56 protein-coding genes, 9 tRNA genes and 1 other RNA gene (2 of these 66 only partly in view) are annotated in these 53653 nt (G+C 67.5%); 47 read left to right on the forward strand and 19 right to left on the reverse strand.

The genetic code is table 11. The features are described 5' to 3' along the window. The 9 genes from clpX to C1922_RS04795 form a co-directional block, all read left to right on the forward strand. Positions 1-1054, forward strand: the 3' portion of a protein-coding gene (gene clpX / locus C1922_RS04755; protein WP_108748713.1) for an ATP-dependent Clp protease ATP-binding subunit ClpX. Its footprint begins 236 nt before the window's first position; 1054 of the gene's 1290 nt are visible here — the last part of the coding sequence; its start codon lies off the left edge, out of view; it ends in the stop codon at positions 1052-1054. 142 nt (positions 1055-1196) lie between these two features. Continuing rightward, on the forward strand, positions 1197-3647 hold the full coding sequence (gene lon, locus C1922_RS04760; RefSeq protein WP_108748714.1) for an endopeptidase La: 2451 nt from the start codon (positions 1197-1199) through the stop codon (positions 3645-3647). Between the two features lie 218 nt (positions 3648-3865). Continuing rightward, positions 3866-4138 (forward strand): HU family DNA-binding protein, encoded by a 273-nt coding sequence (locus tag C1922_RS04765; protein ID WP_004146343.1) that lies wholly within the window; start codon positions 3866-3868, stop codon positions 4136-4138. Positions 4139-4149: 11 nt separating this feature from the next. Next, a tRNA-Val gene (locus C1922_RS04770) sits at positions 4150-4224 on the forward strand. A gap of 26 nt (positions 4225-4250) precedes the next feature. Then, positions 4251-4327 (forward strand) — tRNA-Asp (locus C1922_RS04775). A 78-nt stretch (positions 4328-4405) separates the two neighbouring features. Continuing rightward, a tRNA-Asp gene (locus C1922_RS04780) sits at positions 4406-4482 on the forward strand. A gap of 83 nt (positions 4483-4565) precedes the next feature. After that, a tRNA-Asp gene (locus C1922_RS04785) sits at positions 4566-4642 on the forward strand. Positions 4643-4682: 40 nt separating this feature from the next. After that, a tRNA-Asp gene (locus C1922_RS04790) sits at positions 4683-4759 on the forward strand. A 30-nt stretch (positions 4760-4789) separates the two neighbouring features. Further along, a tRNA-Asp gene (locus tag C1922_RS04795) sits at positions 4790-4866 on the forward strand. 103 nt (positions 4867-4969) lie between these two features. Here C1922_RS04795 and C1922_RS04800 read toward each other — a convergent pair. The 4 genes from C1922_RS04800 to C1922_RS04815 are packed head-to-tail and all read right to left on the reverse strand — an operon-like array spanning position 4970 to position 8886. After that, a complete protein-coding gene (locus tag C1922_RS04800) occupies positions 4970-6208 on the reverse strand; it encodes a nucleotide disphospho-sugar-binding domain-containing protein (RefSeq protein WP_108748715.1) in 1239 nt (412 codons plus the stop codon). Then, positions 6205-6792 carry a hypothetical protein gene (locus C1922_RS04805; protein WP_108748716.1) on the reverse strand — a complete coding sequence of 196 codons (588 nt, stop codon included), beginning with the start codon at positions 6790-6792 and terminating at the stop codon, positions 6205-6207. The genes C1922_RS04800 and C1922_RS04805 overlap by 4 nt, the downstream gene beginning before the upstream one ends. Continuing rightward, positions 6785-7942 (reverse strand): glycosyltransferase, encoded by a 1158-nt coding sequence (locus C1922_RS04810; protein ID WP_108748717.1) that lies wholly within the window; start codon positions 7940-7942, stop codon positions 6785-6787. Before C1922_RS04810 ends, C1922_RS04805 begins: the two co-directional genes overlap by 8 nt. After that, on the reverse strand, positions 7939-8886 hold the full coding sequence (locus C1922_RS04815) for an NAD(P)-dependent oxidoreductase (protein WP_108748718.1): 948 nt from the start codon (positions 8884-8886) through the stop codon (positions 7939-7941). Before C1922_RS04815 ends, C1922_RS04810 begins: the two co-directional genes overlap by 4 nt. Positions 8887-9100: 214 nt before the next feature. Between C1922_RS04815 and C1922_RS04820 the strand changes: the two genes are divergently transcribed. Further along, positions 9101-11053, forward strand: coding sequence for a peptidyl-prolyl cis-trans isomerase (locus C1922_RS04820; RefSeq protein ID WP_108748719.1), 1953 nt, complete (start codon positions 9101-9103; stop codon positions 11051-11053). Between the two features lie 215 nt (positions 11054-11268). On the opposite strand, the gene C1922_RS04825 is transcribed toward C1922_RS04820, so the two are convergent. Both C1922_RS04825 and gloB read right to left on the reverse strand, forming a co-directional pair. Continuing rightward, positions 11269-12471, reverse strand: coding sequence for a lytic transglycosylase domain-containing protein (locus tag C1922_RS04825; protein ID WP_108748720.1), 1203 nt, complete (start codon positions 12469-12471; stop codon positions 11269-11271). Then, positions 12468-13232 (reverse strand): hydroxyacylglutathione hydrolase, encoded by a 765-nt coding sequence (gloB, locus tag C1922_RS04830; RefSeq protein ID WP_108748721.1) that lies wholly within the window; start codon positions 13230-13232, stop codon positions 12468-12470. Before gloB ends, C1922_RS04825 begins: the two co-directional genes overlap by 4 nt. A gap of 11 nt (positions 13233-13243) precedes the next feature. Between gloB and C1922_RS04835 the strand changes: the two genes are divergently transcribed. From C1922_RS04835 to dnaQ, 3 genes are read left to right on the forward strand one after another with little or no spacing between them, the layout of a single operon-like run. Then, complete coding sequence (locus C1922_RS04835) at positions 13244-13888, forward strand: methyltransferase domain-containing protein (RefSeq protein ID WP_108748722.1); 645 nt, start codon at positions 13244-13246, stop codon at positions 13886-13888. A 12-nt stretch (positions 13889-13900) separates the two neighbouring features. Further along, positions 13901-14353 carry a ribonuclease HI gene (rnhA, locus tag C1922_RS04840; protein ID WP_108748723.1) on the forward strand — a complete coding sequence of 151 codons (453 nt, stop codon included), beginning with the start codon at positions 13901-13903 and terminating at the stop codon, positions 14351-14353. 4 nt (positions 14354-14357) lie between these two features. Then, positions 14358-15086, forward strand: a complete 729-nt coding sequence (gene dnaQ / locus C1922_RS04845; protein WP_108748724.1) for a DNA polymerase III subunit epsilon — start codon at positions 14358-14360, stop codon at positions 15084-15086. Positions 15087-15116: 30 nt separating this feature from the next. Here the strand turns inward: dnaQ and C1922_RS04850 are convergent, their stop codons facing one another. Then, positions 15117-15821: a protein phosphatase 2C domain-containing protein gene (locus C1922_RS04850; RefSeq protein WP_108748725.1), complete on the reverse strand. Its 705-nt coding sequence runs from the start codon at positions 15819-15821 to the stop codon at positions 15117-15119. Positions 15822-15988: 167 nt separating this feature from the next. On the opposite strand from C1922_RS04850, the gene C1922_RS04855 reads away from it, so the two are divergent. Then, a tRNA-Ser gene (locus C1922_RS04855) sits at positions 15989-16079 on the forward strand. A 266-nt stretch (positions 16080-16345) separates the two neighbouring features. After that, positions 16346-16750, forward strand: a complete 405-nt coding sequence (locus tag C1922_RS04860) for a DUF6165 family protein (RefSeq protein ID WP_108748726.1) — start codon at positions 16346-16348, stop codon at positions 16748-16750. A 46-nt stretch (positions 16751-16796) separates the two neighbouring features. On the opposite strand, the gene C1922_RS04865 is transcribed toward C1922_RS04860, so the two are convergent. Next, positions 16797-17843, reverse strand: a complete 1047-nt coding sequence (locus C1922_RS04865; RefSeq protein ID WP_108748727.1) for a glycosyltransferase family 9 protein — start codon at positions 17841-17843, stop codon at positions 16797-16799. Between the two features lie 20 nt (positions 17844-17863). Between C1922_RS04865 and C1922_RS04870 the strand changes: the two genes are divergently transcribed. Genes C1922_RS04870 through C1922_RS04880 form a run of 3 tightly spaced genes read left to right on the forward strand, consistent with a single transcriptional unit; the run spans position 17864 to position 19766 of the window. Continuing rightward, positions 17864-18613, forward strand: a complete 750-nt coding sequence (locus C1922_RS04870; protein WP_108748728.1) for a 3-deoxy-D-manno-octulosonic acid kinase — start codon at positions 17864-17866, stop codon at positions 18611-18613. After that, positions 18613-19380 (forward strand): MBL fold metallo-hydrolase, encoded by a 768-nt coding sequence (locus C1922_RS04875; RefSeq protein WP_108748729.1) that lies wholly within the window; start codon positions 18613-18615, stop codon positions 19378-19380. The genes C1922_RS04870 and C1922_RS04875 overlap by 1 nt, the downstream gene beginning before the upstream one ends. Beyond that, positions 19377-19766: a nuclear transport factor 2 family protein gene (locus C1922_RS04880; RefSeq protein WP_108748730.1), complete on the forward strand. Its 390-nt coding sequence runs from the start codon at positions 19377-19379 to the stop codon at positions 19764-19766. Before C1922_RS04875 ends, C1922_RS04880 begins: the two co-directional genes overlap by 4 nt. Positions 19767-19855: 89 nt before the next feature. Here the strand turns inward: C1922_RS04880 and ffs are convergent. Next, positions 19856-19952: signal recognition particle sRNA small type (gene ffs / locus C1922_RS04885), an RNA gene on the reverse strand. Between the two features lie 300 nt (positions 19953-20252). Between ffs and C1922_RS04890 the strand changes: the two genes are divergently transcribed. After that, entirely contained in the window at positions 20253-20570 is a 318-nt protein-coding gene (locus C1922_RS04890) for a multidrug efflux SMR transporter (protein WP_108748731.1), read from the forward strand. A gap of 67 nt (positions 20571-20637) precedes the next feature. Beyond that, complete coding sequence (locus C1922_RS04895) at positions 20638-21051, forward strand: DUF3592 domain-containing protein (RefSeq protein WP_108748732.1); 414 nt, start codon at positions 20638-20640, stop codon at positions 21049-21051. Positions 21052-21078: 27 nt separating this feature from the next. Here C1922_RS04895 and C1922_RS04900 read toward each other — a convergent pair whose 3' ends face one another. Continuing rightward, positions 21079-21525: a hypothetical protein gene (locus C1922_RS04900; RefSeq protein WP_108748733.1), complete on the reverse strand. Its 447-nt coding sequence runs from the start codon at positions 21523-21525 to the stop codon at positions 21079-21081. Between the two features lie 145 nt (positions 21526-21670). Between C1922_RS04900 and C1922_RS04905 the strand changes: the two genes are divergently transcribed. Further along, on the forward strand, positions 21671-22477 hold the full coding sequence (locus tag C1922_RS04905) for an isocitrate lyase/phosphoenolpyruvate mutase family protein (RefSeq protein WP_108748734.1): 807 nt from the start codon (positions 21671-21673) through the stop codon (positions 22475-22477). 38 nt (positions 22478-22515) lie between these two features. On the opposite strand, the gene C1922_RS04910 is transcribed toward C1922_RS04905, so the two are convergent. The 3 genes from C1922_RS04910 to C1922_RS04920 all read right to left on the reverse strand — a co-directional run bounded on the left by C1922_RS04910 (position 22516) and on the right by C1922_RS04920 (position 24322). After that, positions 22516-23571, reverse strand: a complete 1056-nt coding sequence (locus C1922_RS04910) for an OmpA family protein (RefSeq protein ID WP_108748735.1) — start codon at positions 23569-23571, stop codon at positions 22516-22518. Beyond that, positions 23568-23909: a hypothetical protein gene (locus tag C1922_RS04915; RefSeq protein ID WP_159091860.1), complete on the reverse strand. Its 342-nt coding sequence runs from the start codon at positions 23907-23909 to the stop codon at positions 23568-23570. The genes C1922_RS04910 and C1922_RS04915 overlap by 4 nt, the downstream gene beginning before the upstream one ends. A gap of 320 nt (positions 23910-24229) precedes the next feature. Next, positions 24230-24322 (reverse strand) — tRNA-Ser (locus C1922_RS04920). A 141-nt stretch (positions 24323-24463) separates the two neighbouring features. On the opposite strand from C1922_RS04920, the gene dnaX reads away from it, so the two are divergent. The 4 genes from dnaX to C1922_RS04940 all read left to right on the forward strand — a co-directional run bounded on the left by dnaX (position 24464) and on the right by C1922_RS04940 (position 27928). Then, positions 24464-26494 (forward strand): DNA polymerase III subunit gamma/tau, encoded by a 2031-nt coding sequence (dnaX, locus tag C1922_RS04925; protein WP_199912252.1) that lies wholly within the window; start codon positions 24464-24466, stop codon positions 26492-26494. 6 nt (positions 26495-26500) lie between these two features. Next, the gene (locus C1922_RS04930) at positions 26501-26821 is read left to right on the forward strand and encodes a YbaB/EbfC family nucleoid-associated protein (RefSeq protein WP_019659509.1); all 321 of its coding nucleotides are present in this window, start codon (positions 26501-26503) and stop codon (positions 26819-26821) included. Positions 26822-26902: 81 nt separating this feature from the next. Next, positions 26903-27502 carry a recombination mediator RecR gene (recR, locus tag C1922_RS04935; RefSeq protein WP_108748738.1) on the forward strand — a complete coding sequence of 200 codons (600 nt, stop codon included), beginning with the start codon at positions 26903-26905 and terminating at the stop codon, positions 27500-27502. A 66-nt stretch (positions 27503-27568) separates the two neighbouring features. Continuing rightward, positions 27569-27928, forward strand: coding sequence for a histidine triad nucleotide-binding protein (locus C1922_RS04940; protein ID WP_108748739.1), 360 nt, complete (start codon positions 27569-27571; stop codon positions 27926-27928). A 73-nt stretch (positions 27929-28001) separates the two neighbouring features. On the opposite strand, the gene C1922_RS04945 is transcribed toward C1922_RS04940, so the two are convergent. The 4 genes from C1922_RS04945 to C1922_RS04960 are packed head-to-tail and all read right to left on the reverse strand — an operon-like array spanning position 28002 to position 32365. Then, a complete protein-coding gene (locus tag C1922_RS04945) occupies positions 28002-28526 on the reverse strand; it encodes a Slp family lipoprotein (protein ID WP_108748740.1) in 525 nt (174 codons plus the stop codon). Beyond that, positions 28523-30472: a DUF3488 and transglutaminase-like domain-containing protein gene (locus tag C1922_RS04950; protein ID WP_108748741.1), complete on the reverse strand. Its 1950-nt coding sequence runs from the start codon at positions 30470-30472 to the stop codon at positions 28523-28525. The genes C1922_RS04945 and C1922_RS04950 overlap by 4 nt, the downstream gene beginning before the upstream one ends. Next, positions 30465-31415, reverse strand: coding sequence for a DUF58 domain-containing protein (locus tag C1922_RS04955; protein WP_199912227.1), 951 nt, complete (start codon positions 31413-31415; stop codon positions 30465-30467). Before C1922_RS04955 ends, C1922_RS04950 begins: the two co-directional genes overlap by 8 nt. Beyond that, positions 31412-32365 (reverse strand): MoxR family ATPase, encoded by a 954-nt coding sequence (locus tag C1922_RS04960; RefSeq protein ID WP_108748742.1) that lies wholly within the window; start codon positions 32363-32365, stop codon positions 31412-31414. Before C1922_RS04960 ends, C1922_RS04955 begins: the two co-directional genes overlap by 4 nt. Before the next feature lie 44 nt (positions 32366-32409). Between C1922_RS04960 and C1922_RS04965 the strand changes: the two genes are divergently transcribed. Further along, the gene (locus C1922_RS04965; protein ID WP_108748743.1) at positions 32410-34248 is read left to right on the forward strand and encodes a glycosyltransferase family 39 protein; all 1839 of its coding nucleotides are present in this window, start codon (positions 32410-32412) and stop codon (positions 34246-34248) included. A 98-nt stretch (positions 34249-34346) separates the two neighbouring features. Here C1922_RS04965 and C1922_RS04970 read toward each other — a convergent pair whose 3' ends face one another. Then, a complete protein-coding gene (locus tag C1922_RS04970; RefSeq protein ID WP_108748744.1) occupies positions 34347-34919 on the reverse strand; it encodes a Maf family nucleotide pyrophosphatase in 573 nt (190 codons plus the stop codon). Positions 34920-35033: 114 nt separating this feature from the next. Between C1922_RS04970 and C1922_RS04975 the strand changes: the two genes are divergently transcribed. The 15 genes from C1922_RS04975 to C1922_RS05045 all read left to right on the forward strand — a co-directional run bounded on the left by C1922_RS04975 (position 35034) and on the right by C1922_RS05045 (position 46991). Then, a complete protein-coding gene (locus C1922_RS04975; RefSeq protein ID WP_108748745.1) occupies positions 35034-35543 on the forward strand; it encodes a YceD family protein in 510 nt (169 codons plus the stop codon). A gap of 117 nt (positions 35544-35660) precedes the next feature. Then, complete coding sequence (gene rpmF / locus C1922_RS04980; RefSeq protein WP_004154640.1) at positions 35661-35855, forward strand: 50S ribosomal protein L32; 195 nt, start codon at positions 35661-35663, stop codon at positions 35853-35855. A gap of 91 nt (positions 35856-35946) precedes the next feature. Next, entirely contained in the window at positions 35947-36924 is a 978-nt protein-coding gene (locus tag C1922_RS04985) for a beta-ketoacyl-ACP synthase III (RefSeq protein ID WP_108748746.1), read from the forward strand. 73 nt (positions 36925-36997) lie between these two features. After that, on the forward strand, positions 36998-37780 hold the full coding sequence (locus tag C1922_RS04990) for a serine/threonine protein phosphatase (RefSeq protein WP_108748747.1): 783 nt from the start codon (positions 36998-37000) through the stop codon (positions 37778-37780). 149 nt (positions 37781-37929) lie between these two features. Further along, positions 37930-38874 (forward strand): ACP S-malonyltransferase, encoded by a 945-nt coding sequence (fabD, locus tag C1922_RS04995; RefSeq protein ID WP_108748748.1) that lies wholly within the window; start codon positions 37930-37932, stop codon positions 38872-38874. An 81-nt stretch (positions 38875-38955) separates the two neighbouring features. Further along, positions 38956-39699 (forward strand): 3-oxoacyl-ACP reductase FabG, encoded by a 744-nt coding sequence (fabG, locus tag C1922_RS05000; RefSeq protein WP_107230029.1) that lies wholly within the window; start codon positions 38956-38958, stop codon positions 39697-39699. A gap of 152 nt (positions 39700-39851) precedes the next feature. Beyond that, positions 39852-40091 (forward strand): acyl carrier protein, encoded by a 240-nt coding sequence (acpP, locus tag C1922_RS05005; RefSeq protein ID WP_108748749.1) that lies wholly within the window; start codon positions 39852-39854, stop codon positions 40089-40091. Between the two features lie 143 nt (positions 40092-40234). Beyond that, positions 40235-41497, forward strand: coding sequence for a beta-ketoacyl-ACP synthase II (fabF, locus tag C1922_RS05010; RefSeq protein ID WP_108748750.1), 1263 nt, complete (start codon positions 40235-40237; stop codon positions 41495-41497). 125 nt (positions 41498-41622) lie between these two features. After that, positions 41623-42987, forward strand: coding sequence for an aminodeoxychorismate synthase component I (locus C1922_RS05015; protein WP_108748751.1), 1365 nt, complete (start codon positions 41623-41625; stop codon positions 42985-42987). Positions 42988-43107: 120 nt separating this feature from the next. Beyond that, positions 43108-44169: an endolytic transglycosylase MltG gene (gene mltG, locus C1922_RS05020; RefSeq protein WP_108748752.1), complete on the forward strand. Its 1062-nt coding sequence runs from the start codon at positions 43108-43110 to the stop codon at positions 44167-44169. Further along, a complete protein-coding gene (gene tmk, locus C1922_RS05025; RefSeq protein ID WP_108748753.1) occupies positions 44166-44831 on the forward strand; it encodes a dTMP kinase in 666 nt (221 codons plus the stop codon). The genes mltG and tmk overlap by 4 nt, the downstream gene beginning before the upstream one ends. Then, a complete protein-coding gene (locus tag C1922_RS05030; protein ID WP_108748754.1) occupies positions 44828-45784 on the forward strand; it encodes a DNA polymerase III subunit delta' in 957 nt (318 codons plus the stop codon). The genes tmk and C1922_RS05030 overlap by 4 nt, the downstream gene beginning before the upstream one ends. Beyond that, a complete protein-coding gene (locus C1922_RS05035) occupies positions 45781-46134 on the forward strand; it encodes a PilZ domain-containing protein (protein WP_108748755.1) in 354 nt (117 codons plus the stop codon). The genes C1922_RS05030 and C1922_RS05035 overlap by 4 nt, the downstream gene beginning before the upstream one ends. Before the next feature lie 194 nt (positions 46135-46328). Continuing rightward, positions 46329-46403, forward strand: a tRNA-Val gene (locus C1922_RS05040). 294 nt (positions 46404-46697) lie between these two features. Further along, positions 46698-46991, forward strand: a complete 294-nt coding sequence (locus C1922_RS05045) for a DUF6393 family protein (RefSeq protein ID WP_108748756.1) — start codon at positions 46698-46700, stop codon at positions 46989-46991. Between the two features lie 29 nt (positions 46992-47020). On the opposite strand, the gene C1922_RS05050 is transcribed toward C1922_RS05045, so the two are convergent. After that, the gene (locus C1922_RS05050) at positions 47021-47566 is read right to left on the reverse strand and encodes a hypothetical protein (RefSeq protein WP_234413468.1); all 546 of its coding nucleotides are present in this window, start codon (positions 47564-47566) and stop codon (positions 47021-47023) included. Between the two features lie 296 nt (positions 47567-47862). On the opposite strand from C1922_RS05050, the gene C1922_RS05055 reads away from it, so the two are divergent. The 6 genes from C1922_RS05055 to C1922_RS05080 form a co-directional block, all read left to right on the forward strand. Next, on the forward strand, positions 47863-48594 hold the full coding sequence (locus C1922_RS05055) for a class I SAM-dependent methyltransferase (protein ID WP_108748757.1): 732 nt from the start codon (positions 47863-47865) through the stop codon (positions 48592-48594). A 119-nt stretch (positions 48595-48713) separates the two neighbouring features. After that, positions 48714-49154 carry a hypothetical protein gene (locus C1922_RS05060; RefSeq protein WP_108748758.1) on the forward strand — a complete coding sequence of 147 codons (441 nt, stop codon included), beginning with the start codon at positions 48714-48716 and terminating at the stop codon, positions 49152-49154. A gap of 134 nt (positions 49155-49288) precedes the next feature. After that, entirely contained in the window at positions 49289-50626 is a 1338-nt protein-coding gene (locus C1922_RS05065; protein ID WP_108748759.1) for an SWIM zinc finger family protein, read from the forward strand. Next, positions 50623-52152 (forward strand): DUF5691 domain-containing protein, encoded by a 1530-nt coding sequence (locus C1922_RS05070; protein ID WP_108748760.1) that lies wholly within the window; start codon positions 50623-50625, stop codon positions 52150-52152. Before C1922_RS05065 ends, C1922_RS05070 begins: the two co-directional genes overlap by 4 nt. A 36-nt stretch (positions 52153-52188) precedes the next feature. After that, positions 52189-53271, forward strand: coding sequence for an AAA family ATPase (locus C1922_RS05075; protein WP_108748761.1), 1083 nt, complete (start codon positions 52189-52191; stop codon positions 53269-53271). A 14-nt stretch (positions 53272-53285) separates the two neighbouring features. Further along, on the forward strand, positions 53286-53653 hold the 5' end (the start) of the coding sequence (locus C1922_RS05080; RefSeq protein WP_108748762.1) for a DUF5682 family protein. Its footprint extends 1933 nt past the window's final position; only the first 368 of its 2301 coding nucleotides appear in the window; it begins with the start codon at positions 53286-53288; the stop codon falls past the right edge of the window.

Here is a 53653-nt window from a genome sequence, read left to right on the forward strand (position 1 = left end):
CGTGATCGGCCAGAATCGCGCCAAGCGCACGCTGGCCGTGGCCGTGTACAACCACTACAAGCGCATCGAGAGCCGGCAGAAGAACGACGACGTCGAACTGGCGAAGTCGAACATCCTGCTGGTCGGCCCGACCGGTTCGGGCAAGACGCTGCTGGCCGAAACCCTGGCCCGCCTGCTCAACGTGCCGTTCACCATGGCCGACGCCACCACGCTGACCGAAGCCGGTTACGTGGGCGAGGATGTGGAAAACATCATCCAGAAGCTGCTGCAGAAGTGCGACTACGACGTCGAGAAGGCACAGCAGGGCATCGTCTACATCGATGAAATCGACAAGATCTCGCGCAAGAGCGAGAACCCGTCGATCACCCGCGACGTGTCCGGCGAAGGCGTGCAGCAGGCCCTGCTGAAGCTGATCGAAGGCACCGTGGCCAGCGTGCCGCCGCAGGGCGGGCGCAAGCATCCGCAGCAGGAATTCCTGCAGGTGGACACCAAGAACATCCTGTTCATCTGCGGCGGCGCGTTCGCCGGCCTGGACAAGGTGATCCAGCAGCGCTCCAACGACGCCGGCGGCATCGGCTTCGGCGCCAAGGTGAAGAGCAGCGAGCGCAAGCAGGAAGTGGGCAAGGTGCTGGCCGAAGTCGAGCCGGAAGACCTGATCAAGTTCGGCCTGATTCCCGAGTTTGTCGGCCGCCTGCCGGTCGTGGCGACCCTGGAAGAGCTGGACGAGCCGGCCCTGATCAAGATCCTGACCGAGCCCAAGAACGCCATCACCAAGCAGTTCAAGAAGCTGTTCGAGATGGAGAACGTGGAGCTGGAGTTCCGCCCGGATGCCCTGTCGGCCATTGCCCGCAAGGCGCTGAAGCGCAAGACCGGTGCCCGTGGCCTGCGTACCATCGTCGAATCGGTCCTGCTGGACACCATGTACGACCTGCCGTCGCAGGAAAACGTCAGCAAGGTGGTGGTGGACGAATCGGTGATCGAACACAAGTCCGAGCCGTACCTGATCTACCAGACCCCGGCGGCCCCTGAACAGAAGGCCGCAGGCGCCGAGTGACGCTTTCAAGCTGCTGATTTGAAAGTAGTTTTCACGAACGCCTTGCATCTGAAAGCCGATGGCCCCATAACGGGGCCATCGGCTTTTTTTGTCTCCGGAAGATGCCCTCCCGGAGACGGTTTTCCCCTTCCCTGGAGCCCCCATGGCCCGTTCCCCAAGTGAGACCCTCGACCTGCCGGTCCTGCCGCTGCGCGACGTAGTGGTGTTCCCGCACATGGTCATTCCGCTGTTCGTCGGCCGTGACAAGTCCATGCACGCGCTCGAACAGGCAATGGAGGCAGACAAGCGCATCCTGCTGCTGGCGCAGAAGTCCGCCGAAACCGACGACCCGCACGCTGCCGACCTGTACCAGGTCGGTACCCTGGCGCAGGTGCTGCAGCTGCTGAAGCTGCCCGACGGCACCATCAAGGTGCTGGTCGAAGGCCTGTCGCGCGTACAGGTCACCCACGTCGACGAGCGCGACGGCTCGCTGCACGGCCAGGCCGTGGAGATCGAGGCCGAAGACGCCCGCGAACCGCGCGAGATCGAGGCGATTGCCCGCTCGCTGATGTCGCTGTTCGAGCAGTACGTGAAGACCAACCGCAAGCTGCCGCCGGAGCTGCTGCAGACCCTGGCCGGCATCGACGAGCCGGCGCGCCTGGCCGACACCATCGCCGCGCACATCAGCGTGCGCCTGGCCGACAAGCAGCGCCTGCTGGAAACGCTGGCCGTGGGCGAGCGCCTGGAAATGCTGGTCGGCCTGGTCGACGGCGAGATCGACGTGCAGCAGATGGAAAAGCGCATCCGCGGCCGCGTGAAGTCGCAGATGGAAAAGAGCCAGCGCGAGTACTACCTCAACGAACAGATGAAGGCCATCCAGAAAGAACTGGGTGACCTGGACGATGCGCCGGGCGAGCTGGAAGAGCTGGCCCGCAAGATCGCCGAAGCCGGCATGCCCAAGGCGGTGGAAGCCAAGGCGCGCAACGAACTGAACAAGCTCAAGCAGATGTCGCCGATGTCGGCCGAAGCGGCCGTCGTGCGCAACTATCTGGAATGGCTGCTGGGCGTGCCGTGGAAGAAGCGCACCAAGGTGCGCAAGGACCTGAAGGCCGCGCAGGACACCTTGGACGCCGACCACTACGGTCTGGAGAAGGTCAAGGACCGCATCCTGGAATACCTGGCGGTGCAGTCGCGGGTGAAGCAGATGAAGGGCCCGATCCTGTGCCTGGTCGGCCCGCCGGGCGTGGGCAAGACCTCTCTGGGGCAGTCCATCGCCAAGGCCACCAACCGCAAGTTCGTGCGCATGTCGCTGGGCGGCGTGCGCGACGAGGCCGAGATCCGCGGCCACCGTCGCACCTATGTCGGTTCCATGCCGGGCCGCATCGTGCAGAACCTCAACAAGGTCGGCAGCAAGAACCCGCTGTTCGTGCTCGATGAGATCGACAAGATGTCGATGGACTTCCGTGGCGATCCGTCGTCGGCGCTGCTGGAAGTGCTCGATCCGGAACAGAACAACGCCTTCAACGACCACTACCTGGAAGTGGACCTGGACCTGTCCGAAGTGATGTTCGTGGCCACGTCCAATTCGCTGAACATTCCCGGCCCGCTGCTGGACCGCATGGAAGTGATCCGCATCCCCGGCTACACCGAGGATGAGAAGCTCAACATCGCCACCCGTTACCTGTCGCCGAAGCAGATCAAGGCCAACGGCCTGAAGCCGGAAGAGCTGGAGATCGGCAGCGATGCGATCCAGGACATCGTGCGCTACTACACGCGCGAATCGGGCGTGCGCAACCTGGAACGCGAGATCGCCAAGATCTGCCGCAAGGTGGTGAAGGAAATCGCGCTGGCCGGGCCGCAGGCGGCCAAGCCGAAGAAGGGTGCGAAGAAGTCCAAGGCGCTGGTCAGCGTGACCAGCAAGAACCTGGACAAGTACCTGGGCGTGCGTCGCTTCGACTTCGGTCGTGCCGAAGAAGAAAACGAGATCGGCCTGGTTACCGGCCTGGCCTGGACCGAAGTGGGCGGTGATCTGCTGCAGATCGAATCGACCTTGGTGCCGGGCAAGGGCCAGCTGATCCTGACTGGCCAGCTGGGCAACGTGATGAAGGAATCGGCCTCGGCGGCGCTGTCGGTGGTGCGTTCGCGCGCCGACGGCTTCGGCATCGATGGCGACTTCCTGCAGAAGCACGACGTGCACGTGCACGTGCCCGACGGAGCCACCCCGAAGGACGGCCCCAGTGCCGGTGCCGCCATGGTCACCTCGCTGGTGTCGATGCTGACCAAGGTGCCGGTGCGTGCCGACGTGGCGATGACCGGCGAGATCACCCTGCGTGGTCGCGTCACCGCCATCGGTGGCCTGAAGGAAAAGCTGCTGGCCGCACTGCGTGGCGGTATCCGCACGGTCATCATTCCCGAGGAGAACCGCAAGGATCTGGCCGACATTCCGGCCAACGTCACCCGCGATCTGCAGATCGTGCCGGTGAAGTACATCGAAGAAGTGCTCGACCTGGCCCTGGAGCGTCCGCTGGCCCCGAAGAAGGCACGCAAGAGTGCGCAGCGCGTCACGGTGCGTGGCAAGGGCAAACCGGCTTCGAACGCGCGCGTCAAGCACTGACGCGCGCTGTCGAAATGCTCGAAACCCGCGTCGTTGCTGGCTTTCCGGCTTGCGTGGGGGTAGGGCCGCTGGTATAAAAGCAGCACCCGCGAATGAGTGATCGCAATCGCTGATCGCTGAATTCGGCGAACCGTTTCCACATGGCGGCCGTGCGCAGATGGCGTGCGGTTGCTTCCCTGTCGAATAAGCGGAACCCACCGCCAAAGGAGCTGTAAAGAATGAACAAGACCGAATTGATCGATGCCGTTGCTGAAGCCGCCGACCTGACCAAGGCCGAGTCCAGCCGCGCTGTCGATGCTGTCGTTGCCGCCGTCACCAAGGCGCTGAAGGACGGCGATGCGGTCACCCTGGTTGGCTTCGGTACCTTCCAGGTGCGCGACCGTGCCGCCCGTACCGGCCGCAACCCGAAGACCGGCGACACCATCAAGATCGCTGCTTCGAAGAATCCGTCGTTCAAGGCTGGTAAGGCCCTGAAGGATGCTGTAAACTAAGCGGCTCGCTGGGGTGCTTAGCTCAGCGGTAGAGCGTCTCCTTTACACGGAGAGGGTCGGGGGTTCGAAACCCTCAGCACCCACCACAGCACCGTAGTAAAAGTTTAAGTGTGGAGCGGTAGTTCAGCTGGTTAGAATGCTGGCCTGTCACGCCGGAGGTCGCGGGTTCGAGTCCCGTCCGCTCCGCCACTTCAACGCGAGGCCCCCGGGCAACTGGGGGCTTTGTTTTCTTCCAGGCTTCGGCCCGGGGAGAACTGCAGTAAAACTGGAGCGGTAGTTCAGCTGGTTAGAATGCTGGCCTGTCACGCCGGAGGTCGCGGGTTCGAGTCCCGTCCGCTCCGCCAGTTGCAAAGGCTTCCGGGCAACCGGGCGCCTTGTTTCCTTCCCGGCCCCGGCCGGGGGGAAGCAGAAAGGTTTACGACAACGTGGAGCGGTAGTTCAGCTGGTTAGAATGCTGGCCTGTCACGCCGGAGGTCGCGGGTTCGAGTCCCGTCCGCTCCGCCAAGTTGTAAACTGGTTTCAAGGGGTATCCGAAGTTTGTCGTGGAGCGGTAGTTCAGCTGGTTAGAATGCTGGCCTGTCACGCCGGAGGTCGCGGGTTCGAGTCCCGTCCGCTCCGCCATCCCCGGATCCCAACAAGTTCTGCCTATGTGGAGCGGTAGTTCAGCTGGTTAGAATGCTGGCCTGTCACGCCGGAGGTCGCGGGTTCGAGTCCCGTCCGCTCCGCCAGCAGAGTTTGAAGTGTCATCGAAGATGCCCGTCGGTCCTGGACCCGCGGGCATTTTGCTTTTTCGGGCTGTGCGCATGCGCGTCCGCCGGGCGGGGCCCGGCGCTAGCGTTCAAGTGATGCGACGCGGTCCAGCACCGACTGCGCGGCCATATGCCGCTGCACCGACGCCTGCAGCGCGGGCAACCCCGGAAATGCATCGGCCTGCAACGCGTGCGCGAACAGCGCTGGCAGATCCTCCAGCCGCCGCAGCCACAGCCCGGCACCGGCTGCCTGCAGGCGAGCGGCATGGTCGAACTGGTCGTAATCCAGCGGATACACCAGCGCCGGAATGCCCGCGCGCAACGCGTGGTACATCACCCCGGCGCCGCCATGGTGCAGCACCCGGTCGTAGCGCGGCAGATGGCGCGCGTAATCGACGAAGGGCAGCAGGTGCAGGTTCGGCAGCGGCTGCGCGCGCGTGGACAGATCCTGCTGGTGCCCCTGGCTGACGTGCACCTGCCAGTGCGGGTACTGCCGCGCCAATGCGGCTGCAGCCTCGGCCAGTCGTGGTTTGACCCAGTCCTGATGCGTGCCTGCGGTCACCAGCAGGTGTCGCGCGCCGTCCACGAACGACGGCGCTGCGTGCTCGCTGTGCGGGGTGTGCAGCATCGGCCCGATGAACTGCAGCGCCGCCGGCCAGCGCCGCGGAAATTCCAGTTCCGGCACGCCCAGGGCCAGGATGCATTCATCGGAATACACCTGTTCACTGCCATCGCGGCGGTAGATGGCAGGCACGCCCAGGCGGCGCATCGCGGGGCGCTGCCAGGCATGCACGCCGCGCTTGAACAGGCGGATCATCTGCCGTCCCGCCGCCTGCTGCACGCGCTGCCACACCGTGCGCGGCGGCGACATGCCGCCCAGATAGGGCGGTGGCCCATCGGCGCAGTCCAGCACGCAGGGCGAGGGCAGGCTGGTCCACCAGCGGATGCCGAGTTCGGCAGCCAGCAGGCCGGCCGGCGGCAGGGTGAAGTCGACGATGACCAGATCCGGCCGCTGCTCGGCCCAGCGCTGCTGCAGCGCGTGCCGCATCTGCTCCATCAACTGCAGGGCCTGGCGCAGCTGCGCGTGCATGCGCAGTGGGTTGGCCTTCACCGCCACGCCGGGATTGGCGATCTGCCACAGCGCCGCTTCGTGCGCGGCCGACAGCAGCACATCGCCGCGCAGCCCGCTGGCGGCAATCGCCGGTTGCGCGCCGGGCGTGCTCAGCACCGTTACCTGATGCCGCGCCTGCAGTTGCCGGGCGATGGCCAGCAGCGGATGCAGGTGCCCGCTGTAGGGCGGTGCCAGCAGCTCGATCTTCACGGCAACACCTGCTCGATGCGGGCAATCAACGCATGGGCCTGCGCCAGCACCGGCGCCTGTTGCAGGTAATCCATGTGGCCGCTGCGCACCCACTCTCGCGGGCCGCGCCAGCCGGAACGGGAGATCCAGTCCTGTCGGCCCACCAGCACCTGCAGGCGTGCGGCCGCCGGGGCGTGTCGCGCCACAGGGCCATAGGCCAATACGCTGAACCGCTGTGACAGGGCGGGCGGCAACTGCAGGTTGGCCAGCAGTTCCAGCCCGCAGCTGCCGGCCAGCAACAGCGTGTGTGGCGCCGCGTGCAGCAGATCAGCCACCGCTGCCGCATGGCGGCGGGCGAAGGCCGGCTGGCGTGAGCGCAGGTACTGGCGGCTGTTGTGCCAGCTCGCCGATAGCAAGGACACGCGCCGGAACGGCGGTGTCTGCGTGTCGTAGGGGAAGTTGCAGGGATGCAAGCGTCGGCCAGGTGCCAGCAGCGCCTGGCCGAACTGCAGTTGAGCCGGACTGAGCGCGCAGCGCGCCGGATCACTCTGCCCGCACAGGAAGGCGATCTGCAGGTGGATGGGCGGCGCGGCAGGTTCAGGCATCGTGGAAGCGGTCATTGGCGCGCACATGATAGAGGTGGGTACGCCAGCGGATACGCCGCACGCAGGTGGCGTGCAGCAGGTGCAGGGGTTGCAGCAGTTCGGCCAGTACCGACAGCACGGGGCGATGGCGCACGCGCCCACTGGCGCGCCGCTGCAGCCGCATCAGTACCGCCGCACGCAGCAGCAGCACGACGGCCGCGATCAGGGCTGGCGCCCCCAGCGGTGGCCACGCCGCCAGCAGCAGCACCGCCCACAGCAGCAGCGGCGGCAGGCCGTGCAGCAGCCCGATCAAGGCGCGTACCGGGCGCGATTCATCGCGCAGCAACAGCAGCGCAAACAGCATCCAGCGGTGCATCTGCTGCCGGTAGCGCTGCAGCGTCGGCACATGCGTCTGCACTTCCACGCAGGCGGTGGACTGGTGCAGGCGGGCGCCCTGGTCGCGCAGGGCGCGTGCCAGTGCCAGATCGTCGGCCAGCATGTGCCGCAGCGGCGCGAAGCCGCCCAGTTCGCGCAGGCGCGCGGTCTGCAGTGCGTAGCACATGCCATTGATCGACAGCGGCGCCAGCCATGGCAGCAGGCCCAGGTAGGTCAGCGCCGTGTTGTTGTTGACGAACTGCGCCATCAATCGCGAGCCGAACCGGGCGTCGTCGCGGTAGCAGGGCAGGGCGGTGACCAGGTCGGCGTGCGGCAGTTCATCCAGCAGCTGTGCCAGCGCCGGTGCGGACAGCCGCGCATCGTCGTCCAGCACCAGTACGACCGGCTCCTGCACGCGCGGCAGTACGCCATCCAGTTTGAAGGTCTTGGGATTGATGCCCTGTGGCGCCGCGGGGTGCAGCAGGCAGGTGATGTGGTGGTCGGGGTACTGCGCGCACAGTTGCCTCGCCGCCGCCCGTCCCAGCGCATCGGCTTCATCCAGCAGCCAGTGGAAATGCGCGCCGGGCAGCGCCTGCAGGTTCGCCGCCAGCACCTGGGCCAGCAGTGGATCACCGCCCAGGATCGGTTGCAGGATCGCCACCCCCCGGCCGTCGAAGCGACCGTGGGTGCCGGGCGGTCGTTGCCGCAGCACGCGTTGGGCGCCGGTTGCCTTCAGGGCAAGCAGCAGCAGGTAGACCACTGCGATTGCGGTGCTGGCAAGGGTCACGGTGTTCATTGCGCACGCTGCTCGTGGATGAGGCGTTCGATGGCGGTCTCCATGCTCAGCAGGGGCGGGCCGAGATCAGCCAGCATGCGCTGCGGGTTGAAGGTCTTGGAATAGGCGAATGCGGCTACGCCGAAGCGGGTGATGGGCGGCTCGCCGTGCAGGCGCAGCAGGCGCCAGGCGCCTTCCAGCGCGCCGGCGCCGGCCAGCGCCAGACCGGTGGGCAGGCGCTGGCCCAGCGGCGGCAGCTCCAACGCGGCCAGCAGGCGCTGCAGCAGGGCCTGCAGATCCACCGGTTGCGCATTGGTCAGGTTGTAGGCCGGGGCCAGCCGGGGCGCCTGGATCGCCCGCAGCAGGTACTCCACCAGGGTGTCGATGTGGATCAGGTCGATCAGCGGTGGCCCGCCGGCGCTGACCAGCCGTGGCAGCGCCCCGCGACGGGCGGCCTGCAGCAGGCGCGGCATCAGCAGGGTGTCGCCCGGGCCGAACACCGCGCGCGGGCGCACGATGCAGCTGGGCCCCGGATAGGCCGATACCAGCGCCTCGGCTGCCGCCTTGCTGCGCGCATAGTCGTTCAGGAACGCCGGGCCGATCGGGCTGGCCTCGTCCAGGTCGTACTGGTGCGCGGCGCGGTAGAACACTGCCGTGGTGGACAGGTGCAGCAGGCGCGGCAGGCCGTTGGCCTGACAGAAGGCGATGACCTGCGCGGTGGCGTCCACGTTGTGCTGCCGGTACTGCGCCGCGCTGGCCCAGGGCGCCGCCAGGGCCGCCGCATGCACCACCACGTCGGGCCGGAACGACAGCTGCAGCGGCTGCCGCAGGTCCGCCTGCAGGTAGTCAGGCCGGTCCAGCGGACGCCGGCCGACACCCAGCGCCTGCACCTGCGGCAGCGCGGCCAGTCGGCGCAGCAGGGCGCCGCCGATGAAGCCGGACGCGCCGGTGACCAGGATGCGCATGGGCGTGGTTTCCTCCGCCCTTGCCGCGGGCCGAACGCAGGTCGCATGCCTGCCGGGGCGGCCAGTATGCGCAATGACGGCTGCGGCAGCCATGCCGGGGGCATGGCGACCTGCCGCAGAGGCTTGTGCCGCCTGCCTTGCGGCCGTTTTTGGTGCCTGCGGCGAAGCGGGTTACACTGCCGGGCTCGCCAATCAGGCCATGTGATTCCTCACCATGCTGCAGAAACTCCGCGACAAGACCTCAGGCTGGATCGTCACTGTGATCCTGGGGCTGCTGATGATTCCGTTCCTGTTCGTGATCGACAACAGCTACCTCGGTGGTGTCGGCGCGCAGAACGTGGCCAAGGTTTCCGCACCGCCAACCTGGTGGCGCTCGGCGCCGTCGTGGTGGCCGGTGCGCATGCTGTGGCAGCACCACGAGATCAGTTCGCAGGATTTCCGCACCCGCTTCGAGCAGGAGCGCATGCGCGCCCGCCAGCAGCAGGGTGAAGACTTTGACCCGCGTGCGTTTGAAAGCACCGAGAACAAGCTGGCCGTGCTCGATCAGCTGGTGGACGAGCAGGTCGTTCGCCTGGTCGGTGAACAGGCCGGTGTCGTCATTGGCGACGGCGCGGTGCGCGAGTACATCATGACCATCCCGGCCTTCCTGGGCCAGGATGGCAAGTTCAGCGAAGCCAACTACCGCCTGGCCCTGCAGACCGGCAACCCGCCGCGCACGCCCACCCAGTTCCAGGAACTGGTGCGTGACAGCCTGCAGCAGTCGGTCATTCCCTCGGGCCTGCAGAATTCGGGCTTCGTTACCCAGGCCGAGACCGAGCGCCTGCTGAAGCTGCTGGGTGAAACCCGCGACGTGCAGCTGGTGGGTCTGCCGGAAGTGCCGGCCGATACCGCGCCGGTGACCGATGCGCAGATCAAGCAGTGGTACGACAGCCACGGCAAGGATTTCCGCCAGGCCGAATCGGTCTCGCTGGAATTCGTCGAAGTGAATGGCGCCAACCTGCCGGCCCCGGCCGCCGCCGACGAAGCTACCCTGCGCAAGCGCTATGAAGAAGAGAAGGCCAAGTTCGTGGCGCCGGAACAGCGCCAGGCCGCGCACATCCTGCTGACCGGCGACGGTGCCGAAGCCAAGGCCGCCAAGCTGGCCGCCGAAGCCAAGGGTGGCGCTGACTTCGCCGCGCTGGCCAAGGCCAATTCGCAGGACCCCGGTTCCAAGGACCAGGGCGGTGACCTGGGCTGGGTGGAACGCGGCGCGATGGTGAAGCCGTTCGAAGATGCCCTGTTCGCCGCCAAGGCCGGCGAGATCGTCGGCCCGGTGAAGACCGATTTCGGTTACCACGTCATCAAGGTCGCCGCAGTGCGCGGTGGTGAAGGCAAATCGTTCGAGGAAGTGCGTGACACCCTGGCCGCCGAGCAGTTGAAGGCCGATGGCGAGCGCGGCTTCAACGAACTGGCCAGCCGCCTGGTCGATGCCATCAACAAGAGCCCGAGCGATCTGGCCGCCGCCGCCAAGGAAGTGGGCCTGCCGCTGCAGACCACCGGCGTGATCACCCGCGCCACCGCCAGTGGCGTGGTGGCCGACCCGGCCGTGCTGCGCGATGCGTTCTCCGACGTGCGCGTGCAGGACGGCACCTCCAGCGATCCGATCGCCGTGGGTGGCAGCAGCAACCACAGCGTGGTGATCCGTGTGGCCGCGCACACCCCGGAACAGGCACTGCCGCTGGACAAGGCCCGTGAGCAGGTGATTGCCGCCATCCGTGCCGACCGCCAGCGCCAGGTCAGCGACAAGGCCGCTGACGCCCTGCTGGCCAAGCTGAAGGGCGGCGCCAGCCTGCAGTCGCTGGCCGCCAGCGAGAAGCTGCAGGTCAGCCCGATGCCGGGCCTGCCGCGCAGCCAGCCGGTGCCGACCCCGGACATCCACCGCGCCATCTTCAGCGCGCCGGTGCCGACCGAGGGCAAGCCGAGCTACGGCAAGATTGACGTGAATGGCCACGCGCTGGTGTTCGTGGTGGACAAGGTCACCCCGGGTGACGTGAAGGAAGTGACCGCCGAGCAGCAGAAGCAGCTGAAGGACCAGTTGGCCCAGATCGATGGCGCCGCTGCGGCCAAGGCCTTCGTGGACGCCATGCGCAAGAAGTTCGTGGTGCAGACCACCGAAGCCAACCTGTAACCCGGGGCGGCGCGCAGAACGAAAAGGCCCGGCAATGCCGGGCCTTTTTTTTCGTGTGTGCCACTGGGTGTTCCAGGCTTCGTAGAGTCGAGCCATGCTCGACTGAAGCCGGAATTCGTAGAGTCGAGCCATGCTCGACTGAAGCCGGAATTTGTAGAGTCGAGCCATGCTCGACTGACTCAGCCGAGCAAGCTCGCGACTCTACCGGGCGCGGGTCAGTCTTCCACGCGCAGTACGGCGCCGGGCTTCAGCACGCTGCTGCCGCTCAGGCCGTTCAACGACAGCAGCGCCTTCACCGGCATGCCGTAGCGGCGGGCGATGGTCCAGGCCGATTCGCCATTGCGTACGGTGTGGCGGCGGTTGCGCGGGCGGTCGGCGGCGCTGGCCACGGTACGGGCCACCTGCGGCGCAGGGGCGGCGATGGGGGCTTCAGCAGCCGCGGTAGCGGCCACGGCCGCCGCCGCGTCCAGCACGCTGGCATTGGCGGCCGAAACCGGCGCCAGCACCCGGGCGTTGCCGCTTGGGCGCTTGCCTGCGGCCAGGCCCGGGTTCAGGCGGGCGATGCGGGCCGGGTCCAGCGACCGCTGCGCGGCCCACTGCTGCACCGTGGTGCCGGCCGGCAGCGTGTGGTCCTTCAGCACCGGCACGGTGCGGTCCAGCGACGCCATCACGCCCGGCTGGTCTTCCACGTTTTCCAGAACGCAGGCCAGCGCATGCAGCTTTTCCACATACGCATGGGTGACCGGCGACAGGCCGGGCAGGGCGGCGGGCTTGGCGTTCTGTGCGTTCATGCCGGCCTTGCGCATCGACTGCAGCACCCGGTATTCGCCGGCGTTGTAGGCCATGGTAGCCAGGCGCCAGTCGCCGCCGAACATGCCGTGCAGGGTCTTCAGGTAGCGCACCGCGGCCTGGGTCGATTCCACCGCCGACAGGCGGCCGTCGTAGCCGTTGGACATCGGCACGCGATGGTTGCGTGCGGTGGTGGCGATGAACTGCCACAGGCCGGTGGGGCCGCTGCCATTGCGGGCATTGGGGCGGTAGCCGCTTTCCACGAACGGGATCAGCGCGAATTCGGTGGGCAGGCTGGCCTTGCGCAGTTCTTCGACTACATAGCCGAACAGCACCAGGGCGTCATCGTCCTGGTTGGCCAGGCGCGAAGGGGCGTGGGCGAACTGCTTCTGCCAGCGCGGGCTGGTGGCCTCGGCGTCGCAGGTGGGCTCGGCCAGGCCGTCGCGGAAGCTGGTGAAGATGTCCTGGCCGTTGCGCACGCTGGCAGCCGGCAGGGCCGTCGGGTCAAGGGGTACCGCGGCGGCGGCGGTCAGGTTCTGGCTGATGCCGGCGCCCAGCGACTGCGCGCCCGCGTTCCCGGCCAACCCCAGGGCAAGCCCCAGGGCCAGCGTCAGACTTCGGCGCATCATGCGCGGAAGCCGTCTTTCCAGTGCCGGAGACCGGCCATGACGTCGACGTCGTCCACGACCTCGCGCCCCAGGTGCGCCGACACCGCCGCGCGGATCGGCGCGGTATGCGTACGCAGGAACGGATTGCAGTCGAGCTCATTGGCCAGGGTTACCGGCAGGGTGGAACGGTCATCGCGGCGCATGGCCAAAGCCTCCTCTTGGCGCTGCAGCAACGCAGCGTTGGCGGGGTCGACATGCCGCGCGAAGACGGCATTTGACACGGTGTACTCGTGGGCGCAACACAACAGCAGTTGCGCGGGCAGGGCACCCAGCCTGCGCATTGATGCCAGCAGCTGGGACGGCGTACCTTCGAACAGGCGTCCACAGCCCAGGCTGAACAACGAATCGCCGCTGAAAAGCTGTTCAGCGGTGTGAAACGCGATGTGGCTGCGGGTGTGCCCGGGCACGGATAGTACGTGGAACATCTGCCCCAGTGCCTGAACGCATTCACCTTCGCCCACCCGTTCGGTGGCGGTGGCAATGCGTTCTTCCACCGGCGCGACCACCCGCACGCCGGGAAAACGCGCCTGCAGCGCGGGCACGCCGCCGAAGTGATCGTCGTGGTGGTGGGTGAGCAGGATGGTGTCCACGCGCAGGCCCTGGTCGGCCAGCGCCAGTACCGGCGCGGCATCGCCAGGGTCGATCACGACCGCGGCGCCGTCGTCGGCCGTCAACATCCAGATGTAGTTATCCGCAAATGCGGGCAGGGCAGTCAGTCGCATAGAATTGGACCATGCCCCTGCTGCAGAGCCACCGTCAAGCGAGCCTGGTGCCCTGGTTCGACAGCGAGCCGGCGCAGCCGCTGCGCGTGCTGGAACGGCAGCTGCTGCTGCCGCAGCTGGCCGCGCTGCCGGTGCAACCCTGGTTGTGGATCGCGCCCAGCCCGGCCTGGCTGCAGGACGCGCAGTCCGCCGGGCGTGGCCTGCGCCTGTACCGCACAGGCCAGGGCTACGCCGGTGATACCCGCTGCGCGCTTCCGTTGCCGCTGGCCAACGAGAGCGTGAACGCGATCGTGCTGCAGCACGTGACTGCCGCCGACGCCGATGCTCTGCTGGACGAATGTGAGCGGGTGCTGATGCCCGGCGGACACCTGTGGCTGACCAGCCTCAACCCATTCAGCCCCTACCGGGCGCGCTGGCGCCAGCACGGCCTGGTGGTGCGCACCCCGCAGCGCCTGCGCCAGCTGCTGGACCGGCACGGGCTGGACTGTGGGCAGACACGCTACCTGGGGCCGCTGTGGCAGGCCCCGGGCAACCGCGCGCGCCCCGGCTGGGCGCCGCTGCGGGCGGCCTGTCTGTTCCATGCCCAAAAACGTACGCTGGCCCTGCCAGGGCCGACCCCGCTGCCGGTGCGCTGGCACGGCACCGTAGCCACCTGATCTGGAGTTGTATTGAAGACCATTGAAATCCACACCGACGGTTCCTGCCTTGGCAATCCCGGTCCCGGCGGCTGGGCCGCGCTGCTGCGCTACAAGGGGCACGAACGTGAACTCAGTGGCGGCGAAGCGCACACCACCAACAACCGGATGGAGCTGATGGCGGCCATCTGTGCGCTGGAAACGCTGACCGAGCCGTGCAACATCGTGCTGTTCACCGATTCGCAGTACGTGCGGCAGGGGCTGACCCAGTGGATGGCCGGGTGGATCCGCAAGAACTGGAAGACCGCCGGCGGCGACCCGGTGAAGAACCGCGAGCTGTGGGAGCGCCTGCATGCGGCCACGCTGCGCCACCAGATCGACTGGCGCTGGGTGAAGGGCCATTCCGGTGACCCGGACAACGAGCGCGTGGATACCCTGGCGCGTAACGCCGCGACCCAGATCCGCGACGGCAGCCCGGTAAACTGAGCCCATGCGTCAGATCATTCTCGATACCGAAACCACCGGCCTGGAGTGGAAGAAGGGCAACCGCGTCGTCGAAATCGGCTGCGTGGAGCTGTTCAAGCGCCGCCCGTCCGGCAACAACTACCACCAGTACCTGAAGCCCGACTGCGACTTCGAGCAGGGCGCGCAGGAAGTGACCGGGCTGACCCTGGAGTTCCTGGACGACAAGCCCGCCTTCGCCGAGGTGGCCGATGAGTTCCTGGCCTTCATCAAGGGCGCCGAACTGATCATCCACAACGCGGCGTTCGACCTGGGCTTCCTGGACAACGAGCTGTCGCTGCTGGGCCCGCAGTACGGCAGGATCACCGACCACTGCACCGTGGTCGACACCCTGGCGCTGGCGCGCGAGCGGTTCCCGGGCCAGCGCAATTCGCTTGATGCCCTGTGCAAGCGCCTGGGCGTGGACAACTCGCACCGCGCGCTGCACGGCGCGCTGCTCGATGCGCAGATCCTGGGCGATGTGTACATCGCGCTGACCTCGGGCCAGGAAGAGATCGGCTTCGGTCTGGACGACGAGGGCGGTGGGGCAGGGGCGGCGCTGCAGGCGTTCGATACCAGTGCGCTGCTGCCGCGCCCGCGCGTGGTGGCCACGCCGTCCGAGCAGGAAGCCCATGCCGCCCGCCTGGAGCGCCTGCGCAAGAAGGCCGGCCACGCGTTGTGGGATGGCCCGAAGGTGGAAGAAGCGGCGAGCGCGTAAGCCGCGCTTTGCGTGGCTGCAACGCTGGCCTCAGTGGCAACGCACCAGGATCACGGTGATGTTGTCCGAACCGCCGCCATCCAGGGCGGCGGCCACCAGGGTGTCCACGCATTCCTGGGCGCTGGCGTCGTCGTAGGCCAGGGTGCGGGCAATGCCGCGGTCGTCCACTTCCTCGGTCAGGCCGTCGCTGCACAGCAGCAGCTGCATGCCCGGGCGCAGCTCACCGCTGGTGGTGGCCACGTTCAGGTGGGCCGGGTCGGTCACGCCCAGTGCCTGGGTCACCACGTTGCGGTGGGGGTGGGCACGGGCCTGTTCGGCGGTCAGGTTGCCCTGTGCCACCAGCTCCTGCACCACGCTGTGGTCCTGGCTGAGCTGGGCCAGTTGGCCGTCACGCCACAGGTAGGCCCGGCTGTCGCCCACCCAGGCCACCTCATAGCGGTTGCCCTGCACGCGCGCGGCGACCACTGTGGTGCCCATCGGCAGGGTGTCGTTGCGGCGGCGCGAGGCGCGGATGATCTCCTCGTCGGCGGTGCGGATGGCCTGGGCCAGCGGCACGCCGCGGCGGATCTCGCGCACGATGGTCTCGCGCGCCAGCGCGCTGGCCACCTCGCCGCAGGCATGCCCGCCCATGCCGTCGGCCACCAGCCACAGCGACAGCTCGCCATCACCGTAATAGGTGTCTTCGTTGAGCTCCCGGCGCAGGCCGGGGTGGGTGAGGTGTCCGAATTCGATCATGGTGGGGGCTGGGGAAGGGTGATGCCGGGGAGAACGGCATCATCACGGCCAAGCGGACATCCGGCAAGGCATGCAGTCAGAAATATTTCATCGGATGTGCGGCAATGGCTTGTGGTCTGCCGCGCTTCCTCGTATTATTCGCGTCCCCGGTTCGCCGGGGACCATCTGGAGAGGTGGCAGAGCGGTTGAATGTACCTGACTCGAAATCAGGCAGGCGTTTATAGCGCCTCGGGGGTTCGAATCCCCCCCTCTCCGCCAGATTAAAAAAAACGGGCTGCCTTAGGGCAGCCCGTTTTTTTTTAATCTGGCGCGGGATGCGAAGTGCGCTGCGCGCGCTTCGCCCCATGCGTTGCTGCGCAACGCATGGGCCCCTCCCTTTGCCTGCCTCTCCCCGCCCCTGTCGGGGCAGCCCCTCAACAGAGGGGCTTGTTCCACCAGATGGACTCTGCGAACTGGCGATGTGCCTGGATGCTGTCCGTGCGCTGCGGGTTACCATGTGCGCATCATTTGCTGGAGCGTCCCCCATGACCGCTGAAATCCTGGTGCCTGTGTCTTTCGGCGAGCTGCTGGACAAGATCTCGATCCTGCAGATCAAGTCCGAGCGGATCAGCGACGAAGGCAAGCTGGCCAATGTGCGCCGCGAGCTGTCGGCGCTGGATACCACCTGGATGGGCCACCCGGCCGCAGTGAAGGACATCGCCAAGCTGCGTGCGGAGCTGAAGGCGGTGAACGAGCAGCTGTGGGACATCGAGGACGATATCCGCCTGAAGGAAAAGGCGCAGTCCTTCGACCAGGGCTTCATCGACTTGGCGCGCAGTGTCTACCTGCGCAATGACGAGCGCGCGCGCATCAAGAAGGCGATCAACCTGGCGCTGGGCTCGGCGTACGTGGAAGAGAAGTCGTACCAGGATTACGCGCCCCGCGCGTAATCCCGTAGACCCACGCCACGCGTGGATGGGCCCGCCGGCCCGCCAATCAACCCCGATGGTCGGCCACGTAGCGTTCGAAGGCGGCAATGCCGTCCTCGACCGTGATCAGTTCCATCACATCGTCGAACTCGATCTTGGTGCCCCACTTCAGGTCGACCGCCTGCTTGCCCAGGTACTTGCGCGCGGCATCGTCGTAGCGGTCCACGCAGTAGCGGCGGTCCGAATACGGGCCGCTGCGGTGTGGGTTGCTGGCCGCATGCAGGCCCAGCACCTTGCTGCCCATGGCGTTGGCGATGTGCATCGGCCCCGAATCCGGGGTCATCACCAGATCGGCGCGGGCCAGCAGGGCCGGCAGCTGCTTCAGCGTGTCCCTGCCCACCAGGTCCAGCGCCGGGGTCTCCAGCTGGGCCTGGATGGCATCGGCCATGCTGCGCTCCAGTTCACTGCGGCCGCCGCACAGCACCACGCGCCAGCCACGGGCCTGGGCATGGCTGGCCACGGCGGCGTAGCGGTCGGCATACCAGTTGCGGCGCACGTGGCTGGAACACGGCGAAATCATCAGCACCGGGCGGCCATCGTCCTCCCATTGCGCCGCGGCCCACTCAAAGGCGGCCGGCGGCACGGCCAGGTCCCAGCTGACGGTGTCCTGGCGCAGGCCCAGCGGCTCGCAGAAGCTGCCGATGGCATCCAGCACATGGATGCCGGGGCGGTCGGGGATGCGTTCGTTGATGAACAGCCCGTGCAGGTCCTTGGAACGGCTGCGGTCGTAGCCGATGCGGCGCTCGGCCGGAATGAAGGCCGACAGCAGGTTCGCGCGGAAGGCCACCTGCATCTGCAGCAGCGCCTCGAAGCGCCCGGGCGGCAACTGATGGCGCAATGCCTTCACCCCGGCCATGCCGGTCTTCTTGTCGTAGGCATGGAAGACCACGCCGGGCAGGCCGTCCAGCAGCTTGTGGCCGACCTTGTCGATGATCCAGTGGATCGGCGTCTGCGGGCGCGCGGCCTGCAGGGTACGCACCAGCGGCACGACATGGGTGACATCGCCCAAAGCAGACAGGCGAAGGAGGCACAAGGATGAGGACGCTGATGCCATGTGTTGTTAGACTCAAAGGAATGGTCGCATTTGACGCCAATGAAGCGCTGACGCCATGCCGCGAGGGTCGCGGCATCGGGGCCATTCTGTTCGACCGCGAGCGGCTGCGGCAAGCCGAGGCGGGTCTGTTCTCGCCCCAGTACTGGGGAAACAAGGCCCGGCCGGTGGGCGAGGGCGGCCGCGGCAGCGCCTGGTTCGTCGACGCCTCCTTCGGCCCCGGGGTGCTGCGCCACTACCTGCGCGGCGGCCTGGCAGCCAAGCTCAGCCACGACCAGTACATCTGGCGGGGCTCGGACCGGACCCGCAGCTTTGCCGAATTCCGGCTGATGCGCGCGCTGCGTGCGCAGAAGCTGCCGGTGCCCCGGCCGATCGCCGCCTTCTACATGCGCGAGGGCCTGCGCTACCGCGCGGCCATCCTGATGGAGCGCATCGAGGGCGTGCGCTCGCTGGCCGACCGCGCACTGGTGGCCGGCCGCGGTGCTCCCTGGGAAGAGGCCGGCCGTCTGATCGCGCGCTTCCACCGCGCCGGGCTGGACCATGCCGACCTCAACGCACACAACATCCTGTTCGATGGCAATGGCCATGGCTGGCTGATCGATTTCGACCGCGGGGTGATCCGCATTCCGGCCACCGCCTGGCGCGAACGCAACCTGAAGCGCCTGCTGCGTTCGCTGCTGAAGCTGCGCGGCGAGCGCAGCGTGGAAGACGTGCAGAAGGATTACGCGCGGCTGCGCCGTGCCTACGACATGGCCTGGAACCGGGGCACCTGATGGACTGGTCGTTGCGTTTCCTCGGCGTCGGCAATGCGTCGGCGGTCGAGCTGGGTTCGCCCATGTCGGTGATCGAATGCGATGGCCGCCCGTGGCTGACCATCGATTGTGGCGGCGAAGGCCTGACGGCCTTCAAAGCGCATTACGGGCATCTGCCGCAGGCGCTGTTCGTCACCCATGTGCACCTGGACCACGTGGCCGGCTTCGAGCGGCTGTTCGTGGATACCTTCTTCAACGCGCAGCGGCGCGGCAAGGTGCGCCTGTATGTGCCCGCCACGGTGGTGCCGCTGCTGCACAAGCGCATCGGTGATTACCCGAACGTGCTGGCCGAAGGTGGCGCCAATTTCTGGGATGCCTTCCAGCTGATTGTGGTGGGTGATGCGTTCTGGCACGAAGGTGTGCGCCTGGAAGTCTTCCCGGTACGCCACCACTGGCCGGAAACCGCCTATGGCTTGCGTCTGCAGGGGGCGCTGGTGTGGAGTGGCGATACCCGGCCGATTCCGGAAATGCTGGCGCGCTTCGCCAATGACAACGAACTGATCGCCCACGACTGCGGCCTGCATGGCAACCCGTCGCACACCGGCGTGGATGACCTGGAGCGCGAGTACAGCGCCGAGCTGCAGTCGCGGATGATGCTGTACCACTACGCCAGTGCGGCTGATGGCCAGGCACTGGCCGCGCGCGGGCATCGCGTCGCGCAGCCGGGGCAGTGCGTGGCGCTGGCGACGCCGACCGCACCACATGTGCTTGCGCAGGATCCGCCGTGAAAACCACTGGCCAGCCTGCTGATGCAACGCTGGCGGCCGAACTGGAACATCTCGAACGCGCGCTGCACACCCCGCAGGTGCGCGGTGATCGTGCGCGGTTGGCGGAACTGCTGGATGAGGATTTCAGCGAGATTGGCAGCTCTGGCCAGTGCTACGGCCGTACGGCTGCGCTGGCGGAGATTCCGCTGGAACGGGCGCAGGTGCAGATCGAATCGGAACAGTACGCGGTCTCGCTGCTGACGCAGGACCTGGCCCAGGTGCGTTATCGCAGCCGCTACCACGTGGATGGCCAGCCGCAGTGCTGGGTACTGCGCAGTTCGTTGTGGCGCCGGCATGCGGAGGCATGGCGGGTGGTGTTCCACCAAGGTACGCCCGAAGCACGGTAGCGCCGGGCCATGCCCGGCGAAGAGCGCCAACCAAGGTTGGCAGCTACCAGAGTCTGAGCGAAGAGCGGGGCGTGCCCAAAAAGGCGGTGGCCCCGCCGGCTGACCTCGGCGCCCGCGTCGATCGATACCGTTGCTGCCTTCCGGCCCTGGCGGGATTTTCGACCTAGCGTCGCGAGGGGCCGACGGGGCCACCATAGAGACGTTGGCCGCCCAAGGGCGGCCGGTTCACGGAACAGGGGAAGTGGCGCGCAGCGCGCCGAAGACCTCAGCCGGACTGCACATCGACTGGGCCGATGGCAGGCGCGCATTCTAGCGCAGCCGCGCCCCCTTGCGCCAGCGCCGCGCACTGAATCGGCTGTAACCCGGCGCGGCCCGCAGCGGCCCCGGTGCAGCCGCGTTGCTAGAATGCCGGGCAGGAGGAACGGCCTCCCCCACATCGGGAATGAATGACCAGGACGGCCTGGCCCTGCCAAAAGGAGGGCCGTCATGGCCTGGATCCAACTGTTGTTCGCTGGCCTGCTGGAAATCGTCTGGGCCGTTGCGATGAAGCAATCCGAGGGCTTCAGCAAGCCCGTTCCGTCCATCATCACCGTGGTCGGCATGATTGCCAGCTTCTGGCTGCTGGCCTTGGCCATGCGCAACCTGCCGCTGGGCACCGCGTACACGATCTGGACCGGCATCGGCGCGGTCGGCGCGTTCGTGGTGGGTATCGTGTTCCTGGGCGAGCAGGTCAGTGCGATGCGCATCGGCGCGGCGGTGCTGATTGTCAGCGGACTGGTACTGATGAAGCTGTCCAGCAGCTGACAGGCCGCTACACTTTGCGGACTCACCGGGCCTGTGCCGCGGGCCGAAGCAAGGACGCATTGCCGCCATGAAGACCGCAACCAGGAGACCCCGCGCCGACCGCGTGGCCAAGGGGCTGTTGTTTACCCTGATGGGCATGGCGATGCTGGCCATCGCCGGCTGGATCCTGGCCGATCGCCTGCAGTTCCTGGGCCGGGCACAGCCGGCCCAGGGCTGGGTGGAACATCTCAATGCCGGCGGCTCGCACCCGCAGGTGGTGTTCCAGACGCCGGCGGGGCAGCGCGTGTCGTATGCGCAGAACGGGATGATCTTCGGCTATGCGCCGGGGCAGCCGGTGCGCGTGCTGTACCTGCCCGAGGCGCCGGCGCGCGATCCGGTGCTGGACACGCCCGGCGCATTGTGGGGCGTGACTGTACTGATTGGCCTGATCGGGTCGGTGTTCGTGTTCACCGGATTGGGCCGGGTGCTGCCGCGTCGCTAGTGCGTGTTTCGCGTGGGAGCGCGCAGCTCAGGTGTCATACACGCCGCTGTCCCAGGGCTCGAAGAACGCCATGTAGTTGCCGGGCTGCATTTCCACTGCCCACAGATCGTCTTCGTCTTCCGGTGCGCGTGCGACCAGGCCGAAGGTGGTGCCGAACTGTTCCACCGCAAACGGAGCGACCTGCACGCGCCGATGCTCGATGGCACCCAGGTCGTGCAGGCGCGCCTGGCGGATCGCGCGGTGCTGTTGTGCATCCACCTGGTCGCGCGGGCCCAGCGCATCGATCTGTGCATCCAGCAGGGCGCCGTCGGCGTCGAACAGGTACAGCGCGATGTATTCGCAGCCTGGCTGGCGGCGCGTGGCTGGTTCGAACGGTGTGGTCAGGATGAACTGCCGTCCATCTTCCGTGCGGCCGATGCAGTCGGCGCAATGGTCATCCGGGTCGATGGCGATCCATTCGGGGCGTTGGCTCATGGTGGCGTCCGGGCAGGGGAGCGGCATTGAATCGCGTCTGGCCGGTTCGACTCAAGTGATCGCCGCAGGTATTGGTGTCTGAACATGGCGAGCGGCCGGCCGCGCGTGGCCGCAGACTGCGCCCTTTCGCAGACACGGAGTTCCCATGATCGATCGCCATCGTCGTTTTGAAAGCCTGCACCACGGCGCTGACCTGCTGGTGCTGCCCACCGTGTGGGACGCGGGCAGCGCGCGCCTGGCCGAGGATTGCGGTGCGCAGGCAGTCGGTACCTCCAGTGCAGCCATGGCCTGGTCCTGTGGCTATGCCGATGCATGCGTGCTGCCGGAGGACGCGCTGCTTGAGCGCGTGCGGCAGATCCTGTGGGTGACGACGCTGCCGCTCACCGTGGATATCGAAAACGGCTACAGCGACGATCCGCAGCAGGTGGCCGCGCGCGTGCTTCACTTGGCCGAGCTGGGCGTGGTGGGCATCAACATCGAGGATGGCCAGGGCAGCGTCGAACTGTTGGCGGCGAAGATCGCGGCGGTGCGCTGCGCGCTGGCGGGGCGTCCGTTGTTCATCAACGCGCGGACCGATGTGTATCTGCGCGGCTTCGCCGAGGGCGCACAGGCCGTGGCGCTGAGCGTGCAGCGCCTGCAGGCCTATGCGCAGGCCGGTGCAAATGGGGGATTTGTTCCTGGATTGCAGGCGCTGGCCGAGGTTGCGGACGTTGCTGCACAGGTGGCGCTGCCACTGAACCTGATGGCGTTGCCCGGCATGGCGCCGGCCGACCATTTGCGCCAGGCCGGCGTACGCCGCTTGAGTGCCGGGCCGGCGCTGTTCCTGCAGGCCTGGGCGGCTACGGCAGCGGCGACGCGCACGCTACTGCAGGGTGGGGCACTGGTGGGTGCGGATGGAGCGTCATACGGCGAGGTGGATCGGCGCTTTGCGGTGGCTGGTGGGGTGGGCTGACATGGGTGGGGCTTCCGCCCCACCCATGCCATGCGATCTCAGCGCTTGACCAGCTCCACGCGTCGATTCGTACGACGTCCGTCCTCGGTTGAATTCTCCGCAAGCGGCTGGCTCTGGCCCAGGCCCTTGGCCGCCAGTCGATCGGCTGCGATTCCGGCGCCGACAAGGCGATTGCGCACCGACTCTGCGCGCGCCTGCGAGAGTGTCTGGTTGTGCGCAGCACTACCGCTGTCGTCGGTGTGTCCCTCCACCGAAAGCTGGAGATGTTGATCGGCTTTCAGCAGCTGGGTGACCTGCTGGATCTGCGGTTCCGAGTCCGGCAGGATCTCAGCGGCGTCGGTGGCGAAGTTCACCTGGATGGACACTTTTCCACTGCTTTCCAGCGCCCGTTTCAGGGTGCTGGCTTCAATGACCTTGGCCGTTATCTGTACCGGTTTCGTTTCCGCGACGAGCAGTGCGCCGGAATTTCCACTGGAGCCCAGGTGAATCCAGATATCCCGATCATCACGATGGATGACGTAGGTTTCTGCCGGCTCATTGTAGATATCGCCGATGCCGCCGACATAGTGGACCCCGGCCTTGCTGCTGCCGATGCCACCCGATGCATCGGCTGGAAGGGTGCCGGAGAAAATGCGTTTTCCGCCCAGTGTCTCTACCAGGCTCTGCACATTGCGACTGAGCTCAAGTTGCGAATAAGGGAGGTCGCTGTTGCTCTGCAGGACCGACGAATGGACCTTGCCTTCAATCCACTCCACCCGATCACCGGTCCAGAACGGCACGCGATCAAACGGACTGTCCACCACATCCTGACGGGCGTAGCCCTGCGGCAGCCCGAGATAGGGGAAGCTGCCCAGCGGCGCCTGGGACACCGGCAGGTCGGCGACGGTGAACGGGCGGGCCTTCTGATTTTCATCCGCGGTCGCCGCAGACTGCGCGGAGGATTCCGCGCTGGCGCCGGTCTGGGCGGCCGGTGAGGCGACGCCTTGTGCAGACGTTTCGGCGGAGCCCTTGCAGGCGCCCAATGTCAGTATCAGGCTTGCGGCCAACAGGCTCACGCGTACTGCGGACAGATTCGACCCGAACGTCAGGTTCATGAGCGCACCTGCCTCATCATTTCGTTGCAGACGTCGCTGGTCGGTTTGTACTGGCCCTTCTTCCAGGCAGTGGTGATTTTTTCCCGCTCCCGTGCTTCGGCAGCGTCATAGGCCTGGTCGAAGTCTGCCTCTGTGCCAAAGATGGTTTTCACCTGGACCTTGTGCCGTGCGCGCAGCGTTGCGGCCTGTTCGGCTGTTGCGCCGCACGCCAGCGCATTGCCCGTATGCGTGCCTCCCACTGTTCCGTATCGCGCCGCAGCGCCGTCCTGTGCGAGTACGGGACCGCTGCCGATCAGCAAGGCAGTGGTGATCACTAGCTTCGTCATGGAATAGCGCATGTTGATGGTCCTCATCTGGCCCGGTAGCGGGCATCAATCCCTGTGCTGCGAGCATAGCAACAGGCAATGCCAGGCAGGATGGCGCTTCAGTGCCGCGGGATGAGCGTCTCGTCCACGCATGGCGTGGATCTACGGATCTGTCCGGGCGAGCAAGCCCCCTCTGTTGAGGGGCTGCCCCGACAGGGGCGGGGAGAGGCAGGCAAAGGGAGGGGCCCATTCGTTGCGCAGCAACGCATGGGGCGAAGCGCGCGCAGCGCACTTCGCTTCCCGCGCCAGATAAATGAAAAAGGCTGCCCAGAGGGCAGCCTTTTTCATTTATCTGGCGGAGAGAGGGGGATTCGAACCCCCGAAGCGCGGTTTAGACGCTTACACACTTTCCAGGCGTGCTCCTTCAACCACTCGGACACCTCTCCGGATTCCCTGCCATCGGCAAACGCCTCAGCAGGGGCGCAGATTCTAGCGGGCGCCGGGCCCGGACACAAGCACCGTGTTTCAGGGGGAGGGGGCTGGACAGGCATGGCACAATGGAACATCCGATGGAAGACGGTGGCCTGATGTCCTATCTCGTGCTTGCCCGCAAGTGGCGTCCGAAGCGTTTTGCCGAGCTGGTGGGCCAGGAACACGTGGTCCGCGCGCTCAGCAATGCGCTGGACAGTGGCCGGGTCCACCATGCGTTCCTGTTCACCGGTACCCGCGGCGTGGGCAAGACCACCATCGCGCGTATCTTCGCCAAGTCGCTGAACTGCGAGCAGGGCACCAGCGCTGACCCCTGCGGCCAGTGCGCAGCCTGCCTGGACATCGATGCCGGCCGCTACATCGACCTGCTGGAAATCGACGCCGCGTCCAACACCGGCGTGGATGACGTGCGCGAGGTGATCGAGAACGCCCAGTACATGCCCTCGCGCGGCAAGTACAAGGTCTACCTGATCGACGAAGTGCACATGCTCTCCAAGGCGGCGTTCAACGCGCTGCTGAAGACGCTGGAAGAGCCGCCGGAGCATGTGAAGTTCCTGCTGGCCACCACCGACCCGCAGAAGCTGCCGGTCACCGTGCTCAGCCGCTGCCTGCAGTTCAACCTCAAGCGCCTGGACGAGGACCAGATCCAGGGCCAGATGACCCGCATCCTGGCCGCCGAGGAGATCGAGTCCGACCCCAGCGCCATCGTGCAGCTGTCCAAGGCCGCCGATGGCAGCCTGCGTGATGGCCTGTCGCTGCTCGACCAGGCCATTGCCTATGCCGGTGGTGCCCTGCGCGACGACGTGGTGCGCACCATGCTGGGCACCGTGGACCGCACCCAGGTGGCGGCCATGCTGGATGCCCTGGCCGACGGCGAGGGCGCGCGCCTGCTGCAGGTGGTCGCGGCGCTGGCCGAGTTCTCGCCCGACTGGAGTGGCGTGCTGGAAGCGCTGGCCGAGGGGCTGCACCGTATCCAGGTGCAGCAGCTGGTACCGGGTGCGGCTGCCGCCGCCGAAGGTCTGGACGTGGCTGCCTTTGCTGCTCGTCTGCGCCCGGAAGTGGTGCAGCTGTGGTACCAGATGGCGCTCAATGGCCGCCGCGACCTGCCGCTGGCGCCGAGCCCGCGCGCAGGCTTTGAAATGGCCGTGCTGCGCATGCTGGCGTTCCGCCCGGCGGCTGCGGTGCCGCCGGTCCCGCGTGCGGTGGGCCCGGCCGCAGGTGCTGGCCCGGCTGGCAATGCGCCCAGCGGCGGTGGTGCCGGGGGCAGCGAGGAGGCCGCTCCGGCCGCCGCTGCCTCGGCCCAGGCCCCGGCGGCGCCAGAGCAGGTGAGCGCCGCAGCGCATACCCCGTCGCCGCAGCCCGAGCCGCCGCCGCGCGAACCGGAGCCTGAACCGGAACCGGAACCCACCCCGGAACCTGAACCGGTGCCGGTGGAAGAGCCCGAAACGCCCACGCCGGTGAAGGCCGAGATTGCCGCCCCGCCGGCCGAAGCGAGCGACGATCTGCCGCCGTGGGCCACCGAGGAGGCCGAGGCCGCCCACGCCCGTGATGCGTCGCTGGCCGCCGCGCATGCCACCCCGGAGGCGGCCATGGTCGCCCCGTGGCACGAACCGCCGGCGCCGGCACAGCCTGCCGAGGTTGCCGAAGAGCGCTCATTCCAGCCTGAAGGCATTGCCATTGCGCCCGCGCCGGCGGCCACCGACCGTGGCCCGCAGGAAGCGGTGAGCGAACTGGCCACTGCCGAGGACTGGCTGGATCTGGTGGCCGGCAGCGGCCTGAACGGCCCGTCGCGCCAGTTGGCCGCCAACGCCGCCTTCATCAGCTGCCAGCAGGGCACCTTGAAACTGGGGCTTTCGCCCGGATTTGAATACCTGCGCTCCGAGCGCGCGCTGGCGGCGCTGGGCGAGGTGCTGGAAAAGGCCCTGGGCCAGGCGCTGCGGATCGTGGTCGAGACCGTGGAAACCGAACACGTGCCGGCCGAGACCCTGCACCAGCGTGCCGACCGCCAGCGCGGCGAGCGCCAGCAGGCCGCCGAGGCCACCTTCATGGACGATCCGGAAGTCCAGCTGCTGATCCAGCAGCACGGCGCCCGGGTCGTTTCCGATTCCATCCGTACTTTTGACGAGTAAGACGACATGCGCGGGAACATCGCCCAACTGATGCAGCAGGCCCAGAAGATGCAGGAAAACCTGCAGAAGGCCCAGGAAGAAATCGCCAGGATCGAAGTGACCGGCAGCGCCGGTGGCGGCATGGTCAGCGTCACCCTTACCGGTGCGAAGGAATGCCGCAAGGTGCGCATCGACCCGTCGCTGACCAGCGATCCGGAAATGCTGGAAGACCTGATCGCGGCCGCCTTCAACGACGCGTCCAACAAGATCGACGCCGAATCGAAGTCGAAGATGGGTTCGGCCACGGCCGGCATGCAGCTGCCGCCGGGCATGAAGCTGCCGTTCTGATGCGGCGCGGGGCACCCGCGTGGCGGGTGCCCGTACCCCTGTACCCGCCGGGTCTACCCGGCATCATCAAAGCCTGCCGCCGTGTCCGCACCTCTGCTTGAACAACTGATCGATGCGCTGCGGGTGCTGCCGGGCGTGGGCCAGAAGACGGCCCAGCGCATGGCCTACCATCTGCTGGAACGCGAGCGCGAGGGCGGCCAGCGCCTGGCCGAAACCCTGGCGTTGGCGGTGGAGCGCATCGGCCACTGCGCGCAGTGCCGCGATTTCAGTGAGAGCGAGGTGTGCCCCACCTGTGCCAACGGCAGCCGCGAGCGCAGCCAGCTGTGCGTGGTGGAATCGCCGGCCGACCGCCTGGCCATTGAAAATGCCACCGGCTTCCGCGGCGTCTACTTCGTGCTGCAGGGGCGCTTGTCACCGCTCGATGGCGTGGGCCCGCGCGAGCTGGGCCTGGAACAGCTGGAGCAGCGCCTGGCCCAGGGCGAGGTGCAGGAGCTGATCATCGCCACCAGCGCCACTGTGGAAGGCGAGGCGACCGCGCACTATCTGGCGCAGTTGGCGCGCGCCCGCCAGGTGCAGCCCAGCCGCCTGGCCCAGGGCCTGCCGCTGGGGGGCGAACTGGAATACGTAGATCGTGGCACGCTGTCGCACGCCTTCGGTACCCGCAGCGAATTCCGCGACTGACGCGCAGCCGGGCAACGCCTGCTGTCGCCGGCCTACAATGCGGGGCATATCCCGCCGAGGCCGACCATGAGCAGCGAAACCCTCTTCAGCAAGATCATCCGCCGCGAGATCCCGGCCACCATCGTCTACGAAGACGACGAGGTGCTGGGCTTCAAGGACATCGCACCGCAGGCGCCGGTGCACGTGCTGTTCATTCCGAAGAACGAGATCATTCCCACGCTGGATGACCTGCAGCCGTCGCAGGCGCATCTGATCGGCAAGCTGGCGCTGGCAGCCGCGGCCTACGCGCGCAGCGAGGGTTTGGCCGAAGACGGCTACCGCATCGTGATGAACTGCCGCGAGCATGCCGGGCAGACCGTGTTCCATATCCACATGCATCTGCTGGCCGGCGCGCCGCTGGGGCATTTCGGTACGCCGGGGCGTTGAGGCAACCGCATCCACGCGTGGCCAGGGTGATGGCACCCGTAAAAAAGGCCGCCCTGGGACGGCCTTTCTGTATTTACCACCAGCCCCAGCGGCCGTAGCCCCAGTACGGGCCCGGGCCCCACGGGCCATACGGACCGTACGGGTAGGGCACCACATCCACCTGGCGCTGTTCCGGCCACAGGTAGATCACATCGGCGGCCAGCTTCGGCAGGCGGTAGTCGTAATCACCGATGCGCGTATTGGAATAGCCGTCGATCTTGCCGATGAAGGTCACGTCGCGGCCGGCTTCGAACACGGCCGGGTCGTAGAAGCCGGCGCGGCAGGCAATGAAGCGGCCGTCGCTGGCGTCCGACGAGGTCGTGTTCGGGCGGCCACTGCCATTGAGCGGGCGCGAGATCATCTGGAAGCAGGTCTCGCCCTGGCCGGGCAGGGTTTCAATGATGCGACCGCCCCAACGGACCGGCGTGCCGACCTGCTGGGTGGCGACCGAATCGCGCGGGGACACCAGGCTGAACTGTCCCTGCAGCGGCTTGGGTGCCGTTGCGCAGGCCGACAGGGCCAGCGTGGCCACGGCAGTAAGAAGGAACTTGGTTTTCATTGGGAAGCTCCGGAAGACGGGCGATGCCTGCGCAGGTCCCGCAATAATGCGGCGAGGTCGGTGCGAGTGCCAGCGTAACGCGCGTCAGCGAAACGCTGGCTGAGTGCCAGCAGGGCAGGGTCGGGCTGTTGGGCGTGCACGCGGCGGGCCCAGACCATGGGGGGCTCGTGCGGTTCGCGGCCCAGGCCGCGCCGCGCGTTGCGCCGGCCCAGGCGGTGCCAGGCGCGCAGCAGGGGATCGCGCTCGCGCTCGCCACGTGCCAGCAGCCAAGCCATCCAGGCCAGTGCCAGCAACGCGGCCGTCACGAACCCGGCCAGCAGCTGTCCTGGCCCCAGATCGTCCAGCCCCAGCGGCTGCAGCATCTGCTGCTGGCGGCGTGCGTCGAAGGACAGCACCAGGTCGTTCCAGCCGCGGCGCAGCCAATCGCCCATCTGTCCAATCTGCAGCCAGCGTTGCTGCAGGTTGGTATCAGTGCCGGCCTGCAGGCGGTCATCCAGTGTGTCCAGGATCCGCTCCGGTGCCACCGCGGCGGTCGGGTCCACCCGCACCCAGCCCTGCTGCGGCAGCCACACTTCGGCCCAGGCGTGGGCGTCCATGCGGCGTACCACCCAGTAATTGCCGATGCGGTTGCGGGTGCCGCCGGCGAAGCCGGTCACCACCCGCGCAGGAATGCCGGCATTGCGCATCAGCACCACGAAGGAGGAACTGAAGTGCTGGCAGAAGCCGGCCTTGTAGTCGAACAGGAAGGCATCGACCGGATCGCGCCCGGCCACCGGGGTTTCCAGCGTGTAGGAAAAGTCAGCGGTGATCCAGGCCAGCGCCCGGCGTACCACGGCGGCATCGTCGTTGCCCGCTTCCTGGCGCCACTGTTGGGCCAGGGTAGCGGTGCGTGGGTTGAAGCCAGCCGGTAACTGCAATGCCGCGCGGCGCTGTTCGGCCGACAGCGAGGCATCAAAGCGGCGTGCCGGCGCCGATTGCAGGCGCCAGCGGGTCAGCGCGCTCAGGCGCCGGTCACTGGACAGGCTCATGTCCGCATCCAGGCGGGCTCCGGCCGGCGCGCTGCGCGGCAGGTCCAGCGCCACCAGCTGGCGGCGATCGGTGGGTTCGTAATCGATCTGGTAATCCCAGCCCGATCCGGTCTGTTCCACGACCGTCGGAGTGCGGAACTGCGCGGCGGGATCGCGCCGCCACACGTGGCCATCGAAACGGGTCATCACCGGACCACGCCAGTAGCGCTGTTCCGCCGCTGGCGCTGCACCGAAGAACTGCACGCGAAGGGCGGGCGTATCGTCGGCCATCAGGTCCAGCCACTGGTCCGGCTCCATCGTGTCGGACAGGCCGGGGGTGCCGACGGCGCGATCGGGGATGCCCCACAACGGCGTGGCCAGGCGCGGGAACAGCCAGAAGCAGGCCAGCGCCAGCGGCAGGCCGATCAGCAACAAGCGGCCCACCCCGTGCAGCTGCCCGCGCAGCGGCACCGGCGCGCTGTGGCCTTCACCCTGGGCCAGGCGCTGCAGCGCCAGCAGGCCGGTGACGCCGGCCAGTGCCGCCAGCGCGGTGGTCAGCGGCCCCTGGTCGAGCAGGAAGGCGGCAAACGGTGCGAACAGGGCAAAGCCGATCAGGCTGCGCGCATCACGCAGGCTGCGCAGCTCGCTGGACTTGATCGCCAGCATGGCCGCCAGCAGCGCACAGCCGGTGTCGCGGCCGGGGCGCATGGCGCCCATCTGCCAGACGATGGCGCCCAGCATGGCCAGCACCAGCAGTACGCGCACCGGCATCGGCAGCACGCGCCGCTGCGACAGCAGAGCGGTCAGTACCGCAGCGCCGGCAAACAGCGCGGCCAACAGCGTGGGCAACTGCAGCAGCAGCGGCAGCAGGGCCAGCGCGGCACTGGCCAGCGTCCAGTAGCGCGCGTTGCGGTCGATCAGGGGCGCGGTGTCAGTCATGCGGCAACAGGGCCAGTGCGCGCAGGCACAGATGGTGGTGGCTGGCGCCCTGGCCGGGGCCCAGGGCGGGCTGGCCGGGCAGCAGCAGGGTATAGCGGCGTCCTTCGCGTTCGGCCAGGTCGACCCAGCGCGCCAGCCGCGCAATGCGCGCTTCGCCGGCCATCGGTGCCAGGGCGCGCCAGTCCAGCATCACCTCGATGCCGACCGGCTTTTCGTATTCGCGTACCAGCAGGCTGTCGCGCCGCGCCGAATGTTTCCAGGCGATGCTGCGCGGTGGGTCACCGGCGCGGTACGGGCGCAGCTGGTGCAGCTCCTCGCCGCTGGCATGGGCGCGGGTGTGCAGCGGGTCGCTGCCGCGCTCGGGCAGGGCCGGGCCCTGTGCTTCGGCGTGGGGGTAGACCAGCAGTGGTTGTTCGGGCCAGACCCACGACCAGGCCCGCACCAGGCCCAGCGGCTGGGTGCTGGACAGGCGCACGCGTGGCAGGTCCAGCCAGCCGCGCCGCTGCGTGGGTACGTCCAGTTCCACTTCGCCGCGGCCCTGCGCCGGCAGGTCGGTCCAGGCCTGGCTGTCGCCCAGTTGCAGGTGCAGGCCGTGGCGCGCACGCGGGTCGCGCACGGAAAGATCGATGCGCAGCCGCAGCGGTTGCCCGGCCGCGACCGGCTCGGCGGCGATCGCATCGACCTGCACGCCGGACAGCTGCAGGTGCGCGGCAATCGCGCTGGCCACCGCGGCCGCTGCCAGCAGCAGGGCCAACAGCAGCGCCGGGTTGTTGTTGTAGTTCAGTGCGCCCAGCAGCATGGCCGCCAGCAGGGTGGCCACGAACACGCCGAAGCGCGTGGGCAGCACGTAGATGCGGCGGCGGTCCAGCCGCTGCGGCAATGCCTCCGGCGTGCGTGGGCGCGCCAGCAACTGCAGCCGTGCCCAGCGCGAGGAGGCGTTCAATCGACCGCCACCGTCTGCAGGATCGCCCGTGCCAGGGCCGGACCGGCGCTGGATTCGGCTTCGCCCACCAGGCGGTGGCCGGCGACCGCGACGAACAGGGTCTGCACGTCTTCGGGCACCACATGGCCGCGGCCCAGCAGCAAGGCGTGCGCCTTGGCCGCGCGCAGCAGGGCCAGGCCGGCGCGCGGCGACAGGCCCACGCGCACGCCCGCATGTTGGCGGCTGCGGGTCAGCAGCGCCTGCACGTAATCCACCAGCGCATCGCTCACATGGATCTGGCCGACCGCTTCGCGCAATTGCCGCACCTGGTTGTCATCCAGCTGCGGCACCGCACGCGCAATCAGGTCGCGGCGGTCGGTGCCGCGCAGCAGCTCGCGCTCGGCCTGCGGGCTGGGATACCCCATGGCCAGGCGCAGCAGGAAGCGGTCCAGCTGCGAATCGGGCAGCGGGAACGTGCCTGACAGATCCACCGGGTTCTGCGTGGCGATCACGAAGAACGGGTCCGGCAGGGTATGCGTCTGCCCGTCCAGCGTGACCTGCTGTTCGGCCATGGCTTCCAGCAGGGCACTCTGCGTGCGCGGCGGCGCGCGGTTGATCTCATCGGCCAGCAGCACATGGGTGAACACCGGGCCGGGATGGAACTGGAACTGGCGGCTGCCGGCGTCGTACACCGACACGCCCAGCACATCGGCGGGCAGCAGGTCGGAGGTGAACTGCACGCGCTGGAAGCCCAGCCCCAGGCTGCTGGCCAGTGCATGCGCCAGCGTTGTCTTGCCCAGGCCGGGCAGATCCTCGATCAGCAGATGGCCGCCGGAAAGCAGGGCAACGAAGGCCAGGCGCACCTCCTGCACCTTGCCCAGCACCAGCGCGTTGACCTGGTCCTGCGCATTGCGCAGGGACTGTCGCAGTTGATCGGTTAGCATGCTGGGCATGGGGGACGAAGCTGTCATGATCGTCTCACGTTCGGGAACCCATCGATTCTATCCATAGAGCAATGCAGGGCGAACAGCGCGCACGCACGATATTTGTCTGGTTATGGACGCTCGTCACAGCGGCCAAGCTGGTCGTGGCCGCACGGCTGCCCCTGTTCGTCGATGAGGCGTTCTATTGGCAGGAGGGCCAGCACCTTGCGGCCGCCTATTCCGATCTGCCCGGCCTGACCGCGTGGCTGGCGCGGCTGGGCGTGGAAATCGGTGGCCATCATGTGCTGGCACTGCGCCTGCCGTTCCTGGCCATCGGCGCGTTGCTGCCGTTGCTGGTTTCGCGCGTGGCCACCCGCTGGTTCGGCGCGGTGGCCGGTTGGCAGGCCGGCAGCCTGACCTTGTTGATGCCGTTGTCGGCCACGCTGGGCCTGTTGGCCGTGCCCGATGTTCCGATGGCGCTGGCGGCGGTGCTGTGCCTGGACGCCGGTGCGCGCCTGCTGCGCAACGTCGATGCCTCTTCGGCGGTGAAGCTGGGCCTGGGCCTGCTGATCGGCGCACTCAGCCACTACCGCTTCATCGGTGTCATCGGTGTGGGCTTCATTGCCCTGCTGGCACTGCCGCAGGGGCGACGGATGCTGGCCGACCCGCGCGTGTGGGTGGCGCTGGCGGTGGGGGTGCTGGCCTGGCTGCCGCTGCTGGCATGGAATGCCGACAACCACGATGCCGGGCTGAAGTTCCAGGTGGTGGAGCGCCATCCCTGGGCATTCGAGTGGCGCGGGCTGTGGTTCCTGGTAATCCAGCCGATGCTGGTCACGCCCATCCTGTGCATCGCCATGTGGAAGGTGGCGCTGGCCGGTACCCGCAGCGGTGGCGGTGCGCGCGTGCAGTGGCGCTACTTCGGCCTGGTGGGCGGCGTATCCACGCTGGGCATCTTCGTGCTCGGCTTCTTCACCGATGTGGAGCGCATCAGTTTCCACTGGCCGTTGCCGGGCTACCTTGCCCTGCTGGTGGCGGTGCCGGTGGTGCTCAACGGCTGGCCGCGCGGTCTGCGCCGCACCGGGTGGTGGCTGGCGGGCGCCGGCATGGTGCTGGCGTTCTCCTATTACCTGATGGCGTCCTCGCCGGGCCTGCGCGAACAGTTGGCGGGCAACAAGTACTACCCGCGCAACTTCGCTGGCTGGCAGCCGTTGGCGGCGGCGGTGCGCGAAGAGCTGGCACAGATGCCGGAAGGCACCCGGGTGCTGGCCGGCAACTTCAAGGTCGGCGCCGAGCTGGGCTTCCAGCTTGGCGATGGTGATATCGCCGTGCTGCCGCACCCGCTCAACGACAAGCATGGGCGCAGCGCGCAGCTGGCGCAGTGGCAGTTGCTGCACGATGGCACGCGGCAGCAGCCGATGCTGCTGGTGCTGTCGCCCAGCGACCAGCGCTACCGCGAACTGCTGCAGCGTTACCACGCGGTGTGCGAACAGGTCGGGCCGTTGCCGCCCCCACGCGTGGTCAGCAGCGATCACGGCTTCCAGCGCTTCCTGTTGTTCCGCCTGCCGGCGCAGCGCGTGGACGCGCCGTGCGTGACCCCGGCGATGGCCTGGCTGGATGCACCGTCCAATGGTGATGTCGTTTCCGGCACGCTTGCGGTGAAAGGCTGGGCCTTCAAGGACGGCGCCGGCCTGTCGCGGGTGGAGGTGCTGCTGGACGGCCAATCGCTGGGCGATGCCCGTTATGGCCGTGAATTCGACATCCGCGCCGCCTGGCCGGGCACGACAGATCCCAGCCACCCGCACGTAGGCTTTGATGCCAGCGTGGATACGCGCGCGCTGGCGCCCGGCCGGCATTGGCTGGGCCTGCGCCTGCATGGCCGCGATGGCAGCGTGGAAGACTGGCAGGAACAGCCGTTCGACGTAGAGCGGTAAGCGCTCCATGTAGAGTCGAGCCATGCTCGACTGCTTCCAACATCCAGTCGAGCATGGCTCGACTCTACAAAACAGCAGGAGAGGCCGAGCGTGGTGGCTTACGGCACGGCGAAGCCGGCCTTCCGCAGCAACCCACACAGGGCGATCAGGGGCAGGCCGACCAGCGCGGTGGGGTCGCGGTTGTCGATGGCCTCGAACAGGCTGATGCCCAGTCCTTCGCATTTGAAGCTGCCGGCGCAGTCCAGCGGCTGTTCGGCCGCCACGTAACGGCCGATCTCGTCCTGACTGAGAACGCGGAAGCGGACCTCGGTCACGTCCACCGCTGCCAGATCGTCTCCGTCACGATTGAGACTGATGGCCGTATGGAAGCGCACGGTCTTCCCGGACATGGCGGCCAACTGCGCGCAGGCGGCGTCCACCGTGCCGGGTTTGCCCAGCGGCAGGCCGTCCAGGTCGGCCACCTGGTCCGAACCGATCACCCACGCACCGGGGTGGCGCGCGGCCACCTCGGCGGCCTTGGCGGCGGCCAGGCGTACCGCCAGCGCCGCCGGTGTCTCCCCGGCGCGCGGGGTCTCGTCCACGTCTGGGCGTGCGCAGTCGAAGGGCAGGCCCAGCCGTTGCAGCAGGTCGCGGCGGTAGCGGGAGGTAGAGGCCAGCAGCAGGGCGGACATGCGATAATTCCGGGGCAGGGCGGGGCAGTCTGGCCCGGCGTGAAGGCCCGCAGCAAGCCCCGCCCGGCAGGGTATTTGACAGCGGGCGGGCTGATCCTTAGTATTCAGCGGCTTATGTCCGCGAACGTGCCCGAAACGCTGGATGCTTGGCGGATGGTTGTAGCGCGCAGGCGCTTCGACGGCCAGGTCTCTTTGGCTGAATTGACCCGCCTGCAGGGCTTGGTCGCCGATACCGACGGTGAGTGCAGTTACTCGCTTGAATTCGGTCGCGACGAGGTCTTGCGGGTATCCTATGTGGAACTGACCATCGATACCGCGTTGCCGCTGACCTGTCAGCGCAGCATGCAGCGATTCCTGTTGCCGGTGAAGATGACCCAGAGGCTTGGCCTGATCCGCGACGAGGACGAGGAATCGTCCCTGCCGGAAGAGTACGAAGCGTTGCTGGTGCCGGAAGATGGCCAGCTGCGGCCGCTGGACCTGGTCGAAGACGAGTTGGTGCTGGCGGTGCCTGTGGTGCCGTTGTCGCCCGACGGTGAAGCCGTCGACCGGGACTGGGCGCCAAGCGAAGAAGAAACGAAGAAAGCCAACCCGTTTGCGGCGTTGGCGGCCCTGAAGAAAGAATAGAAGCATTAGCAGCCGGATTGTCGTCGGCGGCTGCGGCGAAAGCGAAAGTGTGCTGGGCGCTGGCGTCCTGCGCGACGATACGACGAAGCAAAAACGAACCGAGTTTGGAGCAATCCCATGGCTGTCCAGAAATCCCGTGTCACCCCGTCCCGCCGCGGTATGCGCCGTGCGCATGACGCCCTGAGCGCCAAGCAGCTGTCGACCGACCCGACCACCGGCGAAGTGCACCTGCGTCACCACATCACTGCTGACGGTTTCTACCGCGGCAAGAAGGTCATCCAGACCAAGACCTCGGCCGTCGAAGAAGATTGATGTGCCGGGAAGGCCGCTGCCTGCGGGCAGCGGCCTTCGCCTTTCTTCCCGGGTGTGCCGGTGATCGGCGGCCCGCGCAACAGGAAACATGATGAGCAAGCGGATCTACTCGAGGATCGCGGGCACCGGTAGCTATTTGCCGGAAAAAGTCCTGACCAACGCCGACCTGGAAAAAATGGTCGAAACCTCGGACGAGTGGATCCAGACGCGCACCGGTATCCGCGAACGGCACATTGCTGCCGAAGGCGAAACCACCAGCGATCTCGGCTACCAGGCCGCGCTGCGTGCGCTCGAAGCGGCCGGCATCGATGCCAGCCAGCTCGACATGATCGTGGTGGGTACCACCACGCCTGACCTTATTTTCCCGTCCACCGCGTGCCTGATCCAGGCCAAGCTCGGTGCATCGGGTTGCCCCGCTTTCGACGTGAACGCCGCCTGCTCGGGCTTCGTGTTCGCGCTCAGCGTGGCCGACAAATTCATCCGTTCCGGTGATGCCCGCCACGTGCTGGTGATTGGTACCGAAACCCTGACCCGCATCGTTGACTGGGAAGACCGCACCACCTGCGTGCTGTTCGGCGATGGTGCCGGCGCGGTCGTGCTCAAGGCCGACGAAGAGACCGGCATCCTCAGCACCCACCTGCATTCGGACGGCAGCAAGAAAGAACTGCTGTGGAACCCGGTAGGCGTGTCGGTCGGTTTCAAGGGCGGCGCCAATGGCGGCGGCACCATCAACATGAAGGGCAACGACGTGTTCAAGTACGCCGTGAAGGCGCTGGACTCGGTCGTGGACGAAACCCTGGAGGCCAATGGCCTGGACAAGTCCGACCTGGATTGGCTGATTCCGCACCAGGCCAACCTGCGCATCATCGAAGCCACGGCCAAGCGCCTGGACATGTCGATGGACCAGGTGGTGGTCACCGTTGATCGCCACGGCAACACCTCCTCGGCCTCGGTGCCGCTGGCGCTGGACGCCGCCGTGCGTTCGGGCAAGGTCGAGCGCGGCCAGCTGCTGCTGCTGGAAGCCTTCGGTGGCGGCTTCACGTGGGGTTCGGCTCTGCTGCGCTATTGATAGTGTCAGTTACGACAACGTGAATCTGTCGTTACGGCCCCTTTGGGGCCGTAACGCGTTTTGGAGAACCGTCATGGTTGAGCCCATCGTGATCGAAGGGCAGCGTGCCTGGCTGAAGCAGTACGGCAAGGGAAGCCGCGCGCTGGCTCTGGGCCTGCTGAACTTCGTCGCCCATCGTTTCCAGCTGGACGCGCTGCGCCCGCCGCCGCACCGTGGTGGTGATGCCGCCCGCGAAACCGAAGCACGCCGCCTGGGCGAACTGCATGCGCAGGGCATCAACGTGCCCGAAGTGATCGGTAGCGGTCACGCCGCGCTGGTGATCGGCGACAACGGCAGCTCCTTCAATACCTGCCTGCGCGAGGCCGACGCGGCCGGTCGCGACCGCCTGGTGGCCGCCGCCATGCAGGCACTGGCCGAGGCGCATGCGCGCGGGGCCTATTTCGGCCAGCCGCTGCCGCGCAACCTCACCTGGGACGGGCAGAAGGTGGGCTTCATCGATTTCGAGGAAGACCCGCTGGAAGTGATGGACCTGGCCGAGGCGCAGGCCCGCGACTGGCTGATGTTCGGCTACGGCGTGGCCAAGTACTACGCCGACCGCCCCGAACGCCTGCAGGCAATGATGGCCGAGGCCATGAACAGCGTGCAGGGGCCGGTGCGCGCCCACGTGCATTCGGTCAGCGGGCGCCTGCAGGGCCTGGCCCGGGTCTGCATGAAGATGGGGCGCTCGGCGCGCGCGTTGGCGCATTCGATCTTCATCACCCATGGCGCCACCACGCTGGGCCTGATAATGGTGGTGGGGCTGTGCATGGACTTCTTCGCCGACGGCGAGCTGGACATCCTGCAGCTGTTCTGCTGAAGGCGGGCAGGGGGGCAGGGCCCTTTTCCGGAGGAAAAGGGATCCGACCCCGCCATTGCTCCATACGCCGTGCATACGCGCACGTACAGACGACACGGGGAATTCACCCTTATCATGGCCCGCTTCGATTGCAACAAGCGGATGACCGCGTGACCGTATCCACCCTCGCTTTTGTCTTCCCCGGTCAGGGCTCGCAGTCCGTGGGCATGCTGGCCGAACTGGCCGAGCTGCACCCGCAGGTGCGTGAAGCCTTCACCGAGGCATCCGATGGTGCCGGTGTCGACCTGTGGGCGCTGTCCCAGGGCGGCCCGGAGGAAATGCTCAACCGTACCGAGTACACCCAGCCGGCGCTGCTGGCCGCGAGCATCGGCGCGTGGCGCGCCTGGAATGCCGTGGGCGGTCCGCGTCCGTCGGTGCTGGCCGGGCACAGCCTGGGCGAGTACACCGCACTGGTCGCTGCCGGCGCGCTGAGCCTGCACGATGGCGCCCACCTGGTGCGCCTGCGTGGCCAGCTGATGCAGGAAGCCGCGCCGACCGGCGTGGGTGCGATGGCCGCCGTGCTGGGCGCCGAAGACCAGCTGGTGCTGGACGTCTGCGCCGAAGCAGCGGGCAGCCAGGTGGTGGTGCCGGCCAACTTCAATTCGCCGGGCCAGATCGTGATCGGTGGCGACGCAGATGCGGTGGACCGCGCGCTGGCGCTGCTGGCCGAAAAGGGCGTGCGCAAGGCGGTCAAGCTGGCCGTCAGCGTGCCCTCGCACACCCCGCTGATGCGCGAAGCCGCCAACCGCCTGGCCGAAGTGATGGCCGGTCTGTCCTGGCAGGCGCCGCAGCTGCCGGTGGTGCAGAACGTCGATGCCAAGGTGCATGACGGCGTCGATGCCATCCGTACCGCGCTGGTGCAGCAGCTGTACCAGCCGGTGCAGTGGACCGGCTGCGTGCAGGCCCTGGCCGCCCGTGGCATCACCCAGATCGCCGAGTGCGGCCCGGGCAAGGTGCTGACCGGCCTGGTCAAGCGCATCGACAAGACCCTCGATGGTCGCTCGCTGGCCACCCCGGGCGATTTCGAAACTGCCCGCGAGACGTGGTCGGCCTGATCCCCCTGTTCCTGCCGACCGTGCCGGTGGCCGCTGCAAGCGGCACGGGTGCGGCGGCCGCCCCAGCCTGAGGAAAACATCATGAGCAAGCCCCTGCAGGGTGAAATCGCACTGGTCACCGGCGCCAGCCGTGGCATTGGTGCCGCCATCGCCGATCTGCTGGCCGCCCAGGGCGCCACCGTCATCGGCACCGCCACCACCGAATCCGGCGCCGCCGCGATCGGTGAGCGCCTGGCCGCCCACGGTGGCCACGGCCGCGCCCTGAACGTGACCGATGCGGCCGCGCTGGACAGCGTGCTGGACGGCATCGCCAAGGAATTCGGCGCGATCTCGATCCTGGTCAACAACGCCGGGATCACCCGCGACAACCTGCTGATGCGCATGAAGGACGAGGACTGGGCATCGATCATCGACACCAACCTCACCAGCGTGTTCCGCACCAGCAAGGCCGTCATGCGCGGCATGATGAAGGCGCGCAAGGGTCGCATCATCAACATCGCGTCGGTGGTGGGCGTGACCGGCAATGCCGGCCAGGCCAACTATGCCGCCGCCAAGGCTGGCATCATCGGTTTCAGCAAGTCGCTGGCCAAGGAAATCGGCTCGCGCGGCGTCACCGTGAACGTGGTTGCGCCCGGCTTCATCGACACCGACATGACCAAGGCGCTGCCGGAAGAAGCACGCACCGCCCTGATCAACGACATCGCCCTCGAACGCCTCGGTTCGCCGGAAGACATCGCCCATGCGGTGGCCTTCCTGGCCAGCCCGGCGGCCGGCTACATCACCGGCGAAACCCTCCATGTGAACGGCGGCATGTACATGCCGTAAGCAAGGGGCGCAGGGATTGCGCCGCAAGTGGTTGATCTGCGAGGATTTTTGCTGCAATGCAAGGTCGCGCCGGTTTCCACTACACTATCCCACGGCCATCGCCTTTGATGGCGACCATTTTTGAACCACAACTCCATCTGGAGCGAGATCCCATGAGCACCATCGAAGAACGCGTCAAGAAAATCGTCATCGAACAGCTTGGCGTCAAGGAAGAAGAAGTCACCAACAGCGCATCGTTCGTCGATGACCTGGGCGCTGACTCGCTGGACACCGTCGAGCTGGTGATGGCCCTGGAAGAAGAGTTCGAGTGCGAAATCCCGGACGAAGAAGCCGAGAAGATCAGCACCGTGCAGGCTGCCATCGACTACATCAAGGCCCACGTCAAGGCCTGATGTCAGACGGCTGTGCGCGTGCGGGCTCCTGCTCGCCGCGCACCGCACCCCATGGGGCCGCAGTTGCGGCCCCGTGTGTTTGAGCATCACATCGAAGCAAACCGTGTTACCCGTCGAAAACGTGCGGGTCAGGAGAATCAGCAATGAAGCGTCGCGTCGTCGTAACCGGCCTGGGTATCGTCTCGCCGTTGGGCAATGATCTGGCCAGCAGCTGGGAAGGCATCACCCAGGGTCGTTCGGGCATCGGTCCGCTGACCAACGTTTCTGATGCCTACCTGGATCGGTTCACCACCAAGATTGCAGGTGAGGTCAAAGGCTTTGACATCACCGCCGACAACGAACTGTTCGGCAAGTACCGGGTCAGCGGCAAGGATGCCAAGAAGATGGACCCGTTCATCCATTACGGCCTCGGTGCCTCCTTCATGGCCCTGCAGGATGCGGGCCTGGATATCACCGAAGCCAATGCCGACCGCATCGGCGCCATCGTCGGCGCCGGCATCGGCGGCCTGCTCGGCATCGAAGAGCAGACCATCGATTTCCACGAGGGCAAGAAGATCTCGCCCTTCTACGTGCCCAAGACCATCATCAACATGCTGCCGGGCCAGCTGAGCATCATCACCGGGCTGAAGGGCCCGTCGTTCTCGGCCGTGTCCGCCTGCGCGACCTCGAATCATTCGATCGGTACCGCGATGCGCATGATCCAGTACGGCGATGCCGACGTGATGGTGGCCGGTGGCGCCGAGCGCGGTTCCTCGCCGACCGCGCTGGGCGGCTTCTGCGCCATGAAGGCCATGAGCACCCGCAACGATGCCCCGGAACAGGCCTCGCGCCCGTGGGACAAGGACCGCGACGGCTTCGTGCTGGGTGACGGTGCCGGCATCCTGGTGCTGGAAGAGTACGAACACGCCAAGGCCCGCGGCGCCAAGATCTACTGCGAACTGGCCGGCTTCGGCGCCAGCTCCGACGCGTACCACATGACCGCGCCGAGCGAGAACGGCGAAGGCGCTGCCCGCTGCATGGCCATGGCCATGCGCGACGCCGGCGTGACCCCGGACCAGGTCGGTTACCTCAACGCACACGGCACCTCCACGCCGCTGGGCGACCTGGGCGAAACCATGGCCATGAAGACCGCCTTCGGCGACCACGCGTACAAGATGATGGTCAGCTCCACCAAGTCGATGACCGGCCACCTGCTGGGTGCCGCCGGCGGCGTGGAAGCGATCTTCTCGGTGATGGCGCTGCAGGACAACGTCATTCCGCCGACCATCAACCTGGAGCAGCCGGGCGAAGGCTGCGACCTGGATTACGTGCCCAACGAAGCACGCCAGGCCAAGGTGGACGTGGTGATGTCCAACGGCTTCGGCTTCGGTGGCACCAACGGCACGCTGATCTTCAAGCGCGTCTGACCGGGGTTGTAGAGTCGAGCCATGCTCGACTGAACGTGCAACCCAGTCGAGCATGGCTCGACTCTACATGCGAAGAGGCCGCCGCAAGGCGGCTTCCGTGCATCTGAACCCCTGAACTGGCCGCCATGACCCACGCACCGCTGATCCACCCGCTGCCGCACCCGATCGACCTGCTGGCCGTGCAGCAGCACGACCCCGCGCGCTTCCCGCTGCTGATGGAATCCACCGCCTCGGGCACCGCGCAGGGGCGCTGGAGCCTGCTGCTGGCCGCGCAGGGCGACCAGCTGCGACTGGATGCCGATGGCCAGGTGCGTGACCAGCACGATGCAGTGCAGCCGGGCACCTTCCTGCAGGTGCTCGACCGCGTCTGGCAGGCCGAGCGCCTGCCGCACGACGGCAGCCCCAGCCTGCCGTTCCGCGGTGGTTGGGCGTTGATGCTGGACTACGAAGTGGCCAGCCAGATCGAACCGGTGCTGCCGGCGCGCGCGCGCGACGATGGTCGCCCCACCGCGCTGGCACTGCGGTGCCCGGCTGCGCTGCTGCACGACCACGCAGCGAACGCCAGTTTCGTCATTGCCGAAGCCGATCAGCAGGCCCTGCTGGACGCGCTGGTGGCACAGGCCGCGGCCGCGCTGCCCGAAGCCGGGCAGGGCTGGCACCCGCCGCAGTCGGTCGGCGAAGACGCGCCGCAGCGCTTCACCGACCGCGTGCGCCGGGTGATCGATTACCTGCGCGCTGGCGATGTGTTCCAGGTGAATCTGTCGCGCCGCTGGAGCGCCCGGTTCGCCGCACCGGTCAGCCCGCAGGCGCTGTACGCGCAGCTGCGTCGTGCCAACCCGGCACCGTTTGCCGGGCTGTTCAGTGCGCACGGCCGCCATGTGGTCAGCTCGTCGCCGGAGCGGCTGGTGTCGGTGCACGCCGGCCATGCGCAGACGCGGCCCATCGCCGGCACACGCCCGCGCTTCGAGGGCGATGACGATGCCGCGCGCATCCAGGAACTGGTCGGCCACCCCAAGGAGCGCGCCGAGCACGTGATGCTGATCGACCTGGAGCGCAACGACCTGGGGCGCATCTGCCTGCCCGGCACGGTGGTGGTGGATGAACTGATGACGGTGGAGAGCTATGCCCATGTGCACCACATCGTCAGCAACGTCAGCGGCCATCTGCGTCCTGAAGTCACCCCGGGCGAAGTGATCGCCGCCACCTTCCCTGGCGGCACCATCACTGGCTGCCCGAAGGTGCGCTGCATGCAGATCATCAGCGAGCTGGAACAGGTGCCGCGCGGTGCCTACACCGGCGCCTTCGGCTGGCTGAACCGCGACGGCGACCTGGACCTGAACATCCTGATCCGCACCGCCGAGGTGGACGGGCACGAAGTGAGCTTCCGCACCGGGGCCGGCATCGTGGTCGACTCGGACCCGGACAAGGAACTGGACGAGACCCGCGCCAAGGCGCGCGGCCTGCTGCGCGCGCTGGGCCAGCAGGGCTGACCGGTCGCTCCCGCCGGGCTTGGCCGGCGAGCGAAGCGGGGTTTGGCACACACCCCCATCATGACCCCACGCCACCGGGCACGGTATCCTGCACGGCGGAATCGCATTCAGAGGTAGTCCATGGCGGGAGCCAAGCGCGGGTGTCTGTTCGTGGTAACGCTGCTGCTGGTGCTGGCCGCCGTGCTGGTCGGCGTGGGCGCGTGGTTCTTCCACCAGCAGAGCCAGTTCGCCGACCAGCCGATCAGCCCGTCCACCGACAGCGTGGTCATCGCCAGCGGCGATGGCCTGAACAGCGTGCTGCGCAAGCTGCGCGACGCCGGCGTGGACGAAGGCCAGGACACCCAGTGGCAGCTGCTGGCGCGCCAGCTCGATGCCGCCGGCAAGCTGAAGGTGGGCGAGTACGCGCTGGACAACCGCCTGACCCCGCGCGAGCTGCTGCTGCGCATGCGTGCGGGCAAGGTGCTGCAGCACCGCGTCACGATCGTCGAAGGCTGGAACATCCGCCAGGTGCGTGCCGCGCTCAAGCGCGCCGATCCGCTGCTGCACACCACCGATACCCTGGATGATGCTGCCCTGATGCAGCGCCTGGGCTTCGGCGGGCAGCACCCGGAAGGCCGCTTCCTGCCGGAAACCTATGTCTACCAGCGTGGGGACAGTGACTTGGACGTGCTCAAGCGTGCGCACGCGGCGATGGAAAAAGCCCTGGACGAAGCCTGGGAAAGCCGCGCGCCGGATCTGCCGATCAACACGCCCTACGAGCTGCTGACCCTGGCCTCGATCATCGAAAAAGAAACCGCGCTGGCCAGCGAGCGGCCGCAGATTGCCGGGGTGTTCATGCGCCGCCTGAAGATCGGCATGCGCCTGCAGACCGACCCCACCGTCATCTACGGCATCGGCGCGGCCTACGACGGCAACATCCGCCGGCGCGACCTGACCACCGACACGCCGTACAACACGTACACCCGTGCGGGCCTGACCCCGACCCCGATCGCCATGCCCAGCCGCGATGCGCTGATGGCCGCCGCACAGCCGGCACCGGGTAATGCGCTGTACTTCGTCGCCGTGGGCGATGGCAGTGGCGCACACGTGTTCTCGCCCAGCCTGGACCAGCACAATGCCGCGGTAGCCCGCTACCTGCAGCAGCTGCGCCAGCAACGTTCCAAGGAGACCCCGGCGCAATGAGTTCCGCGCTGCTTCGCCACCCGCGTTTCGTCAGCCTGGAAGGCGGCGAGGGCGCGGGCAAGACCACCGCCATCAACGCCATCCGCGATTGCCTGCGCAGCCATGGCCACGAGGTGGTGCTGACCCGGGAACCGGGCGGCACGCCGCTGGCCGAGCGCATCCGCGGCCTGGTGCTGAAGCCCGACGCCGAGATCGCCGCCGAACCGCTCAGTGCCGAGGCCGAACTGCTGCTGGTGTTCGCCGCGCGTGCGCAACATGTGCGCCAGGTGATCAAGCCGGCACTGCAGCGCGGTGCCTACGTGCTCAGTGATCGCTTCACCGATTCCAGTTACGCCTACCAGGGCGGTGGCCGCGGCCTGGACCCGCAGTGGATTGCCGATCTGGAGCGCCGCGCGGTGGGCCTGCTGCCGGGCCTGACCCTGCTGCTGGATGTGGACGTGGCCGTGGGCCGCGCCCGCGCCAACGGCCGCGATCTGTGGCCGGACCGCATCGAAAGCGAGCAGGACGATTTCTTCCAGCGCGTGCGCGAAGTGTTCCGCGGCCGCGCCCACCAGGACCCGCAGCGCTTCGCCCTGGTCGATGCCGGCCAGGTGCAGGAACGCGTGGCCGCCGATGTGGTGGCGCGCGTAGAGCAGTGGCTGCAGGCGGGGCAGGGCGCATGAGCACCTTCTCGCCCTGGCAGCAGCGCGCCTTCGACCAGACCGTGGCCGCGCTCGATGCCGACCGCCTGGGCCATGGCCTGTTGATCTGCGGCCCGGCCGGGCTGGGCAAGCGCGAGGTGGCGCTGGCCCTGGCCGACCATGTCCTGGCCCGCGGCGATGCGTCCCACGCCGCACGCACGCGCCAGTTGATTGCCGCCGGCACGCACCCGGACCTGCAGCTGGTCAGCTTCATTCCGAACAAGAGCGGCGACAAGCTGCGCACCGAGATCGTGATCGAGCAGGTGCGCGAGATCACCAACAAGCTGGCGCTGACCCCGCAGTACGGCGTGGCCCAGGTGGTGATCGTCGATCCGGCCGATGCGATCAACCGTTCGGCCGCCAACGCGCTGCTGAAAACGTTGGAAGAGCCGCAGCCCGGTCGTTACCTGTGGCTGATCAGCAGCGACCCGGCGCGTCTGCCGCAGACCGTGCGCAGCCGTTGCCAGCGTCTGGAATTCAAGCTGCCGCCGCATGACGAAGCCTTGGCCTGGCTGCAGCAGCAGGGGCATAGCGAAGCGGCCGCGCGCGAAGCGCTGGAGGCCGCGCGCGGCCATCCCGGCCAGGCCGACAACTGGCTGCGCGAAGACGGCCTGAGCCTGCGCCGCGAAGTGGGGCGCGAGCTGGAACAGCTGGCCGCCGGCAGGACCGGCGCGGTGGAGCTGGCGCAGAAGTGGTGTGGCGATGACAACGCGGCCCTGCGCCTGCGCTTCGCCGCCGACCTGGCGCTGGCCCAGGCCAGCACCGACGCCTTGACCACGCCGGAGCGATTGCACAAGCTTGCAGCCTGGTTCGATGCGGCCAATCGCACCCGCGACCTGCTGCGCACTACGGTGCGTGCGGATCTTGCGGTGGTCGAGCTGCTGCTGGCCTGGAACAAAGTCAACGAGCGGCCTGCCGCAAGGGGTAACCGATGAGTGCCAGCAACGCCCGCCAGGGCATCCTGTCCCTGGCCGTGAAGGACAAGGCCGCGCTGTACAGCGCGTACATGCCATTCGTGAAGAACGGCGGCATCTTCGTGCCCACGCCCAAGCGCTACTTCCTGGGTGACGAAGTGTTCCTGCTGCTGACCCTGCCCGATTCCAGCGAGCGCCTGCCGGTGGCCGGCAAAGTGATCTGGGTCACCCCGGCCGGCGCACAGGGCAACCGCACCGCCGGCATCGGCGTGCAGCTGGCCGACGGCCAGGAAGGCGAGACCGTGCGCCACAAGATCGAGACCCTGCTGGCCGGCCTGACCAGCTCGGACAAGCCCACCCACACCATGTAAGGCGACGAACCTCGAACACCCGAGATTCCGCCCCTTCGTAGCGTCGAGCCTGCTCGACTGCTCCTCCAATGTAGAGTCGAGCCATGCTCGACTGCAGCTCGACGACAGGCCTGAAAAAGCCCCGAGAACACAAATGTGAAAAAGTGTTGACGGCCTCAAAAAAGCCCCTATAATGAGCGGCTCAGCAACACACCGGGCGGTTAGCTCAGCGGTAGAGCATTGCCTTCACACGGCAAGGGTCACAGGTTCGATCCCTGTACCGCCCACCATGTTGCAGAACGAAAGAAGCCTCCAGCAATGGGGGCTTTTTTGTTGGCTGTGATTCGGGTGAGCACGGATGGGTCGTCTGCGCTCACGTCAGAGATCCTGTCGTTCCAAGCGCTTGCCGGTCAAAGAACGAGTGGCGTAGATTCGATGGACGCGCACCCTGTGCCTTCATCAGGAGGGGCCAGTTCTGCGTCATCGCTGTGGCGTCATTGATCACTGCGATTGGCTGCACATCATCAACTGACATCGGTTCACGCATGCCTGGGGAAGCGAGCAGGAACCGGGACGTGAGCGCGATGCTTGAGGAAGTCCATGCGTCCCGGAAACCGGTTGGATTCGAACAGCTGGATGTGAGTGCCATCGTCAGTCGCTATCTGCCGGCGGGGACGCCGCGCGCTGATGTGCTGGCTGCGATTCGGGAACATCCGGCAGCCCGAATCATCGAGGATTGGCCTGCGACCTTGATTGTTCGCAATGACAAGAGCAAGGCGGTGCTGGACCCAGACGCGCGCTCGGTGGTCATGACCTTCACCTTCGATGGCGCAGACAAGCTGACGCAGGTGCAGGCGGTGCACCTGAAGCATCAGTAGCAGAACTCCCCCGTGCGAACAGGGACCTTTCAGCTACGCGGCTGCTCATGACACCTCGCATCATGCAGTTCCACACGAACACGCTGCCCGAGTTGCCGCGCTGCGAACAACAGTCCATCGCGATGAACATCGCCCAGATGCTCGTGCGGCTGCCCCTGCACGCGCGCACGCTCGTCGGCATGCAGCAGCTCCAGTGCGGTGGCCAGTGCGGCCAATGAACGGCTGATCGATGCCACGCAAGGTGCAGTGAGTATCTGTGCAGCGCAGGTCTGGCCGTCTTCCGCATCGCCGATGCGGATCGCCTGAAGGTGGGCGAGGAACAGGGGCTGATCCGTGGCCGGCGATGCGTCGCGCAACGCGCACTCGATTTCGCGGGCGATGTCGTCGGGCACGTCGGCAGCGATATCGCCGATGAGCGCGTGCAGGCGCGGATGGAGGTTGGTTCGATTGGTCATGGCGAAACCCTCACTGGCGAAAGGCCACCTTCTGAAAGGAAGGTGGCGGGCGGTGCGGGTTGGCGTACCAAGGCAAACAAGCATCCCGACCAGGGCAACGTGCCCCGGCAGGCCGAGCATCGGCGCGTTCCAGCACGAACGTCACTGAGGAAAGTTGCCATTCCGCAGGGGATTTCACTTCTGTGAGCAGCACCACACACCACCTGCGCACGCGATCACCAACAGCGTCCGCTCTCGTTCAACACACCACCCGCGCAACGCATCAAGGCCCAGCGCCACCCGGTCGTTCGCGTCACAAACCCCAAGCCCATCTTTACAACCGTTTTAAGACGGACATGTCGCAATTGCCCCTTCGGCATGACACCCCATGCGGATAGCGTTGTCACCAGGCGTTTTCAACACGCGAAGGAGTGCCGATGTCTGCCCACTACGACAGCATGGTCGATCAGTACGTAGCGTATGCGGGTGCGTCGCCCACGCGCCCCATCGAAGTGCGCACCCTGCTGCAGCTGGCCGGCCCGCTGCAGGGTCGCGATGTGCTGGACCTGGCCTGTGGCTCGGGTTACTACGGCCGCGTGCTGCTGCGCCATGGCGCGCGCAGTGCGGTGGGCGTGGACCAGTCGCAGGGCATGATCGATTTCGCCCGTGCGCTGTCGCGGCACAGCAACGACGACATGCAGTTCCACACGCGTGACGTGCTGGACATGGCCGACATCGGTACGTTCGACATCGTGGTGGCGGCCTGGCTGTTCAACTATGCAGACTGCCCGGCCACCCTGCAGGCGATGTTCGCCGCGGTGGAGCGGCACCTGAAGCCTGGCGGGCGGCTGGTGGTGCAGACCTTCAATCCCGATTACCGGCTGGCGCTGGGCGACTACGCGCAGTACGGGGTGAAGGTGCTGGAAGAGCAGCCCTGGCAGGACGGTGCGCGGCTGCGCCTGCAGTTTCCCGGCACGCCGCCGGCGCAGGTCACCAACTACCGCTGGCCGCGCACGCACTACGAAGAGGCTGCCGTGTTGGCCGGTTTCGCGCGACCGCAGTGGCATGAGCCGCAGCTGGATGCCGAAGACGTGGCGCGCCACCACCCCGGCTACTGGAACGACTACGTGCACAACTGCATGTCGGTGAACCTGCTCTGCCAGCGCTGAGCGGCACCGCTCAGGACGGACGGGGGCGGGGCGCGCCGCAGGGGGGGGGGCGACCTGCCTCCCTACATCCCCTTGCGCGGGGTTGGGTATGCTGGGGCGCCTTTCTGCGTGTGCCTGCCATGAACGATCGACGTACCGCGCTCATTTCCGCCCTGCGCAGCGCCGGCTGCAGCGCCCCGGTCGGTTGGGCCGACAGTGAACTGAGCGAAGACATTCCGCAGTTCGCCCGCTTCCTGGTGCTGCGCGACGTGCATCGCTTGGCCGACGACGTGGACTCGGCCCTGGCCGAAACACTGTTCGATCGCGACGATCTGGCCGACACCCTGCAGGCCCTGCGCAGTGCGGTGCCGGCCGCGGCGCTGGAGGCATTCCTGCGCGCCTATGGCCAGGCCCTGGGCAACAGCTTCGTGATGGCGATGGACGAAGGCCCGTCGATGCGCGAAGACGGCATGCCCGGGTGGGTACTGATGGAAACTGACGCAGATGACACGCCCAGCGGCCGCCTGATCCAGGGCCTGCACGAAGACTATCTGGACTTCGCAACGTCCGTCGCGCCGTAGTCTGCGGCGCCCGGCCGCCGTTCGCGCGCCACCGGCCGTCTCGCCGGGTGATACTCGGAGCGGCCATCATGGCCCTCCCGTGAATGTCATCTGCGCTCGGCTATGATGGACGTCGAACTGAAGTGAGTACGCATATGGAAGTACGACTCACGCGCGAGCAGGTGCTCGCGCTGGCGCCGGATGCGGCGTCGGCCAAGGCCGGCGGTGCGCTGGCCATCGATGGCAAGTGGGGCCTGCTGGGCGCCGACGCCGAAGCACTGTGGGGCGAATGCCAGGGCAGCGGCTCCAAGCCGTACCAGACCCAGGTGGACCTGGCCGCGCTGGTCAGCCGCTGCTCGTGCCCCAGTCGCAAGTTTCCGTGCAAGCACGGCCTGGCGTTGCTGTTGCTGTACGCGGCGGGCAACCCGCGCTGCGTGCCGCAGGCGCGCCCGGCGTGGGTGGACGAATGGCTGCAGGGCCGCCGCGATCGCTCCGCGCGCAAGGAAGCGGCCGCCGAAGCCGCGGCCAGTGCGCCGCCGCCCGATCCGCAGGCGGCAGCCGCTGCCGCCGGCAAGCGCGAACAGGGGCGCTGGGCGCGCATCGAGGCCGGTGCCGCTGAGCTTGAACGTTGGATCGCCGACCAGTTCCGCCAGGGGCTGGCCAATCTTCCCGCCGATTTCGATGCCGATGCGCAGCGCATGGTGGCGCGCATGGTCGATGCGCAGGCGCCGGGCCTGGCCAGCCAGCTCGATGCGGCACTGGGCAGCGGTACGCGCGGGCTGGCACAGCTGGGTGAACTGGCCCTGCAACTGGGGCTGCTGCAACTGCTCACCCAGGCCGTGCCGCGCCGGCACACGCTGGACGCTGCACGCGTGGCCGATCTGCGCGCCGCGCTGGGCTGGTCGCTGGAACGCGAGAGCGTGCAGCGCGACGGCGAAGCCGTTGCCGACCGCTGGCACGTGCAGGGGCAACGACTGATCGAACAGGCCGGCAACCTGATTGAACGCCGGGTTTGGCTGCAGGGCCTGGACAGCGGGCGCACCGCACTGCTGCAGGAATTCAGCCACGGTGGCCGCGGCTGGGACGCGCAATGGCTGACCGGCTGCGTGCACGCGGCAACGTTGCATTTCCACCCCGGTACGGTGCCGCTGCGCGCGCTCGCCAGCGACGTGCAGGCCGCCACGCCGGGCCCAGCCAGCGCACGGCCCGATACGCTGGAATCGGCAACGCAGCCGTATGCCGACAACCCCTGGTTGCCGCAGGTCGCCCTGCGCATCAGCGACGTACACATGGCCCATGACGGTACGCGCAGCTGGCTGGAGCACGCCGAAGGCGCGTTGCCGCTGCAGTTGCCCGGCCTGCAGGCCTGGTCGTTGCTCGCCTTCGGCGGTGGCCAGGCGCTGTGCGTGATGGGCGAATGGGATGGGCAGACGTTGTGGCCGCTGTCGGCGTGGAATGCGCAGGGCGAGCGCTGGGAAAGGAGTGCCGCATGAACGAGGCCTGGTTGAAACCGGCATTGCTGGGCGTGGATCGACCGCAGGCCATCTGCACCGGTGGCGCGATGGACGATGTGCTGCAGGCCATCATCGAAGGGGCCGACGACCCGGCGCTGGCGTACAGCCGACAGATGGGCGTGCTGGCCGCCTGCCGCCGCGCGGCCGCGCCGTTGGCAGCGGCGGTGGCGGTGCCCGCACCGGCACCGCACGATCCGGCGGCCTTGCCAGCCGACCATGGATGGGCGTCGCTGCTGGCCACCTTGTTCAACGCCGGCCATGCCGCGCCGTGGTTGAAGCGCCTGCGCCAGCAGGCCTGTGTGCGCCTGGCTGCGCAGGGTCGGCATCTACCGGTGGCGGTGCTGCCGGCTGCGCTCGACGCGGGCGCACGCTTCGCCACACTGCGCGATGTGCTGCGCCCGGTATTGGGCGAGCGCGGGCGCTGGTTGGCGGCGTGCAACGACGAGTGGGGCTATGCGCTGGGCGGCGTCGCCCCGGCGGCAACGGCGCAGGACCTGGAGCAGGTCTGGAACGAAGGCAGCAGCGAAGCCCGTCTGCAGGCGTTCCAGCAGCAGCGTGCGATCGATCCGGGCGCGGCGCGTGCGCGTCTGCAGCAGAACCTGAAGGAACTTCCGGCCCGTGATCGCGCGCTGTTCGTGGCGGCGATGGGCAACGGCCTGCACACCGACGATGAAGCGCTGCTGCAGGCACTATTGAAGGATCGCAGCCGCGAGGTGCGCGCGCTGGTGGGCCCGCTGCTGGCGCGCTTGCCCGATAGCGCACACGCGCGCTTCATGCACGCGCAGATGCAGGGCCTGCTGCAGGCCCAGCGCAGTGGACTGCTGCGGCGTAGCACCTGGCAGTTGCAGGCGCCGGCGGCGGCCGAAGCGGGCTGGGCCGAGGCTGGCATCGACAGCAAGCGGCCCAACGGCGAATCGCTGGGCGAACGTGCCTGGTGGCTGTATCAGTTGGCCCGCCAGTGGCCGCTGCAGTGGTGGTGCCAGACCCTGGAAAAGACCCCCGAGGAGGTGCTGGCCTGGGCGCAGAAAACCGATTGGTTCGCCGCCCTGCTGCGCGCCTGGATCGAACAGGTCGATGCCCGCGAACCGGCCTGGGTGGAAGCGTTGATCGCGCACAAGGCCAGCTACCACCACAAGACCGCGTTGCTGGCGCTGTTACCGGTGCAGCAGCGCGAGCGCCATTGGCCAGCCACGCTGGCCGAACTGCAGGCGCAGGGCCTGCTGCACACCGTTCTGGACAGCACCGAAGCGGCAGCGGTGCTGGGCCCGGCCTATTCGCAGGCGCTGGCAACGCAGGTGGGCGCGCTGCTGGGCGATGAGCGCCTGCGCTACGACTACCTGCTGCGCGATCAGTTGCTGGAACTGCTGGCCGTGCTGCACCCGTCGGTACTGGCGCAGGTGCAGGTGGCCGAGCCGCCGGCCACGGCCACCGAGGCGATGCTGGCCTGCACGCAGCAGGCCCGCGCGGTGCTGCTCACCCGCCGCGCGCTGTACGCACCGATCTGACTGTTTCCCCTTTTTTGAATTGCCACTGGAGCCACCATGAGCACGACCGTCCTGCGCCAGCACGCCGAACACCAATACGCCCACGAACTGGATGAACTGCGCCGGCAGGACAACCGCCAGCGCCCGGCCAACTGGACGCTGTCGCCGTGGGCGGTGGTGACCTATCTGGTCGGCGGCACGCTGGACAACGGTTTCGTGGTCAGCCCCAAGTACATCGGCGACCGTCGCCTGATGGAAATCGCAGTGGCCACCATCGCCACCGATCGCGCGTTGCTGCTGTTCGGCGTGCCGGGAACCGCCAAGTCGTGGGTGTCCGAACACATGACCGCGGCCATCAGTGGCGACTCCACCCTGCTGGTGCAGGGCACGGCCGGTACCAGCGAAGAGCAGATCCGCTATGGCTGGAACTACGCGCAGCTGCTGGCCAACGGCCCCAGCGAAAAGGCACTGGTGCCCAGCCCGCTGATGAACGCCATGCGCCTGGGCAAGATCGCGCGCATCGAAGAACTCACCCGCATTCCCGCCGATGTGCAGGACGCACTGATCACCGTGCTTTCGGAAAAGACCCTGCCGGTGCCCGAACTGGGCAGCGAGGTGCAGGCCGTGCGTGGCTTCAGCGTGATCGCCACCGCCAACAACCGCGACAAGGGCGTGAACGAGCTGTCCAGCGCGCTCAAGCGCCGCTTCAACACCGTCATCCTGCCGGTGCCGTCCAGTGAACAGGACGAAGTGGCGATCGTGCTCAAGCGCGTGGCAGAAATGGGCAGCGCGCTGGACCTGCCCGCCGAGCCGCCGGCGCTGCAGGAAGTGGCGCGCGTGGTGCGCATCTTCCGCGAGCTGCGCAACGGCATCACCGAAGACGGCAAGGCCAAGCTGAAGAGCCCCACTGCCACCCTGTCCACCGCCGAAGCAATCTCGGTCATCAACAACGGCATGGCGCTGGCCGGGCACTTCGGTGATGGCGTGCTGCGCCCGGCCGACATGGCCGCCGGCATGATCGGCGCCATCGTGAAGGACCCGGTGCAGGACGCCCTGGTGTGGAAGGAGTACCTGGAAACGGTGGTGAAGGAACGCGACGACTGGAAGGATCTGTACCGCGCCTTCCGCGAACACGCCTGAGCAGGCCCACGCCGATGAGTGAAGGGATTTCCCTGTTCGGCATCCGCCACCACGGCCCGGGCTGCGCGCGCAGCCTGCTGGCCGCGCTGCAGGCATTGCAGCCGGAGTGCGTGCTGATTGAAGGCCCGGCCGGCTGCGAAGACCTGCTGCCGCACGTGCTGGACGCCGACATGCAGCCGCCAGTGGCCCTGCTGTCCTACAGCGTGGACGATCCGCAACTGGCGGTGTTCCATCCCTACGCGCTGTACTCGCCCGAATGGCAGGCCCTGCAGTGGGCGCTGCGCAACGGCGTGGCCGTGCGTTTCATGGATGTGCCGGCGGCGCTGTCGCTGGAATGGCGCGCGCAGCTGCCGGCCGAACCGCAGCCAGATGAGCCCGACGA

It is taken from the genome of Stenotrophomonas sp. ZAC14D2_NAIMI4_7 (assembly GCF_003086675.1).
In the GTDB taxonomy this organism is placed as follows: domain Bacteria; phylum Pseudomonadota; class Gammaproteobacteria; order Xanthomonadales; family Xanthomonadaceae; genus Stenotrophomonas.

Excerpts from the sequence above, each read along its gene's own strand:
- C1922_RS04990 (WP_108748747.1), top strand. The coding sequence starts at position 36,998 with ATGGTTGAGCCCATCGTGATCGAAGGGCAGCGTGCCTGGCTGAAGCAG.
- C1922_RS05035 (WP_108748755.1), top strand. The coding sequence starts at position 45,781 with ATGAGTGCCAGCAACGCCCGCCAGGGCATCCTGTCCCTGGCCGTGAAG.
- C1922_RS04765 (WP_004146343.1), top strand. The coding sequence starts at position 3,866 with ATGAACAAGACCGAATTGATCGATGCCGTTGCTGAAGCCGCCGACCTG.
- C1922_RS04965 (WP_108748743.1), top strand. The coding sequence starts at position 32,410 with ATGCAGGGCGAACAGCGCGCACGCACGATATTTGTCTGGTTATGGACG.
- rpmF (WP_004154640.1), top strand. The coding sequence starts at position 35,661 with ATGGCTGTCCAGAAATCCCGTGTCACCCCGTCCCGCCGCGGTATGCGC.
- C1922_RS04810 (WP_108748717.1), bottom strand. The coding sequence starts at position 7,942 with ATGAACACCGTGACCCTTGCCAGCACCGCAATCGCAGTGGTCTACCTG.
- C1922_RS04815 (WP_108748718.1), bottom strand. The coding sequence starts at position 8,886 with ATGCGCATCCTGGTCACCGGCGCGTCCGGCTTCATCGGCGGCGCCCTG.
- C1922_RS04975 (WP_108748745.1), top strand. The coding sequence starts at position 35,034 with ATGTCCGCGAACGTGCCCGAAACGCTGGATGCTTGGCGGATGGTTGTA.
- C1922_RS04960 (WP_108748742.1), bottom strand. The coding sequence starts at position 32,365 with ATGACAGCTTCGTCCCCCATGCCCAGCATGCTAACCGATCAACTGCGA.
- C1922_RS05075 (WP_108748761.1), top strand. The coding sequence starts at position 52,189 with ATGAGCACGACCGTCCTGCGCCAGCACGCCGAACACCAATACGCCCAC.
- C1922_RS04945 (WP_108748740.1), bottom strand. The coding sequence starts at position 28,526 with ATGAAAACCAAGTTCCTTCTTACTGCCGTGGCCACGCTGGCCCTGTCG.
- C1922_RS04905 (WP_108748734.1), top strand. The coding sequence starts at position 21,671 with ATGATCGATCGCCATCGTCGTTTTGAAAGCCTGCACCACGGCGCTGAC.
- C1922_RS04890 (WP_108748731.1), top strand. The coding sequence starts at position 20,253 with ATGGCCTGGATCCAACTGTTGTTCGCTGGCCTGCTGGAAATCGTCTGG.
- C1922_RS04970 (WP_108748744.1), bottom strand. The coding sequence starts at position 34,919 with ATGTCCGCCCTGCTGCTGGCCTCTACCTCCCGCTACCGCCGCGACCTG.
- acpP (WP_108748749.1), top strand. The coding sequence starts at position 39,852 with ATGAGCACCATCGAAGAACGCGTCAAGAAAATCGTCATCGAACAGCTT.
- C1922_RS05070 (WP_108748760.1), top strand. The coding sequence starts at position 50,623 with ATGAACGAGGCCTGGTTGAAACCGGCATTGCTGGGCGTGGATCGACCG.
- C1922_RS04865 (WP_108748727.1), bottom strand. The coding sequence starts at position 17,843 with ATGGCATCAGCGTCCTCATCCTTGTGCCTCCTTCGCCTGTCTGCTTTG.
- C1922_RS05030 (WP_108748754.1), top strand. The coding sequence starts at position 44,828 with ATGAGCACCTTCTCGCCCTGGCAGCAGCGCGCCTTCGACCAGACCGTG.
- C1922_RS04870 (WP_108748728.1), top strand. The coding sequence starts at position 17,864 with ATGGTCGCATTTGACGCCAATGAAGCGCTGACGCCATGCCGCGAGGGT.
- C1922_RS04825 (WP_108748720.1), bottom strand. The coding sequence starts at position 12,471 with ATGATGCGCCGAAGTCTGACGCTGGCCCTGGGGCTTGCCCTGGGGTTG.
- C1922_RS05065 (WP_108748759.1), top strand. The coding sequence starts at position 49,289 with ATGGAAGTACGACTCACGCGCGAGCAGGTGCTCGCGCTGGCGCCGGAT.
- C1922_RS04820 (WP_108748719.1), top strand. The coding sequence starts at position 9,101 with ATGCTGCAGAAACTCCGCGACAAGACCTCAGGCTGGATCGTCACTGTG.
- C1922_RS05015 (WP_108748751.1), top strand. The coding sequence starts at position 41,623 with ATGACCCACGCACCGCTGATCCACCCGCTGCCGCACCCGATCGACCTG.
- C1922_RS05050 (WP_234413468.1), bottom strand. The coding sequence starts at position 47,566 with ATGCTCGGCCTGCCGGGGCACGTTGCCCTGGTCGGGATGCTTGTTTGC.
- C1922_RS04910 (WP_108748735.1), bottom strand. The coding sequence starts at position 23,571 with ATGAACCTGACGTTCGGGTCGAATCTGTCCGCAGTACGCGTGAGCCTG.
- dnaQ (WP_108748724.1), top strand. The coding sequence starts at position 14,358 with ATGCGTCAGATCATTCTCGATACCGAAACCACCGGCCTGGAGTGGAAG.
- lon (WP_108748714.1), top strand. The coding sequence starts at position 1,197 with ATGGCCCGTTCCCCAAGTGAGACCCTCGACCTGCCGGTCCTGCCGCTG.
- C1922_RS04860 (WP_108748726.1), top strand. The coding sequence starts at position 16,346 with ATGACCGCTGAAATCCTGGTGCCTGTGTCTTTCGGCGAGCTGCTGGAC.
- C1922_RS04950 (WP_108748741.1), bottom strand. The coding sequence starts at position 30,472 with ATGACTGACACCGCGCCCCTGATCGACCGCAACGCGCGCTACTGGACG.
- C1922_RS04985 (WP_108748746.1), top strand. The coding sequence starts at position 35,947 with ATGAGCAAGCGGATCTACTCGAGGATCGCGGGCACCGGTAGCTATTTG.
- C1922_RS05060 (WP_108748758.1), top strand. The coding sequence starts at position 48,714 with ATGAACGATCGACGTACCGCGCTCATTTCCGCCCTGCGCAGCGCCGGC.
- C1922_RS04900 (WP_108748733.1), bottom strand. The coding sequence starts at position 21,525 with ATGAGCCAACGCCCCGAATGGATCGCCATCGACCCGGATGACCATTGC.
- C1922_RS04930 (WP_019659509.1), top strand. The coding sequence starts at position 26,501 with ATGCGCGGGAACATCGCCCAACTGATGCAGCAGGCCCAGAAGATGCAG.
- C1922_RS05045 (WP_108748756.1), top strand. The coding sequence starts at position 46,698 with ATGCTTGAGGAAGTCCATGCGTCCCGGAAACCGGTTGGATTCGAACAG.
- C1922_RS04940 (WP_108748739.1), top strand. The coding sequence starts at position 27,569 with ATGAGCAGCGAAACCCTCTTCAGCAAGATCATCCGCCGCGAGATCCCG.
- C1922_RS04835 (WP_108748722.1), top strand. The coding sequence starts at position 13,244 with ATGCCCCTGCTGCAGAGCCACCGTCAAGCGAGCCTGGTGCCCTGGTTC.
- C1922_RS04850 (WP_108748725.1), bottom strand. The coding sequence starts at position 15,821 with ATGATCGAATTCGGACACCTCACCCACCCCGGCCTGCGCCGGGAGCTC.
- gloB (WP_108748721.1), bottom strand. The coding sequence starts at position 13,232 with ATGCGACTGACTGCCCTGCCCGCATTTGCGGATAACTACATCTGGATG.
- fabG (WP_107230029.1), top strand. The coding sequence starts at position 38,956 with ATGAGCAAGCCCCTGCAGGGTGAAATCGCACTGGTCACCGGCGCCAGC.
- fabF (WP_108748750.1), top strand. The coding sequence starts at position 40,235 with ATGAAGCGTCGCGTCGTCGTAACCGGCCTGGGTATCGTCTCGCCGTTG.
- C1922_RS04895 (WP_108748732.1), top strand. The coding sequence starts at position 20,638 with ATGAAGACCGCAACCAGGAGACCCCGCGCCGACCGCGTGGCCAAGGGG.
- mltG (WP_108748752.1), top strand. The coding sequence starts at position 43,108 with ATGGCGGGAGCCAAGCGCGGGTGTCTGTTCGTGGTAACGCTGCTGCTG.
- dnaX (WP_199912252.1), top strand. The coding sequence starts at position 24,464 with ATGTCCTATCTCGTGCTTGCCCGCAAGTGGCGTCCGAAGCGTTTTGCC.
- C1922_RS04915 (WP_159091860.1), bottom strand. The coding sequence starts at position 23,909 with ATGCGCTATTCCATGACGAAGCTAGTGATCACCACTGCCTTGCTGATC.
- C1922_RS04805 (WP_108748716.1), bottom strand. The coding sequence starts at position 6,792 with ATGCCTGAACCTGCCGCGCCGCCCATCCACCTGCAGATCGCCTTCCTG.
- C1922_RS05055 (WP_108748757.1), top strand. The coding sequence starts at position 47,863 with ATGTCTGCCCACTACGACAGCATGGTCGATCAGTACGTAGCGTATGCG.
- C1922_RS04875 (WP_108748729.1), top strand. The coding sequence starts at position 18,613 with ATGGACTGGTCGTTGCGTTTCCTCGGCGTCGGCAATGCGTCGGCGGTC.
- tmk (WP_108748753.1), top strand. The coding sequence starts at position 44,166 with ATGAGTTCCGCGCTGCTTCGCCACCCGCGTTTCGTCAGCCTGGAAGGC.